This window comes from Tistrella arctica (assembly GCF_039630945.1).
In the GTDB taxonomy this organism is placed as follows: domain Bacteria; phylum Pseudomonadota; class Alphaproteobacteria; order Tistrellales; family Tistrellaceae; genus Tistrella; species Tistrella bauzanensis.
The window spans coordinates 461,374-518,353 of sequence record NZ_JBBKTV010000001.1 but is presented as its reverse complement, the minus strand read 5'-3'; the positions used below and the strand labels follow the sequence as shown (position 1 = coordinate 518,353).

General features: G+C 65.5%; 52 protein-coding genes, 1 pseudogene and 1 riboswitch (2 of these 54 running past the window's edge). Of the genes and pseudogenes, 23 read left to right on the top strand and 30 right to left on the bottom strand.

Going from position 1 to position 56,980, the window contains the following annotated elements:
* Both WG924_RS02315 and WG924_RS02310 read left to right on the top strand, forming a co-directional pair.
* Window positions 1-268: the 3' end of a TraB/TrbI/VirB10 family type IV secretion system protein gene (locus WG924_RS02315; RefSeq protein ID WP_345931326.1), read on the top strand. The gene continues 956 nt to the left of window position 1, outside the view; 268 of the gene's 1,224 nt are visible here — the last part of the coding sequence; its start codon lies beyond the left edge, outside the window; its stop codon occupies window positions 266-268.
* A 1-nt stretch (window position 269) separates the two neighbouring features.
* Complete coding sequence (locus WG924_RS02310) at window positions 270-491, top strand: DUF2274 domain-containing protein (protein WP_345931325.1); 222 nt, start codon at window positions 270-272, stop codon at window positions 489-491.
* Here the strand turns inward: WG924_RS02310 and WG924_RS02305 are convergent.
* The 11 genes from WG924_RS02305 to WG924_RS02255 form a co-directional block, all read right to left on the bottom strand.
* Entirely contained in the window at window positions 486-1,448 is a 963-nt protein-coding gene (locus WG924_RS02305) for a LysR family transcriptional regulator (protein WP_345931324.1), read from the bottom strand. The two genes, WG924_RS02310 and WG924_RS02305, sit on opposite strands and share 6 nt — an antisense overlap.
* Window positions 1,429-1,965 (bottom strand): DUF2867 domain-containing protein, encoded by a 537-nt coding sequence (locus WG924_RS02300; protein WP_345931323.1) that lies wholly within the window; start codon window positions 1,963-1,965, stop codon window positions 1,429-1,431. The genes WG924_RS02305 and WG924_RS02300 overlap by 20 nt, the downstream gene beginning before the upstream one ends.
* A 50-nt stretch (window positions 1,966-2,015) precedes the next feature.
* Window positions 2,016-2,822 (bottom strand): SDR family NAD(P)-dependent oxidoreductase, encoded by an 807-nt coding sequence (locus WG924_RS02295; RefSeq protein WP_345931322.1) that lies wholly within the window; start codon window positions 2,820-2,822, stop codon window positions 2,016-2,018.
* A 9-nt stretch (window positions 2,823-2,831) separates the two neighbouring features.
* Window positions 2,832-3,542, bottom strand: a complete 711-nt coding sequence (locus tag WG924_RS02290; protein ID WP_345931738.1) for an NADPH-dependent F420 reductase — start codon at window positions 3,540-3,542, stop codon at window positions 2,832-2,834.
* 80 nt (window positions 3,543-3,622) lie between these two features.
* A complete protein-coding gene (locus tag WG924_RS02285) occupies window positions 3,623-4,390 on the bottom strand; it encodes an SDR family NAD(P)-dependent oxidoreductase (protein ID WP_345931320.1) in 768 nt (255 codons plus the stop codon).
* Between the two features lie 63 nt (window positions 4,391-4,453).
* Window positions 4,454-5,152, bottom strand: a complete 699-nt coding sequence (locus tag WG924_RS02280; protein WP_345931318.1) for an NADPH-dependent F420 reductase — start codon at window positions 5,150-5,152, stop codon at window positions 4,454-4,456.
* A gap of 190 nt (window positions 5,153-5,342) precedes the next feature.
* On the bottom strand, window positions 5,343-6,254 hold the full coding sequence (locus tag WG924_RS02275; protein WP_345931316.1) for a LysR family transcriptional regulator: 912 nt from the start codon (window positions 6,252-6,254) through the stop codon (window positions 5,343-5,345).
* 141 nt (window positions 6,255-6,395) lie between these two features.
* Window positions 6,396-6,767, bottom strand: a complete 372-nt coding sequence (locus tag WG924_RS02270; RefSeq protein ID WP_345931313.1) for a DUF427 domain-containing protein — start codon at window positions 6,765-6,767, stop codon at window positions 6,396-6,398.
* Between the two features lie 122 nt (window positions 6,768-6,889).
* Window positions 6,890-7,300: a nuclear transport factor 2 family protein gene (locus WG924_RS02265; protein ID WP_345931312.1), complete on the bottom strand. Its 411-nt coding sequence runs from the start codon at window positions 7,298-7,300 to the stop codon at window positions 6,890-6,892.
* Between the two features lie 94 nt (window positions 7,301-7,394).
* Entirely contained in the window at window positions 7,395-8,192 is a 798-nt protein-coding gene (locus tag WG924_RS02260) for an NADPH-dependent F420 reductase (protein ID WP_345931310.1), read from the bottom strand.
* A gap of 340 nt (window positions 8,193-8,532) precedes the next feature.
* Window positions 8,533-9,414: a LysR family transcriptional regulator gene (locus WG924_RS02255; protein WP_345931309.1), complete on the bottom strand. Its 882-nt coding sequence runs from the start codon at window positions 9,412-9,414 to the stop codon at window positions 8,533-8,535.
* A 339-nt stretch (window positions 9,415-9,753) separates the two neighbouring features.
* Between WG924_RS02255 and WG924_RS02250 the strand changes: the two genes are divergently transcribed.
* Together WG924_RS02250 and WG924_RS02245 are read left to right on the top strand one after the other, a co-directional pair.
* The gene (locus WG924_RS02250; RefSeq protein WP_345931307.1) at window positions 9,754-10,182 is read left to right on the top strand and encodes a nuclear transport factor 2 family protein; all 429 of its coding nucleotides are present in this window, start codon (window positions 9,754-9,756) and stop codon (window positions 10,180-10,182) included.
* 70 nt (window positions 10,183-10,252) lie between these two features.
* Window positions 10,253-11,848, top strand: coding sequence for an MFS transporter (locus WG924_RS02245; RefSeq protein ID WP_345931306.1), 1,596 nt, complete (start codon window positions 10,253-10,255; stop codon window positions 11,846-11,848).
* A 31-nt stretch (window positions 11,849-11,879) separates the two neighbouring features.
* Here the strand turns inward: WG924_RS02245 and WG924_RS02240 are convergent, their stop codons facing one another.
* Entirely contained in the window at window positions 11,880-12,452 is a 573-nt protein-coding gene (locus WG924_RS02240; RefSeq protein WP_345931304.1) for a TetR/AcrR family transcriptional regulator, read from the bottom strand.
* On the bottom strand, window positions 12,449-13,414 hold the full coding sequence (locus WG924_RS02235; RefSeq protein WP_345931303.1) for an SDR family NAD(P)-dependent oxidoreductase: 966 nt from the start codon (window positions 13,412-13,414) through the stop codon (window positions 12,449-12,451). The genes WG924_RS02240 and WG924_RS02235 overlap by 4 nt, the downstream gene beginning before the upstream one ends.
* A 314-nt stretch (window positions 13,415-13,728) precedes the next feature.
* Between WG924_RS02235 and WG924_RS02230 the strand changes: the two genes are divergently transcribed.
* Window positions 13,729-14,013: a helix-turn-helix transcriptional regulator gene (locus WG924_RS02230; RefSeq protein WP_345931302.1), complete on the top strand. Its 285-nt coding sequence runs from the start codon at window positions 13,729-13,731 to the stop codon at window positions 14,011-14,013.
* Here WG924_RS02230 and WG924_RS02225 read toward each other — a convergent pair.
* The 3 genes from WG924_RS02225 to aspS all read right to left on the bottom strand — a co-directional run bounded on the left by WG924_RS02225 (window position 13,979) and on the right by aspS (window position 19,075).
* Window positions 13,979-15,235: a tyrosine-type recombinase/integrase gene (locus WG924_RS02225; RefSeq protein ID WP_345931301.1), complete on the bottom strand. Its 1,257-nt coding sequence runs from the start codon at window positions 15,233-15,235 to the stop codon at window positions 13,979-13,981. The two genes, WG924_RS02230 and WG924_RS02225, sit on opposite strands and share 35 nt — an antisense overlap.
* 294 nt (window positions 15,236-15,529) lie before the next feature.
* Window positions 15,530-17,077, bottom strand: a complete 1,548-nt coding sequence (gene guaA / locus WG924_RS02220) for a glutamine-hydrolyzing GMP synthase (RefSeq protein ID WP_345931299.1) — start codon at window positions 17,075-17,077, stop codon at window positions 15,530-15,532.
* A gap of 174 nt (window positions 17,078-17,251) precedes the next feature.
* Complete coding sequence (gene aspS / locus WG924_RS02215; RefSeq protein WP_345931297.1) at window positions 17,252-19,075, bottom strand: aspartate--tRNA ligase; 1,824 nt, start codon at window positions 19,073-19,075, stop codon at window positions 17,252-17,254.
* Window positions 19,076-19,353: 278 nt separating this feature from the next.
* Here aspS and rnd point away from each other — a divergent pair, with 278 nt between their 5' ends.
* Complete coding sequence (rnd, locus tag WG924_RS02210; RefSeq protein ID WP_345931295.1) at window positions 19,354-20,655, top strand: ribonuclease D; 1,302 nt, start codon at window positions 19,354-19,356, stop codon at window positions 20,653-20,655.
* Window positions 20,656-20,721: 66 nt separating this feature from the next.
* On the opposite strand, the gene WG924_RS02205 is transcribed toward rnd, so the two are convergent.
* The 5 genes from WG924_RS02205 to WG924_RS02185 are packed head-to-tail and all read right to left on the bottom strand — an operon-like array spanning window position 20,722 to window position 25,324.
* Window positions 20,722-21,552, bottom strand: coding sequence for a VOC family protein (locus tag WG924_RS02205; RefSeq protein WP_345931293.1), 831 nt, complete (start codon window positions 21,550-21,552; stop codon window positions 20,722-20,724).
* The gene (locus WG924_RS02200; RefSeq protein WP_345931291.1) at window positions 21,549-22,313 is read right to left on the bottom strand and encodes an HdaA/DnaA family protein; all 765 of its coding nucleotides are present in this window, start codon (window positions 22,311-22,313) and stop codon (window positions 21,549-21,551) included. Before WG924_RS02200 ends, WG924_RS02205 begins: the two co-directional genes overlap by 4 nt.
* The gene (locus WG924_RS02195; RefSeq protein ID WP_345931289.1) at window positions 22,310-23,440 is read right to left on the bottom strand and encodes an AI-2E family transporter; all 1,131 of its coding nucleotides are present in this window, start codon (window positions 23,438-23,440) and stop codon (window positions 22,310-22,312) included. The genes WG924_RS02200 and WG924_RS02195 overlap by 4 nt, the downstream gene beginning before the upstream one ends.
* A gap of 11 nt (window positions 23,441-23,451) precedes the next feature.
* On the bottom strand, window positions 23,452-24,060 hold the full coding sequence (locus WG924_RS02190; protein WP_345931287.1) for a CDP-alcohol phosphatidyltransferase family protein: 609 nt from the start codon (window positions 24,058-24,060) through the stop codon (window positions 23,452-23,454).
* Window positions 24,061-24,067: 7 nt separating this feature from the next.
* Entirely contained in the window at window positions 24,068-25,324 is a 1,257-nt protein-coding gene (locus tag WG924_RS02185; RefSeq protein ID WP_345931285.1) for a DUF2066 domain-containing protein, read from the bottom strand.
* Window positions 25,325-25,636: 312 nt separating this feature from the next.
* On the opposite strand from WG924_RS02185, the gene purM reads away from it, so the two are divergent.
* Together purM and purN are read left to right on the top strand one after the other, a co-directional pair.
* Window positions 25,637-26,764 (top strand): phosphoribosylformylglycinamidine cyclo-ligase, encoded by a 1,128-nt coding sequence (purM, locus tag WG924_RS02180; RefSeq protein WP_345931283.1) that lies wholly within the window; start codon window positions 25,637-25,639, stop codon window positions 26,762-26,764.
* Window positions 26,737-27,402, top strand: a complete 666-nt coding sequence (gene purN / locus WG924_RS02175; protein ID WP_345931281.1) for a phosphoribosylglycinamide formyltransferase — start codon at window positions 26,737-26,739, stop codon at window positions 27,400-27,402. Before purM ends, purN begins: the two co-directional genes overlap by 28 nt.
* A 129-nt stretch (window positions 27,403-27,531) precedes the next feature.
* Here purN and ndk read toward each other — a convergent pair whose 3' ends face one another.
* A complete protein-coding gene (gene ndk / locus WG924_RS02170) occupies window positions 27,532-27,954 on the bottom strand; it encodes a nucleoside-diphosphate kinase (protein ID WP_345931279.1) in 423 nt (140 codons plus the stop codon).
* A gap of 277 nt (window positions 27,955-28,231) precedes the next feature.
* Here ndk and WG924_RS02165 point away from each other — a divergent pair, with 277 nt between their 5' ends.
* Complete coding sequence (locus WG924_RS02165; RefSeq protein ID WP_345931278.1) at window positions 28,232-30,145, top strand: ABC-F family ATP-binding cassette domain-containing protein; 1,914 nt, start codon at window positions 28,232-28,234, stop codon at window positions 30,143-30,145.
* Between the two features lie 36 nt (window positions 30,146-30,181).
* Here the strand turns inward: WG924_RS02165 and pdxR are convergent, their stop codons facing one another.
* Window positions 30,182-31,717, bottom strand: a complete 1,536-nt coding sequence (gene pdxR, locus WG924_RS02160; protein WP_345931277.1) for a MocR-like pyridoxine biosynthesis transcription factor PdxR — start codon at window positions 31,715-31,717, stop codon at window positions 30,182-30,184.
* Window positions 31,718-31,807: 90 nt separating this feature from the next.
* Here pdxR and WG924_RS02155 point away from each other — a divergent pair, with 90 nt between their 5' ends.
* The 3 genes from WG924_RS02155 to WG924_RS02145 all read left to right on the top strand — a co-directional run bounded on the left by WG924_RS02155 (window position 31,808) and on the right by WG924_RS02145 (window position 35,382).
* Window positions 31,808-32,515 (top strand): pyridoxamine 5'-phosphate oxidase family protein, encoded by a 708-nt coding sequence (locus tag WG924_RS02155; RefSeq protein ID WP_345931275.1) that lies wholly within the window; start codon window positions 31,808-31,810, stop codon window positions 32,513-32,515.
* Window positions 32,516-32,783: 268 nt separating this feature from the next.
* Window positions 32,784-33,047, top strand: coding sequence for a Usg family protein (locus WG924_RS02150; RefSeq protein WP_188581902.1), 264 nt, complete (start codon window positions 32,784-32,786; stop codon window positions 33,045-33,047).
* A gap of 118 nt (window positions 33,048-33,165) precedes the next feature.
* Entirely contained in the window at window positions 33,166-35,382 is a 2,217-nt protein-coding gene (locus tag WG924_RS02145; protein ID WP_345931271.1) for a sensor histidine kinase, read from the top strand.
* 53 nt (window positions 35,383-35,435) lie between these two features.
* Here the strand turns inward: WG924_RS02145 and WG924_RS02140 are convergent, their stop codons facing one another.
* Window positions 35,436-35,960: a DNA polymerase III subunit chi gene (locus WG924_RS02140; RefSeq protein WP_372044745.1), complete on the bottom strand. Its 525-nt coding sequence runs from the start codon at window positions 35,958-35,960 to the stop codon at window positions 35,436-35,438.
* A complete protein-coding gene (locus WG924_RS02135; protein WP_345931269.1) occupies window positions 35,957-37,456 on the bottom strand; it encodes a leucyl aminopeptidase in 1,500 nt (499 codons plus the stop codon). The genes WG924_RS02140 and WG924_RS02135 overlap by 4 nt, the downstream gene beginning before the upstream one ends.
* A gap of 372 nt (window positions 37,457-37,828) precedes the next feature.
* On the opposite strand from WG924_RS02135, the gene lptF reads away from it, so the two are divergent.
* The 6 genes from lptF (at window position 37,829) to rsmA (ending at window position 45,603) form a co-directional block, all read left to right on the top strand.
* Window positions 37,829-38,962 (top strand): LPS export ABC transporter permease LptF, encoded by a 1,134-nt coding sequence (lptF, locus tag WG924_RS02130; protein ID WP_345931267.1) that lies wholly within the window; start codon window positions 37,829-37,831, stop codon window positions 38,960-38,962.
* Window positions 38,959-40,128 carry an LPS export ABC transporter permease LptG gene (lptG, locus tag WG924_RS02125; protein ID WP_345931265.1) on the top strand — a complete coding sequence of 390 codons (1,170 nt, stop codon included), beginning with the start codon at window positions 38,959-38,961 and terminating at the stop codon, window positions 40,126-40,128. Before lptF ends, lptG begins: the two co-directional genes overlap by 4 nt.
* A gap of 77 nt (window positions 40,129-40,205) precedes the next feature.
* Window positions 40,206-42,335, top strand: coding sequence for an LPS-assembly protein LptD (locus WG924_RS02120; protein WP_345931263.1), 2,130 nt, complete (start codon window positions 40,206-40,208; stop codon window positions 42,333-42,335).
* 31 nt (window positions 42,336-42,366) lie between these two features.
* Window positions 42,367-43,647: a peptidylprolyl isomerase gene (locus WG924_RS02115; protein WP_345931261.1), complete on the top strand. Its 1,281-nt coding sequence runs from the start codon at window positions 42,367-42,369 to the stop codon at window positions 43,645-43,647.
* Window positions 43,634-44,662 carry a 4-hydroxythreonine-4-phosphate dehydrogenase PdxA gene (pdxA, locus tag WG924_RS02110; protein WP_345931258.1) on the top strand — a complete coding sequence of 343 codons (1,029 nt, stop codon included), beginning with the start codon at window positions 43,634-43,636 and terminating at the stop codon, window positions 44,660-44,662. Before WG924_RS02115 ends, pdxA begins: the two co-directional genes overlap by 14 nt.
* 11 nt (window positions 44,663-44,673) lie before the next feature.
* On the top strand, window positions 44,674-45,603 hold the full coding sequence (gene rsmA, locus WG924_RS02105) for a 16S rRNA (adenine(1518)-N(6)/adenine(1519)-N(6))-dimethyltransferase RsmA (protein ID WP_345931256.1): 930 nt from the start codon (window positions 44,674-44,676) through the stop codon (window positions 45,601-45,603).
* Window positions 45,604-45,630: 27 nt separating this feature from the next.
* Here rsmA and WG924_RS02100 read toward each other — a convergent pair whose 3' ends face one another.
* The 3 genes and pseudogenes from WG924_RS02100 to WG924_RS02085 all read right to left on the bottom strand — a co-directional run bounded on the left by WG924_RS02100 (window position 45,631) and on the right by WG924_RS02085 (window position 49,336).
* A complete protein-coding gene (locus WG924_RS02100) occupies window positions 45,631-46,098 on the bottom strand; it encodes a M10 family metallopeptidase C-terminal domain-containing protein (protein WP_345931254.1) in 468 nt (155 codons plus the stop codon).
* 132 nt (window positions 46,099-46,230) lie between these two features.
* Window positions 46,231-47,610 (bottom strand): annotated as a pseudogene (locus WG924_RS28200) (calcium-binding protein); the annotation flags it as partial.
* Complete coding sequence (locus tag WG924_RS02085) at window positions 47,498-49,336, bottom strand: calcium-binding protein (RefSeq protein WP_345931249.1); 1,839 nt, start codon at window positions 49,334-49,336, stop codon at window positions 47,498-47,500. The pseudogene WG924_RS28200 and the gene WG924_RS02085, both read right to left, overlap by 113 nt.
* 167 nt (window positions 49,337-49,503) lie before the next feature.
* Between WG924_RS02085 and WG924_RS02080 the strand changes: the two genes are divergently transcribed.
* A complete protein-coding gene (locus tag WG924_RS02080; protein ID WP_345931247.1) occupies window positions 49,504-50,493 on the top strand; it encodes a calcium/sodium antiporter in 990 nt (329 codons plus the stop codon).
* 108 nt (window positions 50,494-50,601) lie between these two features.
* Here the strand turns inward: WG924_RS02080 and gmk are convergent, their stop codons facing one another.
* Together gmk and WG924_RS02070 are read right to left on the bottom strand one after the other, a co-directional pair.
* Window positions 50,602-51,270 carry a guanylate kinase gene (gene gmk / locus WG924_RS02075; protein WP_345931245.1) on the bottom strand — a complete coding sequence of 223 codons (669 nt, stop codon included), beginning with the start codon at window positions 51,268-51,270 and terminating at the stop codon, window positions 50,602-50,604.
* Between the two features lie 81 nt (window positions 51,271-51,351).
* Window positions 51,352-52,242, bottom strand: a complete 891-nt coding sequence (locus WG924_RS02070) for a YicC/YloC family endoribonuclease (RefSeq protein WP_345931243.1) — start codon at window positions 52,240-52,242, stop codon at window positions 51,352-51,354.
* Between the two features lie 79 nt (window positions 52,243-52,321).
* Between WG924_RS02070 and WG924_RS02065 the strand changes: the two genes are divergently transcribed.
* The 4 genes from WG924_RS02065 to WG924_RS02050 all read left to right on the top strand — a co-directional run.
* Window positions 52,322-53,116 (top strand): SDR family NAD(P)-dependent oxidoreductase, encoded by a 795-nt coding sequence (locus WG924_RS02065; protein ID WP_345931241.1) that lies wholly within the window; start codon window positions 52,322-52,324, stop codon window positions 53,114-53,116.
* Between the two features lie 96 nt (window positions 53,117-53,212).
* Window positions 53,213-53,441: riboswitch (cobalamin riboswitch) on the top strand.
* A 166-nt stretch (window positions 53,442-53,607) separates the two neighbouring features.
* Window positions 53,608-55,569, top strand: a complete 1,962-nt coding sequence (locus WG924_RS02060) for a TonB-dependent receptor plug domain-containing protein (protein WP_345931240.1) — start codon at window positions 53,608-53,610, stop codon at window positions 55,567-55,569.
* Between the two features lie 3 nt (window positions 55,570-55,572).
* On the top strand, window positions 55,573-56,439 hold the full coding sequence (locus WG924_RS02055; RefSeq protein ID WP_345931237.1) for an ABC transporter substrate-binding protein: 867 nt from the start codon (window positions 55,573-55,575) through the stop codon (window positions 56,437-56,439).
* Window positions 56,436-56,980: the 5' portion of a FecCD family ABC transporter permease gene (locus WG924_RS02050; protein ID WP_372044747.1), read on the top strand. The gene runs 478 nt beyond the window's last position; the window shows 545 of its 1,023 coding nt (coding positions 1-545); the start codon lies at window positions 56,436-56,438; its stop codon lies off the right edge, out of view. Before WG924_RS02055 ends, WG924_RS02050 begins: the two co-directional genes overlap by 4 nt.

Below are 56,980 nucleotides of genomic sequence, written 5' to 3'. Positions count from 1 at the left end.
ACAGGATGGCGTCGACTACCACTGGTGGGACCTCGCCAAAGCCGCAGGCCTTTCGACCTTACTCAGCGTCGGCGCCGAACTCGCCGTCGACAATGACGATCGACTTATCCAGGCGATCCGCAACGGCGGTCAGGACACGATCAATGATGCGGGCCAACAGATCGTCCGGCGCCAGCTCAATATCGCTCCGACGCTTACGATCCGACCCGGCTTCCCGGTGCGCGTAATCGTCACGCGCGACCTCGTGCTCCAACCATACGGAGGGTGATATGGCCAAGCTCAAGCTCGGCGCCATTGCCGACGAAAAACCGGTCAAGGTGACAATTGAGCTTCCTGCGTCGCTCCACCATGATCTTGCAGCTTATGCTGGGATTCTGGCCCAAGAAACTGGACAGCCGGCGCCCGATCCCTCGAAGCTGATCGTACCCATGGTTCAGCGCTTCATCGCGACCGATCGCGGCTTTGCAAAGGCGCGTCGTCAAGCGTCATGACGATGTTGGAAGCGACCGGGTTGCAACCGCTGGCTTGGTCGCGTCAGCGCGCGTTCTCGCCCTCATGCGTCGCTCAAGGCTCATGTCGATGAAGAACTTAAGCGCGGGATTCGGATTTGTTTCCGACCAGACCGCACTAAACGAGAATTTGTCTTCAATACTGACGACCGGGACGAAACGAACTTCCGGATAGGCAAGCCCACCAACGGAGTCTGTGGCGAGGGTGATGCCGAACCCCTGCGCCACCATGTTTAAGAGATTTTCGCAGCCTACCTGCTGTGTGGAAATTGCCGGTCGCAGACCAACGACTGACAATTCCCGTACCAAATAATCCTCTATCTCGGGGCCTGCGGCTTGCGCCATCACAAGGAAGGTCTCTTCGTTCACATCACCCAAGCGAACTCCATCCGAGGAAACGATCCGGTGGGAAGCCGGAACGGCGACATAGATCCTTTCCTCCCACAACTGTTCAACTTGAAAACCCGGTAGTCTCAGATCTATGAGCATGAGCGCCACGTCGAGGCGACCGCCAGCCAGCGCGCCCGCGGTCATTTGCGCGGTCCCCTCCTCGAAGACCACCTCGATTTCCGGAAAGCGGCGATGGTAAGCGGCAAGCAATTCGGCCAGAAATCCGTTGCCAAGGCAGGCGGTCAATCCGACGCGAAGCACTCCCGTGCAGCCCCGTTTGGCCTGAGCGATTGCGTCTGCAGCTTGGTGAAGATGCTTGGCGCCAATTGCCGCCTCCCTCAAGAAGCGCTCGCCAGCCGCCGTAATGCGGGCTCCCGACCGATGTCGGTCGAACAACGCCATACCGATGCGCCGTTCCAAGATTTGGATGCGTCGGCTGACAGTCGACTGCGACACGGAAAGTATTTCGGCGGCGCGCCGGAAGCTACCATATTCAGCAGCAAGGGTGGCGTATCTCAGATAGCGCAGGTCAAGAGCGATATCCGGCACTGTCGACTCCTCTCGCAGAACGTGGCACAGGTCCGCCTGCCATCGCCGCAGCGCGGTTCAGATTTGATCGAACAACAAGTACGTGGAATGGCCTGATCAGACTTATATAGGCGCGCCCGAATGTATTGTGACAGCGAACGGCTGTCGTTACGACGACATCGAAAGCGCGCTCGTCATCTGACGCGCCCAGTAGTATCGACGTCCTGAAATCAAGGTGTCGATCATCCACACCGAGCACCAGTTCGTTCTCTGATCGCGATAAAACCGGGAAAAAGGCGATGGACTCGTTTTCGCGCGCGTTGCGTTGAAGTTCATCCGTCGTCTTCAACCCAAAGCGACCCATGGCCATGTCACGTGTCGCGAGGAGCCCGCGAATCCACCAGGCCGGCCGACCGAAGATAGCGCGCGCCACAGCGTCCGGATCGCGAGGCAGGCCAGCGCAAAACGTCGCGGCAAAGGCGTCAAGCAGATCGGCGCCGGCGTATGCTCCCGCGATGCTGCTTTCATCGGGCGCCACTACAGACTTCGCCCGTCCAACCCTGGTGCGTAATCTGCCCATGGCGACCGCTAAATCGCCATTACCGAACCGCCATCGACTCGTAGGTTCGTTCCGGTAATGAAGCTTGCCTGTTCCGACGCCAGAAACACGACCGCCGCGGCGACGTCGTCAGGTTTGCCCGGGCGGCCGACCCCGATATTCGGGCGAAGGAAGGGTAGGAAGTGAGCCGCCAATTCGTCGCGCGACAGACGCTCCGCGCCTTCCTGCTGGGCTAGCAACTCGCGCACGATGGGAGTGTCCACATAGGCCGGCGACACCACGTTCGCGAGTACCCCGCGGTTGGCGTAGGTCTTTGCTATCCCCTTGGTCAGGATATTCAGCGCGCTTTTGGCCGAGGCATATTCGATGGCGACCGCGTCAGGTTGAATGCCGCTTTCAGACGAGATGTTGATGATCCGCCCCCATCCGCGCTCAGCCATCGCCGGTGCCAGTGCTCGAACGACCCGCACGACGGAGAGCACATTGAACTCCCAGGTCTCGAGCCAGTCAGCATCGGGCACGTCCTCGAACGGTCGGAATAGCCCCCCAGTCGATGATCTCAGGCCACCAGCATTGTTGACGACGATGTCGATCGGTCCGAGCTTGGCCTCTATCGTAGCGAGGGATCGGCACAAGCTCTCAGCATCGGTGACGTCACCGCCGATCGCGAAAGCACCGTCTCCCAGATCGTTGGCAATCGTCGCCAACTTTTTGTCACTGCGTGCCAAAAGCGCCACCTTGACGCCCTCTGCATGCAGTGCTCGTGCGATCGCCTCGCCGATACCTTGGCTGGCCCCGGTTACCAACGCGGTGCGACCCGTAAGCTGCGTATCCATTGGTCCCTCCTAAGGTTTGCCGATGCTGCTGTTGAGCGCTGCACGAAATTCCGGCTTTCGCTCAGGACTGGCTTCGGCAAGTGCTTTACGGACACCATCCATATCCAGATTTGCGGCGTAGACCGGCGTGCCGGGCTGCTGACGCCAGGACTCGTCAAGAGGGCCGGCGTCGACACCGCCGTATCCGAGTTCGTCGAACAGCCAAATGAGTCTGGCTTTATGGGCCTCATTATCGCCCGACACCGGCAACGCGATGCGTCCCGGCGTGCCCGCAGGCTTTCCGCCATCAAGCAGGCTGCGCCAGTGCAGGTTGTTTATGGCCTTCAGAACCGGCCGTCCGAGCTGATTTGCAACCCAGCGGCTTTCGGCCATGCCCTGTTCTATCGGATCGATCCGCCCATCCCGCTCCTGGGGATAGTAATTTCCCGTCTCCACGACGGCTACATCGGCATCGACATCGTCGAACAGATCCTTCGGCAGATCGGCGATCCTGAAGGCCGGGATCGCGACGAAGACGATCTCGCCGCTGCGTGCCGCGTCATGGACGGTCACCGCCCTGGCGCCGGTCTCGGCTGCGAGATCCGCAAGCGATTCAGGGCCGCGCGAATTGGCGATGGATACTTGATGGCCCAACTTCGACAACCGCCGGGCCAGCGAGCCGCCAATTTCCCCTGATCCTATGATTCCAACGTTCATCATCGCTCTCCTAAGCTGTGGAATGGTTTGGTCGCCGCTGCGTGGCGGCGCGCCGTTGCCGGCACCGACGCGTGCGAGCGCCGACGCCGGGGCAGTTCAGCCAATCAGAGCCTGTAGCCGCCGCTCGCCTCGATCACCTGACCGGTCACCCACCGGGCATCGTCAGATGCGAGGAAGGCAACAACTGCGGCGATGTCTGACGTTTCACCGAAGCGGCCGAACGCGGTGTCGGCCTCAATCGCCTTCACGGTATTGGCATCCTCTCGGACCGCAGCGTTCATGTCCGTTCGCGTCCAACCCGGTGCCACCGCGTTCACGGAAATCCCGCGCGGACCAAGCTCCATCGCAAGCGCGTGGGTCAGGTTGTTGATCGCCGCCTTCGCCATCGAATAGATCGGCACCATCGGTTGCGGGCGCGTGGAGAGGCCCGATGAGATATTGATGATCCGCCCGCCATCCGACAGACGATTGAGCGCCGATTGGACCATGAAGAACGGCGCGCGGGCATGGACCGCGATCATCGTGTCCCAGGCCTCCGGCGTGGCGTCGGAAAGACCGCCCCAACCCGAATTACCCGCATTGTTGACCAGAATGTCGAGCGTCCTGCTGCCCTTGCGTTCCGTCAGCTCGCGATCCAGCTCGTCGTACAAGCCAGGGATCGACCCGGCATCGGAGAGATCGGCTTGCAGCGCAAAGGCGGTGCCGCCCGCTTTCTCGATCCCTGCGACCGCCTCTTCCGCGCCAGCGCTGCTGGCATTGTACGTGATCGCCACCGTCGCGCCGGCGGCCGCGAGCCGTTCAGCGATCGTCCGACCGATGCCCCGGCCCGCTCCGGTCACGAGTGCGGTTTTACCATTTAATGTCTGCGCCATTGGAGATTTCCTTCGTACAGCGAATTGCGATATTGGAATTTGCGGTCGAGCTGGCTCGCTCGATCAGGCGACACGTTCGCGCGTGATCGGGCCAGGTTTGGCTTCGACGACTGCGAGCGCGAGGCGGATCAGGTCAGCGTCGCCACCGTATTCATTGTCTGCGACGTGATGCAGAAGCACGCCGACCTGTTCGAGCTGCCGGGCGCCCTTGAGATCGCCGGCGTTGACGGGCTTGAAGCCCGCGTCGGCGATGAGGCCCCGCGTTACGTCGCCAGCGGCACTGTCGTCGGTTGCGTAGAAGACATTGGCCTGCACCGGCGCTTCAGCCCATGCCGCCGCCTCAAGCGACGGAGCCGCGATCAGGTTGAATCCCTTGACGATGCGCGCCTTAGGCAAGCGCCGTTGCAGGTCTTCCGAAGTCGAGCTGTCGCGCATGAACTCCAGATCGTGAAAGTGCACGAAATCGGCGGTAACGCCGAGCGGGTTCATCGTCTCGATCACGACCTTGCCGTCGAGCGCGTCGCCGACCTCGGCAACGATTGCTTCAACCCGCGGCCAGTAAATCGAGAAAAGTACGACTTCACCGAACTCCGCCGCCTCGCGGATCGTGCCGAGCCGAGCCTTGTCGCCCAGTTCCGCAAGTAGTGGTTCGATCTTCCGGTCCTCACCATCCTTGGCGATGACGAGTTCATGACCTGCGGCTGCCCAGGCGCGGGCCAAACGACTGCCGATATTGCCGGCGCTCAAAATTCCGATCTTCATTAGATATCCTGTCTACCTCAACATTTATGCCCCCGAGGAGCGTTCTGTTGAAAGTTAGGATATCGCTCAGGAATAGATTAGATGCCCCATGAACCTCAGTCTGTTGTTCGTGCGAGCAACAATGATGAACGGAGATAGCTGGGTCGCGCTGGCGCGCAATATGGCCGACTGCTGCTGGTGTCGGCTGGCTTCAGGCTAGGCTGGCGTCGCTACCATCCCCGAAAGCAGCGCGGCAAAGGTCAACGAAGCCACGCACCTTCGGATCCATGTAGCGCGTGGAGGCAAAAACGGCATGGACCGGCATCGGTATGCTTGCCCAGCCCGGCAAAACCCTGACCAGGGTTCCCTCCGCCACATGCGGCTCAGCCATGAAACGCGGAAGTTGCGCCACTCCCAACCCGGATACGGTCAGGTTCTTGGCGGCGATGATGTTATCGAGTGCGCAGCGTGGCGCTTGCGAAACCTTTTCCGTGGCTTGGCCATTCACAAGGGTCCAGCTTGCGCGGCCGTTAGAGGTTTTCGTAATAAGGTCGTGACGCTTCAAATCGCCGACGGTGCGGAGCTCCGCACTTTCCTTCAAATATCCCGGCGCGGCATAGAGGCCGTAAGTTATCTCTCCAAGCTTGCGGGCCGACAGATCAGAATCTTGCAAGGTGCCGATGCGGATCGCGACATCGATTCCCTCATGAATGATGTCGACGAACCGAATGGAGTATACCGCTTCCACGGTGACCTTCGGCCACTTGGACAAATAGGCGGCGATCCAGTTGTCGACCCGTGTGGTGCCGAATTCTGGTGTCGCTGTAACCTTCAGACGGCCCTGGGGCTCCTGGCTCTGTTGGGCGACCGCTGCTTGGGCCGCCTCTGCGGCGGCAAGGATCGAAGAGGCGCGTTCGAAATAGTCCCTACCGACTTCCGTAACGCTGAGCCGGCGGGTGGACCTGTTTAGCAGCCTCGCGCCGAGTTTTTCCTCGATCCGCTGCACGATGCGGCTCACCCGAGCCTTGTCAGTCTCGAGGCGATCGGCCGCAGCGGTGAAGGACTCCTCCATCACCACCGCGACGAAAACCTGCATTTCTGAAAAGCCGACTGTTGATGTCATGAACAACATTCTGTCACGCGCCGCTTGAGCGATCAATCAGCGCGACCCTTATATATTCGACACTAGTCGGCTCCATACGACTGGACTGTTGTCATCGGAACAACAGCAGAATTCGGCCGATTTGCCGAATTAATCCAGCAATCAGTCGCGAGCCGTTGTCTCGATGGCGTCGACGCGGTCCGGGTAAAACGCGAGGTATCCCTGGATGATCAGCATGTGGTCGAAAGGGTTCTCGTACGACCAGGCGACATCCTTAGCGTCGCCATTTCGCGCGCTGAAATAGCTGGCGTCGCCCTTGTACGGGCAATGGGTACTGGTGTCGCTCATGCTGAGTTCGCCCATCGCGACGTCGGCGCGCGGGATGTAGTAGACCGGATTAAGGCTCGCCTCCTTGAGGATGAGCGCGTCGCGGCTGTCGGCGAGGATGGCCTCGTCCAACTTGACCACAACCCTTTCCCCCGCCGGAGCGATGGTGATCGGATGGTCGGGACCTGGTTTTCTTCCACCTTGCATGTCGTGTTCCTTGTTGTTCGCTAGTTGTGCGGAAGTCTCTCGCCGCTCGCAGCCCCCTGTCGAGAGATGCGCGCATCCGGACGTTCGCCCGGCCGGGGCCCGCAGGAAGATCTAGAGTGTTCCTATTGCTCGATTGGGACGAGGCGCATCGCCTTCCCGCCGAGTTTGGGGACGAGCCGCTGCTGGACCGCGACGACGGCGGGCAGCGGGCGCCATGCAATGGTCATGGTCTCGATACGGCCGTCCTCGCCCAGTCGGACGTGGTCGAAGGCGTCGATCACATGCTCCTCGAACCGGATCGTAAGGACGGCAATGACGTCGGCACCGTCGCGCATCATCATCCGCGGTTCGAAGGCGTCGATCGTGGAGAGCAGTTCGGAGAGGACGGCGGACACGCTGGCGCGCCCCTTGAATGGCGTGGGCAGGATCGGGCTATTGAGTTCGACGGTTTCCGACAGATGCTCGCGCGCTCGCGCAATATCGCCCTCGTGCATCGCCTCAAGGAAAGGGGTGAGATGGTCTTCGCTCGGCATCGCTGTGGCTCCAGAATATGTGCGGCCCGGCGGGGGCCACGCGGCCTCCCACTACCGAATGCCGGACGCCCTTGGAGGGGCGTCCGGCAGGGGGTTACTTCGCGGTGGTCGCGGCGCTGGCCTGAGCCATGAAGAGGTCGACGTGGACCTGCGGCATGCCCTCGAACGTGCCGCCGATCGGCGACGGGCGCTTTGCCTCGTCGATCAGGCGCTGAGCATCTTCTCGCGACACGGGCGTACCAGGCTGCGTATAGGCGCGTTCGGCTTCCGGACCCGTCGCCTGCAGGTCGACCGTTGGAGCGTAGGCCCAGAAGTAAATCGGCGTGCTCGGTTCGATGCGCCAGCTGTCTGCGAGCGAGCCCGCGTCGACGGAATCGAAGCCGATCTTGTCGAAGAACTCGGTCACCGCCTGCTTCGCGCCGGCGTCGTCGCCCGCGATCGGCAGGGTCGTGCGATTCGCCGAACCCGTCGGCGTCGCGTCGGCTTTCATATGGAGCCAGCTGAGATTGTGAAGGCCCTTGACGACCTTCGCTCCCGGCAAACGCCGTTGGATCAGCTCACTGGAGGTCAGCTCAGCCTTGTCGAGGACGTCATTGTTGCCGAATGCGGGATAGTAGTTCGTCTGGTCGAGCACGACCTTGCCCGCGAACTTGTCGGCGGGCAACTGCTCGGAGGCTGCGATCGGGATCGAGAGCGTGACGATGTCGCCAGCAGCGATCGCTTCTTCGACCGTTCCCGCTTTGGCGCGCGGACCGAGTTCGGCGACCGCGTTGGAGAGACTCTCCGGACCGCGGGCGTTGCTGAGGACGACGTTGTAGCCCGCCGCCGCTGCGAGACGGGCGACCGCCTTGCCCACGAGGCCGGAGCCGATGATTCCGATGGTTTGTGTCATTGACGATATCTTTCTTAAAGGAGCGGTAGCCGCCGGGAAGGTTCATGCGCCCCGCGCTGTCTCTCACGTCTGTAGATCGCGAGAGCCACAGCAAATGGCACGAGTGAGAAATATGAACCCGGCCACAGAGTTAACAGTGATGCCTCAAGCAACGCACTGTTGTCCCTAACGCCGACAATAAGTTTTAAGACCGTGCAGGCATGCGCTGCTCACGCCGATGCGGGCTAACATTGTGCCTCAGGAAAATTGGGCGCCTGTCACCCAGACAGCCGGAAAGATGAGCAGGGCAGCATCGACAGGCTGGCGTTCTCGCATCCGGCGGCAGCCCAAGGAAGTTACCTCAACAGAAGCATTCGACGTTGGCTTTGAAAGCATCACGACATAGGTCGACAAAGCCACGCACCTTTGGGTCCATGTAACGCGTGGAGGCAAAGACCGCGTGGACTGGCACAGGGATGCATGCCCAAGCCGGCAAGACTCTGACAAGCGCCCCTTCGAGCACATGCGGTTCCGCCATGTACCGTGGCAACTGCGCGATCCCTAGGCCGGACAGCGCTAGATTCCTTGCGGCCATGGTATTGTTGACGGCGCAGCGGGGTGCCTGCCACACCCTCTCCGTTTCTTCACCATTTACCAGATTCCAAGCTGGGCGACCGCGCGGGGCGTGCATGATGAGGTGGCGTCGCTTCAGGTCATCGATCGTAGCAACGCCAGCGTCGCCCTGGAGATATTCCGGGGAGGCATACAAGCCGTAGGTCAACTCGCCCAGCTTGCGCGCCGATAGCTCTGAATTCTGCAATGGGCCGATACGAACGGCCACATCGACACCTTCATGAATAATGTCGACGAGGCGGTTCGTGTATTCCACTTCGACGGTCACCCTTGGCCACTTCTGCAAGAAAGCGGCAATCCAGCCATCGACCTGCATGGTCCCAAATTCAGCGCCCGCCGTTACCTTGAGCCGACCCTTCGGCTCCTGCGTCCGTTGCGCGACGGCGGATTCCGCCGCTTCGGCAGCAGCCAAGATGGATGAAGCCCGTTCGAAATAGTCGCGACCGACCTCCGTCACGCTGAGGTGTCGGGTCGACCGGTTCAAAAGCCGCGCACCGAGCTTTGCTTCCATTCGGCTTACGATGCGGCTCACCCGCGCCTTGTCGGTTTCGAGACGTTCCGCCGCCGCAGTGAAGGATCCTTCCGTCACCACGGCGATGAACGCCTGCATTTCCAGGAAATCTATTGTTGTTGCCATAACAACAGTCTGTCACTTTTTGGCAGAATTATCAATATCCGTGCAACTGGCATTCTCCACCGACTAGTGCGGCCGGCCGCAGCCGTCAGGGAGCATGGAGATGGGCAACAGCATAGTATGCGCTTGCGCGTCGCCTCTGCTTTCGGGCCGACCCGTACGCTTAAAGCGCCATCGTGGTGACGCGGATATTCAGTCCAGGGACGCCGACCGAAAAGCTTCATCGTGTGCTGACGACTGCCTGCTGCAACCTCCGCGCCCGACGTCTGCGTCATTGGACAGCGATCATCCGAATTGAGATCAAGGGATCTTGTCATGTCTGATACGCCCAACATCGAAGCTGCAAAAGGTTTCTTCGCAGCGCAACGCAGTGGGGATATGGACGACGCCTTTAGCAACTACGTGCATCCCGATTTCCGTTTTGTCGTCTCCTGTGTGTGCAATGACGACCTACGCGCCGCCATCCCTTGGGCGGGTTACGAGCATAGGGGCCGCGAGGGCTATCAACGGCTGACGACGCTGCTCTTATCCGAGTATGAGTTGCTCGCATACGAGACCAAGCGATTTACCGATGCTGGGGGCCAAGTCTTCATCGAGGGCCATTTCCGTTTGCGGCACCGAGAAACTGCGAAGATCGCGGATAGTGATCTCCTTGCCCGGTTCGAGATGCGCGACGGAAAGATCGTCTGCGGGCAGATGTACATAAACACCGCTGCCGTTGTCGAAGCACGCCGCCCCGATTGAACCACCCCGCCAAGCTTACTGTCTTCCATGAAGGTCGCCCTTCATTTTTAATATTGTTGGAATTGTCAAAATGAAAGCACAGGAACGCGCTGTACATACAGGACATGATAATACTATTTCCGGACGACGGCTCGTTCTTGTTGCCGTTTGCTGCGCGGCTGTAACCGCGCCGTTGGCTTTCACCGGAATCGCCGTCGGACTGCCCGCTATTAGCCGAGAAATCGGCGGCAGCCCGATCCAGCTAAACTGGGCGCTGAATGCTTTCATATTGACATTCGGCAGCACCCTGATGGCGGCCGGCGCGCTCGCCGACACTTATGGACGCAAGAAAGTGTTCCTGTCCGGTTTGGCGGCTTTCGGGCTGCTTTCGATCGGCCTGATTTTTACAAGCGACATCGTCTGGTTCGACCTTCTGAGGGCGCTTCAGGGCGTGGGTGCGGCCGCAGCCTTTGCCGGTGGCCTAGCTGCGCTTGCCCAGGAATTCGACGGGGCCACGCGGCTCCGCGCATTCAGCATCGTTGGTGCCAACTTCGGCATTGGGCTCGCCTTCGGGCCGGTCGCGGCGGGGTGGATGATCACCACGCTGGGCTGGCCGGCAATCTTCATGCTGCTCGTCGTGCTGGTGGGAATCGGGCTTGTTCTCGGTGCGATCTTCATGCGGGGATCCAGAGATCCGACCGCCTCCGGAATTGATTGGAAGGGGGCCATCAGTTTCACCCTGGCACTCACCGCACTGACCTTTGGCGTGCTACAGGCTCCGGAAAGCGGTTGGGACGATCCGCTCGTCGTCGTGCTGTTGACCGCCGCTGTCTTGCTGTTCGTCGCCTTCGGACTGATCGAGCGGACTGTTGCCCGGCCGATGCTGGACCTGTCGCTGTTTCGCTTTCCGCGTTTTGTCGGCGCACAATTGCTGGCGGTGGCGCCTGCCTATGCCTTCGTCGTGCTCTTGGTTCTGATGCCTGTCCGTTTCATCGGGATCGAGGGAATGGACGAGATCGAAGCCGGTCAGATGATGATTGCGCTGTCCGCCCCCTTGCTCGTTCTCCCGATCGCAGCGGGGCTGCTGACACGCTGGCTCGCGCCGGCCGCGATCTGCGGGGCAGGACTCGCAATCGCCGCAGTGGGCCTCTACTGGCTCGGCCGGTTCCCTGTCGGTTCCGATCCCGCTGCACTGGTTGCACCGCTGATCACAATAGGTGTCGGTATAGGCTTGCCTTGGGGCTTGATGGACGGGCTTGCAGTCAGCGTCGTGCCCAGGGAGCGGGCCGGCATGGCGACCGGCATCTTCAGCACGTCCCGCGTGGCCGGCGAGGGCGTAGCGCTTGCATTGGTGTCGGCGGTGCTGTCCCTACTTATCAGCGCCAATCTTGGCGCGGCAGCCGGTGGTCCTGCGGGCTCGGTCGCTCAGCGACTCGTAACAGGCGATCTTCCGGAGGCGGCGGCGCTCGTGCCATCCATGGAGCGGGCGGCACTGCTGCAAGGATACAGCGCTGGATTCTCGACGCTGCTCGTATTGTTGAGTGCGATCACAATGCTGACGGCCATCGTCGTCTTCCTCTTTCTCGGGCGAAGCCACGAGACGGTGGAGGATATTGAGGACGAGGCGGAAGAAGCCGCAGCCACCGCGATACCACCCGACAAGGCGGCTCTTTGCAGCCAGCCCTAATCTGGCTCGCGCCAGTAAGGCTCCACCGATTCTACATTTTGGCGGGCGTGAGCAGAGCGAGTAGGATTTCCATACTCGCTTTCACGCTGGAAAGCCCTTTCTCCGGGTGCAACTGACCGTTGCTCTCTATGGCCAGAAGCCCGTGGGCGGTGGCGAAAATCAGACTGGCCAAGGTTTCACTGGGCGCGTCGGGTAGGCCGCCCGCTTGCTGGCATTCCTGCACGATTGATCGGAAGTGATCGAAAGTCTCAAGCGCCTTGATCTTGAGCTCGCCGCCGGCTGCCGCTGTTTCGGGGTTGTTGAACAGGAGCCTGTATCGCGCAGGATGCTCGCGACTGTAGTCGATGAAAAGATCGAGGATGGCCGTCAATTTTTCTAGAGGCGTTCGAGGCGATCCTCGAATTGCAGCCATCGCCTCTGCCAAATCCGAAAACGAGACGGTCGCGACAGCCGCCAGCAAGGCGCTCCGGTTTGCAAAATGCTTATAGGGCGCGTTGTGTGACACGCCCGCCGCGTGTCCGACAGCGCGCAGCGTCACGGCTTCCTCGCCACCGGCGTCGAGCAGGTTCGCGGCGGCCACGATCAGCCTCTTGTCAGTGGTCATGCCGATAAGCGCGTTTCCTCTCGCCGCAGTCGGGCCAGACGCTGCATCTGGTTCCAGAGATTCGCGGCCCGATCTCCATCATAGGAAAGAGTTGAAGACCGCGCCTCAATCAGCTTCCCGTCGTTGGATTGGAAATATTTGCCTGAGCCTGTTTCGTAGCCGGGATCGGCGGCAAGGCGGGCGAGCGAGGCGCCGGAGAAATCGACTGATCCCATGGTGACGCCCAGACGGCGCGACACCCACCTCATGAATGCCGTCTTCGCCAGCCACTGGACCGGTGTGGGCAGGGTTCGAAGAAATCCGGTGTCGGGAATGCTGCCCGGGTCGAAGGCTATGGCGACCAAGAAAGAACCGGAATTTCGAAGACGACGGTGCAATTCATATGCATTGAGTATGTTGCACAGCTTGGACGTGGAGTAGCGCTTTCCCGCCGATATGGGCTTTGAGCCATCTTTACTCATATTTGCGAGCACTTCTCCATCAGGTTCGACCGCAGCGCCAACCAACTTCCCGTCAACGGTGTCGGGATCGTGTGTCCCACTGGCGGTGAAGACGATGCGCCCTTTGGGAGCCATGTGGTCGGCCAGCAGGCAAGTCAGCAGGAAGTGGCCCAGGCAGTTGCTGGCGAAGGTCACCTCGTATCCGTCGTCCGAGTAGGCCACCGGGCCATCAAAACGCCCGCCCGCGTTGCAAAGCAGCGCATCTAGGGAGGCAACCTCACCACTGTTCAGCATGGCGATGCATTGCGCCGCTGCTGCGCGGACCGATGCAAGCGACGATGTATCGAGCGCAAGCGTCGTGACTTTGACGTTCGCCACCTTCCTCAACTCGTTCACGGCCTTGCTCATTTTTTCGGGGCTTCGCCCCGCCAGGACGATATCCCATTTGTGATGCGAGGCGAGATAGCGGGCGCAGGAATAGCCGATGCCGCTATGGCCCCCGGTGATGACAGCAGTTGGCATATCAAAAGCCTCAGGTTGACGTTGTCAACCTATACCCCAAGGAGGTTGACAGCGTCAACCAACCGAGGATTTGCACACACTCACTCCACCGGCTTGCTGCGAGGCGTCATGCCTCCAACTCACGAAGCAAGCCTTTCGATTTCGCTCACCGTTCTGCGTTCGCGCCAGACTTGACCCCGGTGCTGCAGTTGGAAGCCAAGAGAAACCCGCCGATGCGTACGCCACAGCCCGAAAACGCCGCACGGCGTTTCGAAGGGGCTTCCAGTATCAGCATCTATCAGTCTCAATCGCCTTAACAACGCAGGAGATTGAGCATGGCAAAGATCGAAACCACACAAATTCGGAGAACAATCCGGCGGCACCAATTGCGCGAGATGGTGCCGATGGCTGACAGCACGATTTATGAAATGGAGCAGCGTGGTGAATTTCCCCGTCGGTTCGCGCTCTCGCCACGGTGTATTGTTTGGGACCTCGCCGAGGTCGAGGCCTGGCTGACGGCGCGGCGAACTGCCCCGATCCGTCGAGCACAGCACCCCGACGTCACCAAGCGCAAGACCCGACCGATCAAAGGGCGGGATCAAGCTCCTTCACAGGCATAGCTGTCGGCAGAAGCGTTGGGGCGTGCTTCCGACCGTCGATCCAGGCATCCACGGTATCCGCCCACTGCTGCATCATATGCCGACGCTGCACCTCATACTCGGCCTTGTTGTAAACGCCGCGCGATGAGCGCCCGTCCTCGTGCGCCAGGCACTTTTCGATCCAGTCGCTGTTAAAGCCCAGCTCATTTAGCAGCGTCGAGCCCGTCCGTCGCAGATCATGGACCGTGAAAGGCTCCAGCGGCAGCCCCTCCTTCTTGGCCTGTTCGACGACGGCATAGGTGACCCGATTGAAGGTCGCGCGCGACATCGGCGCATCTGCGTCGTACCGGGACGGTAACAGGTATCGGGAGTTGCCGGAGCAGGTCTTGAGCGCAATCATGATGTCCAACGTCTGCCGGCACAGATAGACGTTGTGCGGCTTCGACCGCTTCATGCGCTCCTTCGGGATGGTCCAGACGGCGTTGTCGAAATCGATCTCGTCCCACACTGCATCCTGCAACTCGCTCTTCCGGACCATGGTGAGGAGATAGAGCTTCATACCGAGGCGGATCGTTGGCAACGTCGCGACATGCTCGAGCTGTTTGAACATGATGCGGATCTCGGCGGGCGAGAGTGCGCGGTCCTTCGGCGTAAAAGTGGCGATCGAGGCCGGGCCGACATCATCGGCCGGGTTGGCGACCTTCTCACCGTGGAGAATGGCGAAGCCGTAGATTTGCTTCAGGATATCCCTCACGTGGATGGCGGTGGCAGGGGCCCCCCGTTCGACGATCTTGCCGCAGTGAGCGCGAAGGTCGTCCGGCGTGATCTCTGTCAAAAGACGATTCCGCCAGACAGGCATGAGCCCGCGCTCGAAGATAGAGCGACGCATCGCGCGGGTGCTATCAGCCATGGTCGCATTGGTCAGCCATTTCTCGCCGAACTGGCCGAAGCTCTTTGCTTCCTTGATCCGGCGCTTCTCCCGCTGCTTCTCGATGGCGGGAGACCGCCCTTCGGCGATCGCGCGCCGCGCGTCGATGCATAACTCGCGAGCCCTGGCGAGCGATATCCCGTCACGGGCATACCTGCCGAGATAAACGGTCTCCCGCCTGCCGTTCAGCCGATAGTCGAGCCTGAACGAGATGGCGCCCGACGGTGCAACGCGCACATACATGCCGTCACGATCCGATACCTTGTACATTTTGGCTTTTGGTTTCAAGCACTTGAGTGCTGCATCGGTCAACATTTAGGGCCTCCTTGCGGAAAAGTACCGTCACGCGGTTTTTGGAGGCCCATGGCGTAGAAAGCGCTTATAATTCAGCGTCTTATATCAAAAAAAGTACCGTCATGAGCCTCATTGCTCCTGACGGTACTTTCGTTTTTCCGGTTGATCAATGGGGGCGAGGCCCGTCAGCGAGGCCGCCAAACGCTATCTATGCCCACCGATAGATGTCGATAGGCACAGACGGAATTTATTTTTGTTTTCAGTTGGTTAGATCGTACTTCAGCGTAAAATCGGTGGAGTTCGGAGGGGTCTGAATCATTCCCACTCAATCGTTCCCGGCGGCTTCGACGTCACGTCATAGGTCACCCGGTTGATGCCCTTGACCTCGTTGATGATGCGGTGGGCGACATGGCTGAGGAAGCCGTGGTCGAAGGGGTAGCTGTCGGCGGTCATGCCGTCGGTCGAGGTGACGGCGCGGAGCGCGCAGACATTGTCATAGGTGCGACCATCACCCATCACGCCCACCGAGCGGACCGGCAGCAGCACGGCAAAAGCCTGCCAGATCGCGTCGTAGAGGCCGGCCTTGCGGATTTCTTCCAGATAGATCCGGTCGGCCTTGCGCAGCACCGCCAGGCGGTCTTCGGCCACCGCGCCGAGCACGCGGATGGCAAGCCCCGGCCCCGGGAAAGGATGGCGGCCGACAAAGCCGTCGGGCAGGCCCAGTTCGCGGCCGAGATCGCGGACCTCGTCCTTGAACAGCTCGCGCAGCGGCTCGACCAGCTTCATGTTCATCCGCTCGGGCAGGCCGCCGACATTGTGATGCGATTTGATCGTCACACTGGGCCCGCCAGTGAACGACACCGACTCGATCACATCCGGATACAGCGTGCCCTGGGCGAGGAAGGCGGCGCCGCCGATCTTTCTCGCCTCGGCCTCGAAGACATCGATAAAGGTGCCGCCGATGATCTTGCGCTTGCGCTCGGGATCCTCGACGCCAGCGAGCTTGTCGAGGAACAGAGGGCCGGCCTCGACATGCACCAGCGGAATGTTGAAGCTGTCGCGGAACAGCTCCACCACTTGGGCCGCCTCGCCGGAGCGCAGAAGCCCCGTGTCGACGAACACGCAGGTCAACTGGTCGCCGATCGCCTCATGGATCAGCTTGGCCGCAACCGCGCTGTCGACGCCGCCCGAAAGGCCGCAGATCACCCGCTCCGCACCCACCTGCTCGCGGATGCGCTGGATGGCGCCCTCACGGAAGGCGGCCATCGTCCAGTCGCCCGGGCAGCCGCAGATGTCGCGCACGAAATGCCCGATCAGCTTCGCGCCATCCGGCGTGTGCATGACTTCCGGATGGAACTGCACCGCATAGAACCGGCGCGCATCATCGGCGATCGCCGCGAACGGCGCGCCATCAGAGACGCCCACCACGCGGAAGCCATCGGGCAGCGCGGTCACCCGGTCGCCATGGCTCATCCACACCTGATGACGTTCGCCCGGCGTCCAAACACCATCAAACAGGCCGCAGCTTTCCTTGACGTCGACATAGGCGCGACCGAATTCGCGATGGTCATCGGCCTCGACCCGCCCGCCCAACTGGGCGACCATGGTCTGCTCGCCATAGCAGATGCCGAACACCGGCACCCCCAGCGAGAAGACCATGTCGGGTGCCCGCGGCGTGGCAGCTTCGGTCACGGAAGCCGGTCCGCCGGACAGGATCACACCCGCGGGCGCGAACTCCCTGATCCAGTCGGGATCGACGCTGAACGGCTTGATTTCGGAATAGACCCCCGACTCGCGCACACGGCGCGCGATCAGCTGCGTCACCTGGCTGCCGAAGTCGAGGATCAGGATGCGGTCGGTCATCGCGCCTCCTGAGGGGTCGGGGCGCGGCCCTTGCCGGTGCATCGGCGGCCACCGCCCGGTGGAGCGGAGAGAACCATGTCACGAACGGTTTGGCAAGCCCGCCGGGACGGCTGCCTGCCGTGCGTTCTGGTGATGGAGCGGGTATGTCAGGGGGCGTCGCCGCCCCCTGCTCGATCAGGCCTCGGCAGTGGTCTCGCCGGCGGCAGGCCTTTCGGCCTTCACCACCTTGGGCGGCAGCACCACGCGCAGATGCAGTTCCTTCAGCTGCTCCGCCGACGCCTCGTGCGGCGCGTTCATCATCGGATCCTGCGCCTGCTGGTTCATCGGGAAGGCCACGACCTCGCGGATGTTCGGCACGTCGGCCAGCAGCATCACGATGCGGTCGACGCCCGGGGCGATGCCGCCATGCGGCGGCGCGCCGAAACGGAAGGCGTTCAGCATGCCGCCGAACTTGTCCTCCACGACCTCGGGGCCATAGCCCGCGATCTCGAAGGCGCGGTACATGATCTCGGGCAGATGATTTCGGATGGCGCCCGACGACAGCTCGACACCATTGCAGACGATATCGTACTGGAAGGCGTTGATCTCAAGCGGATCTTTGGTGTTCAGCGCCTCAAGCCCACCCTGGGGCATCGAGAACGGGTTATGGCTGAACACGATCTGGCCGAGCTTCTCGTCGAACTCGAACATCGGGAAATCGACGATCCAGCACAGCTTGAAGACCTTGGGATCGATCAGGCCCAGATCGGCGCCCAGCTTCAGGCGGGCGGCACCGGCAAGCTTTGCGGCCTTGTCGGCCACATCCATGGCGAAGAACACGCCATCGCCATCGCCGACGCCAAGCCGCGCCTTCAACTGACCCAGCCGCTCCTCGCCGAGATTCTTGGCGATCGGTCCCTTGCCGCCGCCATTCTCGAAGGCAATCCAGCCCATGCCCGGCGCGCCCTGGTCGCGCGCCCAATCGTTCATCTTGTCGAAGAAGCTGCGGGGCCGGTCGCCCACGCCCTTCACCGGCACCGCGCGCACCACCTTGCCGGCCTCGACCGACTTGGCGAACACCGCGAAGCCTGAGCCCCGGAAGATCTCCGAGACATCGGCGATTTCGATCGGAATGCGCAGGTCCGGCTTGTCGGAGCCATATTTCAGCATCGATTCCGCGAACGGAATCCGCGGGAACGGCCCGTCCGGCACCCGGCGATCGCCACCGAATTCCTCGAACACCCCGCGCAGCACCGGCTCGATCGCCTGGAAGACGTCTTCCTGGGTCACGAACGACATCTCGATATCAAGCTGGTAGAACTCGCCGGGGCTGCGGTCGGCGCGGGCGTCCTCGTCGCGGAAGCAGGGCGCGATCTGGAAATAACGGTCGAAGCCCGCCACCATCAGAAGCTGCTTGAACTGCTGCGGCGCCTGCGGCAGCGCATAGAAGGTGCCGGGATGAAGGCGGCTCGGCACCAGGAAGTCGCGCGCGCCCTCCGGGCTCGATGCGGTCAGGATCGGGGTCTGGAATTCCATGAACCCGCCATCGGTCATCCGCCGGCGCAGCGACGAAATCACCTGCGAGCGCAACACGATGTTCTTGTGCACATGCTCGCGGCGCAGATCCAGATAGCGATAGCGCAGCCGGGTCTCTTCCGGGAAGTCGCGGTCGCTGTTGACCTGCAACGGCAGCGGATCGGCCGCCGACTGAAGCAGCAGATCCTCGACCCGGACCTCGATCCCGCCGGTCGCCATATTGGCGTTGACCGTGTCGGCCGAACGGGCGACGACCCGGCCGGTGGCCGTGATCACGCTTTCGTTCTTCAGCTCTTCGGCGACCTTGAAGGCGGCGCTGTCGACATCGACCACGATCTGGGTCAATCCGAAATGGTCGCGCAGATCGATGAACAGCAGATTGCCGTGATCGCGCTTGCGATGCACCCAGCCCGAAAGCCGGACGGTCTGGCCCTCATGGGCAAGCGTCAGTTCATTGCAGGTATGCGAGCGATAGGCATGCATCGGATCGGGCCTGTTCCGTCAGCGGGCGGGTCGACAGCGGTGGCAATTCCGCCACGCGCCAAAACCTGCGGACGGCAGGGCCGCACACAGGACTGGACCGGAACAACGCACGGATAAAGCCGGCTTGTCAAGCTGCCCCGCAGATGCCGCCATATGCCAGAGCCACCATCCGCTGCCGCCGGCCGGCAGATCCGGCCGCAGATATGCCCGACATATAACGTGACGTGACGTCTGTCCGACGTGGCGGGCGGGCGATCAATCGTGCTATAGACGAGATCATGACCGAGATCATCACCGACACCCAATCGCTCAGGCAGCTTGTTGACGAATTGAAGGCCGAACCCTTCGTCACCGTCGACACCGAATTCATGCGCGAGAAGACCTACTGGCCCAAGCTGTGCCTGGTGCAGCTTGCCGGCGCCAGCCGGGCCGCCGCGGTCGATCCGCTGGCCGAGGGCATAGACCTGGCGCCGCTGGGCGAGCTGCTGGCCGACCCCTCGGTGCTGAAGGTGTTCCATGCCGCCCGCCAGGATGTGGAGATCTTCCTGCTGCTGTTCGGCGCGGTGCCGACGCCGATGTTCGACACCCAGGTGGCCGCGATGGTCTGCGGCTTCGGCGAAAGCGTCGGTTATGAAACACTGGTGAACAAGCTGGCCCGGGCCAGCATCGACAAGTCATCCCGCTTCACCGACTGGTCGCGGCGCCCGCTGACGGAAAAGCAGGCGACCTATGCCCTGGCCGACGTCACCCATCTGCGCACTGTGTACGAGAAGCTGGCCAGGCTTCTGGAAGACAGCGGCCGCGAGGAATGGCTCGACGAGGAAATGGCGACGCTGAACGCCGCCGAAACCTATGAGACCAAGCCCGACGTGGCCTGGGAGCGCATCCGGACCCGCAGCCTCGACCGGCGCTTTCTGGGACTGGTGCGTGAACTTGGCGCCTGGCGCGAGCGTCAGGCGCAGTCGCGCAACGTGCCCCGCACCTTCATCACCAAGGACGAGACGCTGCTGGAGATGGCCTCCAGCCAGCCGAAGACGCTCGATGACCTGAAGCGGGTTCGCGGCCTGCCGAAATGGGCGGCCGAGGGCGCCGGTGGCGAAGAGGTGCTGTCCTGCATCGCCCGCGCCCTGGTCGAGCCCAAGGGCGACCTGCCCGACCGGGAGCCGCCGCGTGATCTGCCGCGAGGCCTTGGGCCGCTGATCGAGCTGCTGAAGGTTCTGCTGAAGATGAAGAGCGAGGAGCACGGCGTCGCCCGCACGCTGATCGCCTCGCAGGACGACCTGGAAACGCTGGCGATCGACGGCCCCACCGCCCCCATCGCCGCCCTGAAGGGCTGGCGCCACGAGGTGTTCGGCGAAGATGCGCTGCGGCTGCTGTCGGGCGAGGTCGCCCTTGGTGCCCGGGGGCGGTCGATCGCGGTGCTGTCGCTGTCGGGCGAGGAAGCCGTGCTGCAATCGACCCGCCGCAAGCGGCGCAAGCGCAAGCTGCGCAAGGATGGCGACACCACCGATGCCGGCGACGGCCCGGCCGATGGCACCGATGACGCCGGCACGATATCCGCCGACATCGCCGCCGATTGACACCCTGACCGCCACATCATGACACGGCCGGTTCAGGGCTTCACATCCAGATCGAACATCGCCAGATCAGGCGTCGACTGACAGGATCAGTGTCGCGACGCCGGCTGGCGGTTCGGCCAGGGTAAAGACCTGCGTGGCCGGCCGGCGCCCCCGGCGAGGCGCATCCCCGGCAATGCCCGCGGCAGCCAGGCGGCCATGCGCCGCCCGAGCATCGGCCACGCGCCAGCACAACCCCCAGAGCTGATGTGGCGATGGCGGGTTGATCTGAATATCGGCGGGCGGATCCGCCGCCCCTGCCATCGATTGAACGACCTCGACGACGCTGTCGCCGCAGCGGAAGAACAGCATCCGCGCGCGCCAGGCCGGATTGGTCCGGTCAAGCCTGAGGTCGAGCCCCAGCCTGCCACCCAGCACGGCCACCGCGTGGGTGACGTCGGTGGTGCGGATAACGACATGGTCCAGGCCGATGACCGCCCCCGGTTCGCCGCCGGCCCGATCAATGCCAGGCCGGTCATTAGTCGCGTCGGTCGGGGCGCCAACTTCTGTCTGCCCCAGATGCTCTGTCTGCACCAGATGCACGGCCAGCCCTCCGGCAGCCGAGGGCGACAGCCGCAGCAGGCCGTTTTCGGTCGCCATGGCGTGGTCGATCGCAAGCCCGCGCCGTTCGGCCAGCACCGCCGCCCGCGACAGGTCGTCGACGGCAAAGCCCACTGCCGACAATCCGTCGGGGGTGTCGCCGCGGCCGGGCATCAGCCTGACCACCAGCCGGCCGACCTGAAAGCAGGTCAGCGCCGCTGTCGCGATGATCGGGGCCCGGTCGAAGAGCGCCGCGTAAAGGCTTGTGGCGGCGTCAAGATCGATGGCCACGATCTCGACATGGGCAAGACCGGTGATCATCCTGGCTCCACCTCGTCGTGAGGCCCCGCCTGATCGTGACGACTGCCGGACGCCGGCGCCGGGGGCGACCCGGCATCAGCCGTTTGATGATCCAGAATGCCGCGGGCCAGCGCCACCGTCACCGGTCGGTGCTCGGCCAGCGCCGTCTGGTCGATCGCATCCACCAGACGGCGTGCGGCATCGAATGACCGCTCCATATGCACCGCCAGCCAGCGGATGACATCCTCGCCGACCCGAAGCTGCCGGTCGGCGAACAACTTCACCAGCAGCGCCATCAGCAGGGCATCGTCGGGCGGCCCCACCCGTACCGCCGGTGCGGCCCGCAGCCGCGATGCCAGATCCGGCAGCACCAGTGGCCAGCGGGCCGGCGGCTCGACGCCGGTCAGCAGCAGGGTGCCGCCGATGGCCGCAAGATGATTATAGAGGTGGAACAGTGCCGCCTCGTCGACGCCGGTTGCCTCGCCCACATCCTCGACCAGCACAGCGCGCGCATCGTTCAGCAGGTCGGATGGCGCGGTATCGGCGGTCAGTTGCGCAGGCGTGACCTCCACGGCGCTGCTCACCGCCTGCCACACCCGCGCCAGATGGGTCTTGCCGCAGCCCGCCGGTCCGTGAATGGCCAGTGCCGGCCCGGGCCATGCCGGCCAGCGGTCCAGCCATGCCACGGCGTCGGCGTTGGACGGCGCCACCAGGAAATCCTCCCGCCCCAATGCCGGACGGAGCGTCAGGTCCAGCGGCAGTTGGGCGGGGCGTCGGATCAATGGCCGGTCTCCGGGCTGCGGGTCGCATCGATGACGGTGCCGTCGACCATGGACTGGTCGATGGCCGGGCGTGGATCATAGAGCGCACTGGCAAGATACCGCTCCAGCGCATAGCGCACCAGAACCGCCACACACACCGCCGCCGGAAGCGCCACCAGAACGCCCACAAGGCCGAACAGCGCGCCGCCCACCATCAGGGCGAAGATGATCCAGACCGGATGCAGCCCCACGCGATTGCCGACCAGCGGCGGCTGCAGCAGGGTCTCGATCCCCTGCCCGGCCAGAAAGATGGCGCCGGCGGCGATGACATGCCAGTCGGTGCCGAACTGCAGCAGCGCGAAGCCCACCGACAGCGCAAAACCGCTGATGAAGCCGACGAACGGCACAAAGGACAGGATGCCCGCCGCCATTCCGATCGGCACGGCCAGATCCAGCCCGATCACCACCAGCCCCAGCGAATACCAGGTTCCCAGAATCAGGCACAGCAATGTCTGGCCACGCACCAGGCCGGCGATGCCGCGATCCATGTCCTTGGCCAGACGCCGCACCACATCGCGGCCAGCCACCGGCACCCAGCCATCGATGCGGGCGGTCATGGTATCCCAGTCGCGCAGCAGGTAGAAGCTGACGACCGGCGTGATCAGCATCAGCGACACGATGTTGGCGATCGACATCACCGAATTCATCAGCCCGGTGAGCACGCTGGCGATCATGCCGGCGGCGCGCGACCCCTCGCCCTCGGCCGTGGCGAACATGCCCTGGATGCGTTCGGCCACCTCCGGCGGCAGACGACGCCACAGAAGGTCCAGTTGCGGCAGCACCTCCTCGCGCACCAGCTTCACATATTCAGGCAGACGGTCGATGAAGTCGCCGATCCGGCTTTGAACATAGGGGGCCAGTACCGCCAGCCCGACCACCAGGGCGCCGAAGAAGACAATGGTCACCACCCAGGTGGCCGCCATCCGGCCCAACCCCAAGGTCTCGACGCGATCGACCAGCGGGTCCAGGAAATAGGCAACCAGCAGCCCGGCCACGAATGGCAGCAGCACACCGCCCAGCAGCCACAGGCTGCCGACCAGCACCACCACGAAAATCGCCCAGAACAGCGTACGCGCGCTTCGGCTCATGCTCCGTCCCTTCAGGCGCCGGGCGGTTGGTCGCCGGGCGTGTCATCATGTCGTCCGGCATGGCGCAACCAGCGCACCAGATAGCCCGTGCCGGATAATGCGGTGGTCGCGGCCACGACCACCATCAGCAGATCGATAACTGTCTGCCAGTGCCTCTGGTTCAACGCCGCGTCACCGGGCAGAAACGCCGCCGCCATGGCCAGCACGGCCAGTGCCATCGCGATCTGTGCCGCCGTGTTGACCTTGCTGGCCTTCGAGGGGCTGATGGCAAAGGGCTGCCCCACGGTCTGCCCCAGCATCACACCACCCACGATCATCAGGTCACGAAACACCACCGCCATCACCAGCCATACCGGCAGCCAGTTCTGCCAGCCGAGGGCCACGAAGGTGCCGACGATCAGCAGTTTGTCGGCCAGCGGGTCCAGCCAGGTGCCAAGCCGGGTGCGGGCGTCGAACCGCCGGGCGATCCAGCCATCGATCCCGTCGGACACGCCGGCGATCAGAAACAGCCAGAAAGCTTCGGCCATGAAGTCGCGCAGCACCAGCCAGACGATGACCGGCACGGTCAGGATCCGTGCGGTGGTGATCAGATTGGGAAGCTGGCGCAACCCGCCGGCCATCGCGGTCTCAGCCGCCGGAGCCGGTCGCGCGCGGCGGCACCGAGCCGACGGGCGCCGCCTGTCCGGCCGGCGGTGTCTGGCCCGTCGCCGCACCGACCGGCAGCCCTCGACCGATCGGTGCCGCCGGCTGACCGGCCGGCGCCACCGAGGCCGGCGCCGCGGTTCCTGGTGCCACCGACCCGACCGGCATGCCGCTCGCACCCACCGGGTTGCGGACGCGGTCGACCAGTTCCCAATCGGTGCCAAGCGGCATCAGGGCCAGATTCTGCCGGGTCAGAGCCGCCTGAAGACCATCGCGGTCACCATAGTACCGGATGCTGATCTCGGCGCCCTTGTTCGACAGCAACCGTTCCTCGACCGCCTCGATCATCGCCAGAGCCGACAGGCGCCGGCGGATTTCGGCCCAGACCGACAGATTGCCGAACCGAACCACGGCATCCAGCGATTCGCGGCGGCTGTAATCGACCAGATTGGTCGAGCGCCAGCCGCTGCGGGCCTGATCGAGCAGCTGCGTGACCACCGTGTCGGCCGCAGCCTTCTCGCCGCCCTCCCCTGCGACGGGTGCGGTGGCGGTGAGAACCGTGCCGTCGGTTCCCGTCAGCCGGCCTTCGAGCTGGCCGCCGGCCACGCGTCCCTCGGCAATCCACACCGCCTCGGCGTCGTATCTGGCAGCCAGCGCATCCTGGGCCGCCGGATCTGACAGTGCGCCGCCATCGGCCGGCAAGGCCTGCCGGTCGGCCAGATCACCCAACGGCACCAGCATCGGGATCAGACCGCCGCGACCGACCGCCGTCTCCCATGCGCCACGCCACCAGCCATCGTCCCAGAAGCTGCCGCCGTCATAGCGCAACACCGGCACCACCAGCGACAGGCCCTTATCCGCCGCGGCGAAGGCAATGCCGGCATTGCGCAGCAGCCCGCGCACACCTTCGGCATCGAACCGCACGGTCAGGGTGGCCCGATAGCGCTGCGGCGCCACCGCCTCGTTCGCCACATCGATCGACCGCACCAGCCGCAGCAACTGCTCGTTGCCGGGCCTGGGCAGGCGGTCGTGGTCGCGCGGATCGGTCATGCCGCGGAGCAGACGGTCGAGCGCGCGGCTCTGGCCGACATCCAGCGCCTTTTCCCGCGCCGCATTGGCATTGGCCGCGGTCTCATCGACGGCGACATCATCCTGGGTATAGATCTCGTTGTTCCGGCCCTGGGCCAGGGCCGGCTGTGCCGCCAGAACCCCGATCATGATCAGGGCAAGGGTCACGGCCATGACGCCCTGCAAGGCCCGCCGGACAAGGGATGCGGCAGGGCTGGCCGGGGGGTTGATGGTCGAGCGGCCGCGGACAGCGTGGCCTGGCTGCATTGCTAGCATTGCAAACGCCGATCGTTGCAGTATGTTCACCGCGCCGGACCGCCCGCCGGGCCGCCCGCCGTTCATTCGACGGCAACTCTAGTCGAGAGCCGGCGCGCTGAAAACCATCTCGCCCGGAAATCCGCTTCACGACATCGACGGCGGCCGCCTTCATGCGCCCCCGACGCGTGACACCGGATCCCGGGCCCCGCACCAGAGGCGATGCCTTCGATGAGCGACGACCGCACCGCAGACCCCGCCGCCGCCGCGGCCCCGGAAGCCCGCGACCGCTATCGCGACGCCGGCGTCGACATCGACGCGGGCAATGTGCTGGTCGACCGGATCAAGCCCGCCGCCGCCCGCACGAAACGCGCCGGCGTCGCCGGCGGCATCGGCGGCTTCGGCGCATTGTTCGACCTGAAAGCCGCCGGCTTCACCGATCCGATCCTGGTATCGTCCACCGACGGCGTCGGCACCAAGCTGAAGGTCGCCGAAGCGGCTGGCCGTCACGATACGATCGGCATCGATCTGGTCGCCATGTGCGTCAACGATCTGGTGGTCCAGGGCGCCGAGCCGCTGTTCTTCCTGGATTACTTCGCGACCGGCAAGCTGTCGGTGCCGCTGGCCGCCGCCGTGGTCGAGGGCATCGCCGAAGGCTGCGCCCAGGCCGGCTGCGCGCTGGTGGGCGGCGAGACCGCCGAGATGCCAGGGCTGTATGCCGGCAGCGATTACGATCTGGCCGGCTTCTCGGTGGGTGCCGCCGAACGCGGCACCCTGCTGCCGCGCGCCGATGTCGGCGCCGGTGACGTGGTCATCGGCATGGCGTCGTCCGGCGTGCATTCGAACGGCTATTCCCTGGTCCGCAAGCTGGTCGCCGATGGCGGCTTCGACTATGCAGCCCCGGCACCGTTCGAGACCACGGCCGCAAGTCTCGGCGAGGCGCTGCTGACGCCGACCCGGATCTATGTCAAGGCGCTGATGCCGGAAATCCGCGCCGGCCGCGTGAAGGCGCTGGCCCACATCACCGGCGGCGGCCTGCTTGAGAACATTCCGCGCGTGCTGCCGGATGGCGTCGGCGCCGATCTGGACGCCACCGCCTGGACCCTGCCGCCGGTCTTCGGCTGGCTGGCCGCGACCGGTGGCCTGACCGGCCATGAACTGGCCCGTACCTTCAATTGCGGCATCGGCATGATCGTGGTGGTCGCGGCCGCCGATGCCGATGCGGTGATCGCCGGACTTGCCGCCGCGGGCGAGACCGCCGGCATCATCGGGCGGCTGGCACCGCGCGCCACGGGCGACGCCCTGGTCGTGATCGATCATATGGAGACCGCATGGCCAAGCGTGACGTCGCCGTCCTGATTTCAGGATCGGGCAGCAATCTTCAGGCATTGATCGACGCGGTCGCGGCCGACCCCGACCACCCTGCCCGCATCCGGCTGGTGATCTCGAACCGGCCGGGTGTCAAGGGGCTGGATCGGGCGGCGGCCGCCGGCATCGAGGCGATCGTCATCGAGCACAAGCACTTCCACGACCGCGCCGGTTTCGACGCGGCGCTCGACGCGGCGCTGCGCGCCCGCGGCATCGAACTTGTCTGCCTTGCAGGCTTCATGCGCATCCTGACCGCGCCCTTCGTCGAGGCCTGGACCGGCCGGATGCTCAACATCCATCCCTCGCTCCTGCCCGCCTTCAAGGGGGCCCATGCGATCGATGACGCGCTGGCCGCCGGTGTGCGGGTCACCGGCGTGACGGTCCATTATGTCGTGCCGGAAATGGATGCCGGGCCGATCGTCATTCAGGCGGCGGTACCGGTTCAGCCGACTGACGATGCGGCCAGCCTGGCGCGCCGCATCCATACGGCGGAGCACCGCATCTATCCGGCGGCGCTGCGTTGGGCGGCAGCCGGCCATGTCAGCCTTGGCGATGATGGCCGCACCCGGTATTCAGGCCCGGCCGTGGCGGTGAACGCGGTGCTGATCTCGCCGCCGGCGATCGGCTGACACGGCACGCCGGCGCCATGGAACGAACCCACCACAGACCAAAGAAGACAGACCAAAGAAAGGGGGGCCGTCCGGAACATTACCGGACGGCCCCCCTTCATATCGGCACTGAAACCGGCGCGAGGCCGATCAGCCGACGATTTCGGTCTGCGCGAAGAAATAGGCGATCTCGTTGGCGGCGTTCTCGGCCGAATCCGAACCGTGCACCGAATTCGCCTCGATCGACTCGGCGAAATCCTTGCGGATGGTGCCCTCGGCGGCATTGGCCGGGTTGGTGGCGCCCATGATCTCGCGATTGGCGGCAACCGCGTTCTCGCCTTCCAGCACCTGCACGACCACCGGACCCGAGATCATGAAGCTGACCAGATCGTTGAAGAAGGGGCGCTCGGCATGCACGGCATAGAAGCCCTCGGCCTGCGCCTTGGTCAGTTGCAGGCGCTTCTGCGCCACGATGCGCAGACCGCGGCCCTCGAAGCGGGCGTTGATCTGGCCGGTCAGGTTGCGGCGGGTGGCGTCGGGCTTGATGATCGACAGGGTGCGCTCGGTGGCCATTGTCTCGAACTCGTTTCTACGATGCAGGAGGAAACGGCGCGGCCGGTCGATGACGGGCGGGCTGCGCCGACGGGTCTCCGCGGTTCCTCCCCGTCACACTCGTTCGGGACTTGGGCCCGTTCGGAGCCGGCGGGGATTGAAAAGCCGCGATCGAGCGGGCTTATAGCGGTTTCCCGGCCGCGCGGCAACCACCGCTCCGTGACGCCCCTGTCGCAATGCAACATAAGGCCTCTGCAGGCTCGTGACAGAGGCTCTCCGCCATGCTATGTGATCGCGCATGCTGCACATCAATGATCTCGTCTATCGCATCGAGGGTCGCCCGCTGTTCGAGGGTGCGACACTTGCCATCTCCGAGGGCCAGAAGCTTGGTCTTGTCGGCCCGAACGGTGCTGGCAAATCGACGCTGCTGCGCCTGATCCGTGGCGAGATCAGTCCGGATGCCGGATCGATCGTGCTGCGCCCCGGCGCCCGCATGGCATCGGTCGCCCAGGAGGCGCCCGGCGGCACCGACAGCGCGGTCGAGCATGTTCTGGGCGCGCTGCCGGAACGGTCGGAGCTGCTGGCCAGGCTGGTCGTCGCCGAAGAGGCGCATGACGGCATGGCGCAGGCCGAGATCCATGCGCGTCTGGCGGAGATCGGCGCCCATGCCGAGCCGTCGCGGGCCGCCCGCATCCTGTCGGGCCTGGGCTTCAACGAGGCCATGCAGGCCTCGGCCTGCTCCAGCTTCTCAGGCGGCTGGCGGATGCGGATCGCTCTGGCCCGGACGTTGTTCGCCAATGCCGATGTGCTGCTGCTGGACGAGCCCACCAACCATCTGGATCTCGAAGCCACGATGTGGCTGGAAAGCCATCTGGCGACCTATCCCGGCACGCTGATCGTGGTCAGCCATGATCGCGATCTGCTGAATGCCGTCACCGACCGCATCGCCCATGTCGATGGCGGCAAGCTGGTGGCCTATCGCGGCAATTTCGACCAGTTCCTGCGCCAGCGGGCGGAACGCCGCGAGCATGCCGCCAAGGCGGTCGTGCGGGTGGAGGCGGAACGCAAGAAGCTGCAGGCCTTCATCGACCGCTTCCGCGCCAAGGCGACCAAGGCCGCCCAGGCGCAGAGCCGGGTGAAGGCGCTGGAGCGGCTGGGATCGGCCGATGCCCCGCCGCGCGCCTATGAGGTGGCGTTCTCGTTTCCCTCACCGGAAACACTGGCCCCGCCACTGCTCGCGATCGACGATGTCACATTGGGCTATGGCGACGCGCCGCCGGTGCTGCGCGGCATCAATCTGCGCATCGATCAGGACGACCGCATCGCCCTGCTTGGCGCCAACGGCAACGGCAAGTCGACACTGATGAAGCTGCTGGCCGGGCGGCTGGAGCCCCGCCATGGACGCATGGTGCGGCCGTCGAAGCTGCGGATCGGCTATTTCGCTCAGCACCAGACCGATGAGCTGATCGCCGGCGACACGGCGTTTCAGCACATGAAACGGGTGATGCCGGGCGTTCATGATGCCAAGGTTCGCGCACAGCTCGGCCGCTTCGGTCTGGCCCAGGCGCGTGGCGACACGGCGGTGGAGCAGTTGTCGGGCGGCGAGAAGGCGCGGCTGCTGTTCGCGCTGGTCACCCGCGATGCACCGCACCTGCTGCTGCTGGACGAGCCGACCAACCATCTGGACATCGAGGCGCGCGACGCGCTGATCGAGGCGGTGAACGAATACACCGGCGCCGTGGTGTTCATCGCCCATGACCGACGGATGGTGGAACTGGCGGCCGAACGGTTGTGGCTGGTCGCCGATGGCCGCTGCAAGCCCTATGAAGGCGACCTCGACGACTATCGTAAGCTGCTGCTTGAAACCGCGCGCGTGGCGCCGGATCGTGGCGGTGCCGCCACCGATGCCGAGGCCAAGGCCAATAAGCGCGATCAGCGCCGCGCCGCGGCTGAGCGTCGCGAAAAACTGAAGCCGCTCAAGAACCTGATCAGTAAGGCGGAGAATGAGGTCGAACGCCTGACCCGGGAACGCGACCGGCTGGCGGCCCTGCTGGCCGACCCGACCTTCTATGACGGCCCCCCGGCCGATGTGGCACGCGCCACGCGTGAGAAGGGCCAGGTGGACAGCAAGCTCGCCGCCGCCGAGGAACGCTGGCTGGCCGCCCTCGATACCTATGAACGCGCCGAAAGCGACGCGATGGCCGACGCCTGACCGCTGATCGGCCGACATCCCGTCGGCCCGCGACTGTCAGCCGATCAGACGCGCGAGCCGTGCCACCGCCGCATCGGCTGCGCGCTCGGGCAGGGCCGCGAACCCCAGAATCAGCCCGGGCCGGCGCCGCGCATCCGACAGAAAATGCGGCGCCAGCGCCGAACCACGCATACCGGCGCGGGCCATCGCCGCCGCCAGGGCAACATCATCGGTGCCGGCGGGCAGGTGCAGCACCAGCGACATGCCGCCGGCGCCGGCGCTGATGGCCATGCCGCGCCCTGGCTGCGGGGCGATGACCCGGCGCTCGATGGCCTCGATCACCGCTGCGCGCCGCCGCGTATAAAGTGCGCGCATCCGTCGGACATGGCGGCCCAGATGGCCATCGGTCATGAAACGGGCCAGGGCCGGTTGCAGCACCAGGGCCGATGGCGGCCCCAGCGCGCGCAGCCCCTCGGCGAAACGAGCGACATGCCCCTCCGGCACCACCAGATACCCAAGGCGAATACCCGGCGCCAGAACCTTGGAAAAGCTGCCGATATAGATCGTGCGCCCATGGCCGTCCAGGCCCTGGAGCGACGGGATCGGCCGCCCGGCATAGCGGAACTCGCTGTCGTAATCATCCTCGATGATCCAGCCGCCCTGTGCCGCCGCACGGTCGATCAGCCGCAGCCTGCGGGCCAGCGGCAGGGTCATCCCCAACGGGTATTGATGCGAGGGCGTCAGAATGCAACTGCGGGCCGCGGGCGCCATCGCCTCGGCCGCATCGGGGTCGAAGCCGTCGGCATCCAGCGGCACCGGCACCGGCCGCGCGCCGATCAGGCCCAAGGCGGTCCTGATGCCGCGATAGCCCGGGTCTTCCACCCAGACCGGTTCGTCACGACCGATGACCATCCGGCAGGCAAGATCCAGTGCCTGCTGGGCACCTGCTGTGATCAGCACCCGCGCGGGGGTCGCGATCACCGCCCGCGTCGCCACCAGATGTGCGGCAACGGCCTGGCGCAGAACCAGCGCACCGGCGGGATCGGCAACCGCCAGGGCGTCGGTCCCGCCAGCTTTCATGCCATGGACGAGCGCCCGGTTCCATGCCGCCAACGGAAACTGATCAAGCGCGCCGATGCCTTCGGCAAAGACCGGCGGCGGCCAGCCCGCCGGCATCCCCGCTGCCGGTGCAACTGCCGATGCCGGTGCCGGGGGTGCCGACGACATGGCGGAGCGGGGCGGTGACAACGCCAACTGGGAATCGGGCAGATCGGCCGAGACCCTGGTCCCATCGCCGATGCGCGCGGTCAGATAGCCTTCCGCCACCAGTTGCTCATAGGCGCCGACAACTGTGCCCCGGGCGACACCAAGGGCCGCGGCAAGACTGCGGCTGGCCGGCAGACGCGCGCCCGGTGCCAGACGGCCGGCCAGAATCGCGTCGCGCAACGCGCCATACAACCCCTGCCCCACGCCGGCGGCCAGCGGGTCGCGCAGGCTGGAGGACCGATCCGGCCAATGGGGAAGCAGGGCAGCGAGGTCGGCAGCGAGGTCGGCAGCGAGGTCGGTCTCATGCGTTTTCGAAGATTGGTCCATTCATAGATCTCATATTTGGATCATTAGATCAGACCAATCATCTCATAGGCTGCGCCATAGCACCACACGCCGCCATGAACGGACCACCCCATGACCATTGATACCGATCTGCCACCCGCGCCACCGGTCCCGCCTCTCGGGTCGACGCCCCGGACGACCCTGACGCGGTTGCCCGACCGGGCGGCAACCGACCGGGCGATGCTGAACGACCTGCTCGACGAGGCACTTCTCGCCCATATCGCCTTCGCCGACGATGGTCAGCCGGTGGTGCTGCCGATCGCCTGCTGGCGCGCGGGCGACCATCTGTACATCCACGGAGCCCGCAAAACCCGGTTCATGCAGGTGCTCGCCGGCGGCGCCCCCGCCTCGGTCGCCGTGACGGTACTGGATGGGCTGGTCATCGCCCGGTCGACCTTCAATCACTCGATGAACTATCGATCGGCCATCATCTTCGGACGGTTCGAGCCGGTCGACGATCCGGTCGCGAAAGCGGCCGCCCTGGATGCCTTCATGCGTCATGTGGTGCCGGGCCGCGACCCGCATGAGCCACGCCCCGGCTCGGATCAGGAACTGAAAGCCACCCACGTGCTCCGGATCGCCCTCGACGAGGTATCGGTGAAGTGGCGGGCCGGCCCGCCGGGTGATCAGCCACAGGACATGGACCGGCCGGTCTGGGCCGGTGTTGTGCCGCTGGCGCTGACGGCGGGGACGCCGATCACCGCGCCCTCCGCCGCCACCCGCCCGGTGCCCCCGGAATTTGCCGCCTATCGCCGCCCATCCGGGTGTGCCAGAGGCTGAGAGTCGCAGACTGCGACTGCGTCTTAAAACCGCCTCACGCAAAATGCATTGCAAACTGCGTGGGGCCGCCTTGCCACCCCTTTGCCGCGACAGCACTCGGTAAGCACAAGTCAGCAGCAATCGCGATGGAGTGCCAATGAATAACCGGCCGCGTCAGTCATCGCCCCTCACCTTCGATTGGATCTTGAAAAATTGATTCTGAAAATATCATATATAGATATGAACTCCCGCACCGACATCGCGTCATCTGAAAAGATGGAGGGTGGATATGACTGATATTGAAGCGGTCCTTCGTAACAACCGGATAACCACTGCGGAAATCATATACTATATGCCGGATCATCCTATGGTTCTGCAGAGCCTTGTCTGGCAGTTTCTGGATCTGGCGCCGCGATTTCCAAAGTTACAGGCTTTCCTGCAGTTCTGGACACGCGAGATAGAGGGGGCAATTCATTCGGTGACTGTGGCCAATGCGGCCCTGGCGGCCCCGGCCAAATGGCGTCATCTCGACGGGGTCTGGCGGCTGCAATAAGGCCGTCCTGTGGCGATGGTGGCGCGGGATTTGCTTACCGTCTTCGCCATCGCAACAGATGACGGTGCATGCCGCGATGGATACCGATCTGCGCGGCACCCGCGGCCGGAAGGCGGCAATGACCGGAGATCGACAGCAGGGTGAAACCGGCCCGCGACCGCTTCTGCCGGTGCCCCCCCCTAAGCACTATGCGTGGCTGCGCCCGGCAGCCCTGGCCATGATGCTGGCGGCGCTGCTGCTGTTCTCGGCCGGCCTGCTGCACAGCAACAATCTGCTCAGGCAGACCGTGCTGACCAGCCATGTCGATCTGTCACAAACCGTCTCCACCCTGCGGCGCCTGGAGCGCTGCTATCTGGAACTGGCGGGCAGTCTGCACCTGATCGGCGGCCCTTCCCATCCCGGCCCTTCCCATCCCGACCCGTCTCACCCGGATCCGTCCATGACGGATGACGCCGACACCACCGCGGCCGATGTTCTGGACCGGGAAATCGTCCATATGACAGCCCATCTGTCAAGCCTGCGGCTGGCCGGACCGGCCGCGGTGATGGCGTCGTTGCCGGATGGAGAGGTGCTTCTGGCCGCCGCCAGCGCAGACCTCGCCTGGTTGAGCGGCCTTCGTGCTGTCGATGTCACCCCCACGGCCGACGCGTTGCGCCGCCATCTCGCCCAGGGTGCATTGCGGCTCGACCCGGCGATCCGGCACCTTGAGGCCACGCTGACCGATGACCAGCAGACCGTCCGTAACAGCTTGATCGAGTTGCAGACCCTGGGGCAGATGTCGGCCGCCGGCATTCTCGCGACGGTGGCCGGCCTGGGCTTGCTCGCCACCCTGATGCATCACGGCCAGAAGCGCAGCCATCAGCGATTGCGCAGCGCCATCGACACCATGTCGGATGGTTTCGTCCATATCGATCGCAATGGCCGGGTCACCGTGGCGAATGATCAGTTGCTGCGCTATCTGCCCCGCGAAACCCTGTCCGTCGGCGGCCTCGGCACCGCCGAGGGGCTTGGCCGCGCGATCGCCTTGGCAACGGCCGATCCCGAGACGACACGCGGCACCCTTGCCGCCATTCTGGGCGGTGCCAGACCACCCGCGCTGTCCGAACGGCGGCGCGATCGGGGCCGACCGTCGGCCGGCCAGATCGATATAGCGCTTGCCGAAGGCCGATGGCTGCGGCTGCGCAGCCATGTCGGCGGCGATGACGGGCGCGCGGTGGCGCTGATCGACGTGACCGCCGAACATCGCGATCTGGCACAGCGCCACCGGAAGGCCCTGGTTTTCGAACATCTGACCGACGGGCTGGTGGTCGCGGACGCCCAAGGCATGATGATCGATGTCAGCCCGTCGACCGCCAGGATCTATGGCGCGGAGCCGGCAGCGTTGTGGGGGCAGCCGCTTGGCCTTCTGATCCAGCCATCCGACGCCATCAGCGTCACGCGCGGCATTATGGAGACGTTGCGGGACCAGGACGTGGTGACCCGGAGCTTCCCGATCGCCCGCCCCGCGCCGGGCGGCGGCATGATAGCCACCGGCCGGACCGCCGAGGCGACGCTGATCGCGTTGCACGACCCGTCGGCCGGCTTTGACGGCGCGATCGCCGTGATCCGCGATGTCAGCGAGGTCCGACGCATGGATCGCCTGAAAGCGGCCTTCGTCGCTGTGGCGGCCCATGAGCTGCGGACACCGACCACCGCGATCGTCGGTGCGCTGAAGCTGGCCTGTAGCGGCATCGGTGGCCCGGTTTCGGAACCGCTCGCCGGGCTGCTGCGCATGGCGATGCGCAATGGCGACCGGCTGACGGCGGTGATCGACGACATTCTGGATGTGGAGCGGCTGGAGGGCGGGCAGTTCACCCTCGCCCATGCGCCGATCGTGCTCAGCCTGCTGCTGAACACGGTCGCCACCGAGGCCGCGGCCACGGCCGGCAGCCTCCTGATCATCAGCCCGGCGCCGTCTGCTGCCGCCGGTCTGACCGTGCCGGGCGACCTGCAACGGCTGGTGCAGGCTCTGGTGAAGGTCTGCGAATATGTCAGCGCCGCGGTCGACGGCACGGCGACGATCGGTCTGGACTGGCGGATCGCCGGAGACCGTCTGCATCTGTCGGCCGCGCTGACGCAACCCCAGGCATCGCCGCCGGTGGCGGCGGCGGCAATGCCCCCCCAGGCCCTGCCGCCGCCGACGGTACGCCGCGCCGGCTATATCGGCTTCGGGCTGGCCACCGCGCGGGCGCTGATCGAGCGCCATGGTGGCAGCCTGTCGTACACTGCCGACGATGGCATTGCCGGCCGTTTCGATATCGATCTGCCCGCCACGCAGCCCGTGATGGCCGCCTGATCACGGCCAGTTCGGGCACGCAGCCGGGCCCGGTCCGTCGGGCGCCACCTCCCTCAGCCAGCTTTTTCCCAGCCGCCGCCCGGCTTCTGTCGCCAATAGGTCAGAGCGTGGCCGGCCGCCTTGCGGGCTCGCCAGCGATCGCGGGCGGCTGCCACGGCGCCATCATCGCCGCCGTCGAACAGGTCCAGCACGCGGATGAATCCGGCCAGACCGGCCGGCTCCACATCCATGCCGTCAACCAGAACCAGCACCTGCGGATCGTTGGGCAGATCGTCGCCCGATGTCAGCCAGACCGGCTGGCGATCGGCCCGCGCGTCACCTTCGGCACCATGGGGCAGAAAGCTGCCGGGGTCATAGGTCCAAAGCTGTGTGTCCAGCGCCTTCACCCGTTCGGGGCTGCCCGCGCGGATCACCGCCCGCCAGCCGCGCGACAGAACCCGTTCCAGCAGGGCCGGCAGGGCCTTTTCAAGCGGTGTCGCGGTCAGGTGATAGAACGCCACCTCAACCCCGGCCTCGACGGCCGGGGTTGAGGTGGCCTCGCCTGTGGCGGCCATGGCCGGGGCGTCGCGGGCGGTCACGCCGCCTCGCCGCTTCCGGTGCCCTCGAAGCGATCGGCAACCAGCCGGTCCAGCAGACGCACGCCATAGCCGGTGGCCCCCTTCGGCCCCAGATCCGTATCGCCCTTGCCCCAGACCACGCCGGCCACATCCAGATGCGCCCAGGGCGTGTCGCCCACGAAGCGCTTGATGAATTGCGCGGCGGTGATGCTGCCGCCATCGCGGCCCTTGCCGACATTCTTCATGTCGGCGATATCGGAATTGATGTCCTTGTCATAGGCATCCGAGAGCGGCATGCGCCACAGCCCTTCGCCGGTCGCCCTGGCCGCCGCCAGCAGGCCATCAGCCAGGCTGTCGTCATTGGCGAACAGGCCGGCGTTATAGCTGCCAAGCGACACGATGATCGCCCCGGTCAGCGTGGCGAGATCGATGATCGCGGTCGGCTTCAGATGATCGCGGGTATAGGTGATCGCGTCGGCCAGAACCAGCCGGCCTTCGGCGTCGGTGTTGATCACCTCGATGGTCTGGCCCGACATGCTGCGCACCACGTCGCCCGGACGCTGAGCGGTGCCCGACGGCATATTCTCGACCAGGCCGACCACGCCGACCACGTTCACCCGCGCCTTGCGCTGGGCCAGACCGCGCATCAGCCCGGCAACGATGCCGGCGCCGCCCATGTCCCACTTCATCTCTTCCATACCGCCGGCCGGCTTGATCGAGATACCACCACTGTCGAAGCAGACGCCCTTGCCGACAAAGGCGACCGGGTCGGCCTCGTCGTCACGGCCGGTCCAGCGCATCACCACCAGATACGGCTCGTTCACGCTACCCTGGGCCACGCCCAGCAGGGCGTTCATCCCCAGCGCCGCCATCCGGTCGCGGTCCAGCACCTCCACGTCGATACCAAGGCTGGCAAGGCTGGTCAGCCGCTCCATGAAGGCGCGGGGGGTCAGCACATTGGCCGGCTCGGAAATCAGCTCGCGGGTGAAATCCACCCCCTCGCCCACGGCATCGCGGGCCGCGAAGCCCGCGGCCGCATCGCCGCCGGCATCGCTCATCACCACCACGTCCGGGGTCACCGGGGCGTCCTCGCCCGGCTTGGCGGTGCGATAGCGGTCGAACCGCCAGCACCGCAGCCGTGCGCCCAGCCCGACTTCGGCCGCCAGCGCCGCCGCATCGCCGCCAAGCCCGGTCACATCGACCGCGATGGTGGCCGCGCCCGTCGCGGCCCGCACCGCCCGCCCGCCCAGACGCAGGGCGCGGGCGGTGTCGAACTCGTCGGCCTTGCCGATCCCCAGCAGCACCACGCGGTCGCAACCGATGCCATGCGGGGCCAGAACCGCCGCCTGCTGTTCCGGCTTGCCGTCGAAGCGGGCGGCGGCCATGGCGCGGACCAGGGCACCGCCCGTGGCTTCGTCGACGGCGCGGCCGGCGGCGGTCAGCGATCGCCCTTCGGCCACGGGAAGAACAAGGGTGCCGTCGGTGGGGGTCGACGACGTCGCGAAGCTGATGGTCATGCCTGCCTCTCCGGGTTCCTGTGCATGCGCGGGTGGCGGCCGCGAGCCGGCGGGACACCAGGCCCGCGCCATGCCTGTGCGGCGAAGTCTGCCACCGTCCCGCCAATATAGGTCGTGTCGATGGCGCACAGAAGCCCGGTGACGCAGATCTGCCACAGGGCCCCGGCTGCCCGGGCACTGGACCCCGGCCACGCCACACGATAAGTTGCAGCCGTCGGCGACGCGCACTCGTCCGCGCGGCGGCCATCTGTGCAGAACGGCCATGTGCGCAGGACCACCATATGCGCAGGACCAACCGGGACAGGTGCCCGTTGTGGTCTCAAGCGCCGCCAGCCCGCGCACACCAACGCGCTCTACCGCACCAAGGGTTCCATGCCCCTCGCTTCACGCTATCTGTTTCGACAGCTTCTGCTACCGGCGCTTGCCATTACCATGGGCCTGGTCGCGGTGGTGTGGTTGACGCAATCCGTGCGATTCCTGGATCTGATCGTCAACCGCGGCCTGTCGGCCTTCACCTTCGTGAAGCTGACGATATTGCTGCTGCCGACCTTCCTGTCGATCATCATGCCGATCGCCCTGTTCTGTGCGGTGATCGCGGTCTACTCGCGGCTGATATCGGATCGCGAACTGGTGGTGATGCGGGCGGCGGGCCTGGGCCCCTGGGCGCTGATCCGCCCGGCCGTGGCCCTGGCGGTCGGCTTCACACTGTTCGGCTATGTGCTGTCGAGCTATCTGGTGCCGGTCTTCGCCCGCGATTTCCGCGAGCTGCAATTGTCGATCCGCAGCGACGTCGCGGCGGTCCTGCTGCAGGAGGGCCGCTTCAACACGCCGGTTTCGGGACTGACGGTTTTCGTGCGGGAACGTCTGCCCTCGGGCGAGCTTGCCGGTATTCTGGTGCAGGACGAACGCGACAAGGAACTGCCGGTCACCATGATGGCCGCGCGCGGCGGCATCGTGCCCACAGAAACAGGTCAGCGGATCGTGCTGGTCGACGGCAATCGCCAGGAACGGTCCGGCGACGGCCGGGTCAGCTTTCTGTATTTCGACCGCTATACCGTGGATCTGGCTTTGGTGGCCGGCGATGCGGCGCCCACTATCCCCGACCGGCGCGAACGGTTCATCGGCGAACTGCTGAACCCCGAGGAGGGGCTGCCGCCCAAATTCCGGGCCGAGCTTCGCGGCGAACTGCATCAGCGACTGGCCTGGCCGCTTTACAACATCGCCTTCACGCTGATCGCGCTTGGCCCCCTGCTCAGCGGCGAATTCAGCCGCCGCAGCCGCTGGACGCGCGTGGCGGTGGCGACGGTGGCCATGATCGTGGTGCAGTTGACCGGCCTGACCCTGACATCGGCGGTGGTCACGTCGCCGATGGCGGCCGTCCCGCTTTATCTGATCATCATCGGCGCGTCGGTCGTGGCGCTCGGCCTGATGCTGCGGCCACAGATCCGGCGCATTCCAGCCACGCCGCCACAGGCCGGCCAGGACGGTCGCGAGGTGACGCCATGACCGACGACACCCGCCCCACGCTGCCGCTGCCGCAACGGTTGCGCGCCGGCCGTGCGCCCTCGACGCCCCGGCGCCACATCTCGCCCACGCTCAGCCTGTATTTCGCACGCCATATGCTGGGATCTGTCGGCCTTGTTCTGGGCGTGGTGATCGGTCTGGTGCTGGTGGTGGATCTGATCGAGTTGCTGCGCCGTGCGTCGGGCAATGGCGAGGCCAATCTGGCGACGCTGATCGGCATGGCGCTGCTGAAGAACCCGTTCCAGATTCAACGCATCGCGCCGTTCGCGGTGCTGATCGGCGGATTGATCACCTTCGCCCGCCTGACCCGCAGCAACGAGCTGGTGGTGGCCCGCGCGGCAGGTGTGTCGGTGTGGCAGTTCATGGGGCCGCCGCTTGGGGTGGCCCTGTTGCTGGGCCTGTTCCTGATCGGCATCTTCAATCCGCTGGCGGCCCTGATGAGCGCGCGCTACGAAGCGTTGGAGGCCCGCTATATCGGCGGGCAGTCCAGCCTGCTGTCGGTGGGGCCCGGGGGACTGTGGCTGCGCGAGCGCCTGGACGGACAACCGATCGTCATCCATGCCACGAAGATGGCGGCGGGCGGCACCGACCTTGGGAATGTCACCATCTTCCGGTATGACAGTAACGAGGTCTTCGAGGACCGGATCGACGCCACGCGCGCGCAGCTCACCGACGACCATTGGCGGCTGGAGAATGCCGTTATCTCGGCACCCGACGAGGTTCCGGTGCCACAGCCTGTGCTCGACCAGCCGACCCGGATGACGCGGGAGCAGATCCTCGACAGCTTCGCCAATCCTGAGACCATGTCGTTCTGGGCCCTGCCCGGCTTTATCGCCCAGTTGCGTGATGCGGGCTTCAGTGCGGTGCAGCATCGACTGTACTGGCATTCCCTGCTGGCCCTGCCGCTGCTGATGGTGGCGATGGTCATCACGTCCGCCGCATTCGGCCTGCGTTTCACCCGCCGGGGCGGCGCCGGCATCACCATCGCAGGCGGCGTCTTCACCGGCTTCCTGCTGTATTTCCTGACAGGCGTGGTCTATGCTCTGGGCCAATCCGGGGGCCTGCCGGTGGTGTTGGCTGCCTGGACACCGGCCGGCGTTGCGACGCTGTTCGGAATCGCGACCCTGATGCATCTGGAGGACGGCTAGCCTTGGTCGCCGGACCTGCTCGTAACCGCCGCCGCCGTCCGCGCCCCGGCCGTCTTTCTCGTCTGCGCGCGGAGCTGATGGCTGCCGCTGCGCTGTTTGTTATCGGCGCCGCACCGGGGCAGCTTCACGCCCAGGCGCTGCCGTCGCTGTCGTCCGACGAGCCGGTGCTGATCCAGGCCGACGAGGTCGAGTATTCCGATCAGCTCGACATCGTGATCGCCCGCGGCAATGTGGAAGTGGCGCAGGGGCCGCGGATCGTGCGCGCCGACACCCTGACCTATAACCGGCGCGACGGCATCGTGACCGCGCAGGGCAATGTCGCCATCGTCGAGCCCGACGGTTCAGTGCTGTTTGCAAGCTATGCCCAGTTGGATGAGGAACTGGCCAAGGGGGTCGCCCGCGATCTGCGCGCCAGGCTGGCCGACCAGACCCTTCTGGCCGCCGCCGGCAGCACGCGCGAAGGCCGTTTCACCCGCATGGACAAGGCCGCCTATACCGCCTGCGAGCTCTGCGAGGAAACCCCCGACCGGCCGCCGCTATGGCAGTTGAAGGCCGATACCGTCACCCATGACGAACAGACCCGCGACATCGTCTATCGCGATGCAACGCTGGAACTGCTGGGCGTTCCGGTGATCTATACCCCCTATTTCAGCCATCCCGACCCCACCGTCGACCGTCGAAGCGGCGTGCTCGCCCCGACCTACAGGTCGAACAGCACGCTGGGCAGCCGGATCGACGTGCCGTATCACATCGTCATCGACCCGTCGAGCGACGCCACGGTCACGCCGATCTGGACCACGGATCAAGGCGCCGGCCTCGGGCTGGAATACCGGCGGGTTCTGGACGAAGGCGCCTTCTCGCTGGAAGGGCTGATCGCCGATGCCAGCGACGACGTCGATCGCGACAACACCCGCGGCTATATCGCCGGCCGCGGCCGTTTCGACATCAACCGCACCTGGCGCTGGGGCTTCGACGGCATGTGGGCCGGCGACGACACCGTGCTGCGGGTCTATGATATTTCGAATCGCGAGACGCTGACCTCGACGCTGTATGCCGAACAGCTGAACGGCCGCGATTATGCCCTGATCGCCGGCTACTGGTTTCAGGGGCTGCGGAGCGATCAGGTCCAGTCACGCCTGCCGATCGCCGTGCCCATGGCCCAGTGGAACCAGCTCGGCGCCCCCGGCGCCGGGCCGATGGGCGGCCAGTGGCGCCTGGATTCGAGCTTTGCCGGCCTGACCCGGCGCGAGGGCACCGACAGCTATCGCATGACCGTGGATGGAGGCTGGAACCGCAGCTTCATCGGCGCGGAAGGTGGCGTCTACACCGTCGCCACGGGCCTGCGCGGCGACGGCTACATGGTCGACGACGTTCAGGACGGCACCCGGACCTTCGACGGCACAACCGGCCGGGTCGTGCCTGAGGTGTCGCTGGACTGGCGCCTGCCGATGGTGCGGTCCGACGGCGCGGCGCGCCAGGTGATCGAGCCGATCGTGCATGCGGTGCTCAGCCCCTATGGCGGCAACCCCACGAAGATCCCGAACGAGGACAGCCGCGACTTCGAGTTCGATGAGACCAATCTGTTCGAGAATCAGCGCTTCGCCGGCTATGACCGGGTCGAGGGCGGACCGCGGGTGAGTTACGGCATGCGGCTCGGTCACTACACCGGCGATGGCGGCCAGATCACCGGCCTGGTCGGCCAGTCGCTGCGCGCCCGGGCCGACGACACCTTTTCGCCGGGCAGCGGTCTGGACGACAAGGTGTCGGATTATGTCGGACGCGTTGTCGTCACACCCGATCCGAACCTGAACCTGTATTATCGCTTCCGATTCGACAAGGACACGCTGGAGCCGCGCCGGACCGATCTTGGTGCAGCCTGGATCGTGCGGCAGGCGAGCTTCGACCTGTCTTATATTCTGCTGCAGGCCGATGAGGAACTGTCGCCGGAGGACGCCGACGATCGCGAGGAAATCTATTTCAGCGCCGGCTATGACATCAGTGACGATTTCAAGATTTTCGGCAGCCTGCGTCGCGATCTTGAAAACGAGCGGTCGATCGACCATGGCGTCGGTGTGGCCGTGGACTTCGACAATTGCCTGTATATCGTTTCAGAAGTCCGCCGCAGCTTCTCGCGCGACCGCGACGTGCAGCCCTCGACCGATGTGCTGGTCCGGGTGGTGCTGCGCACGCTGGGCGGAACTTACTGACATGTACCCGACCGAGCACAGAGGACGTTCGATGAAGCCCTTGCGCATTCTGCTCCTCGCCGCATTCGCAGGCACCACGGCCCTCGGCGGCGCCGCGGCCCTTGCCCCCGGCCAGGCGCTCGCGCAGACCGCCGGGCGGGTTGCCGCCGTGGTGAATGACGACATCGTGTCGGTCTTCGACCTGACCGCGCGGCTGGACATGCTGGTCAAGACCTCGCAACTGCCCGACGACCAGCAGACCCGCCAGCGCCTGGCCTCGCAGGTTCTGCGGCAGTTGATCGATGAGCGGATCCAGATGCAGGCCGCGCGCCGCCTGGGCCTGGACGTCTCGGCCGACGAGATGTCGCGCGCCGAGGCCGAGATCGAGAGCCGCAACAATTTCCAGCCCGGCACCCTGCAGCAGAGCCTGCGGGCACAGGGGATCGTGCCCTCGACGGTCACCGAGCGGCTGCGCGCCGAGATCGCCTGGGAGAAGGTGGTCGCACGCGAGGTTCGCCCGCGGATCGTGATCGGTGAGGACGAGATCAACGCCGTGCTCGACCGTATCCGCGCCAATGCCGGCCAGACCGAGTTTCGCGTGCTGGAAATCGTGCTGAGCGTGCCGTCGCCCGATCGCGAGGCCGAGGTCCGCCAGAACGCCGAGCGGCTGCTCGACCAGCTGCGCGCCGGCACGCCGTTCACAGTTCTGGCCCGCGAGTTCTCCGATGGTGTGACCGCCCAGCAATCGGGCGATGTCGGCTGGGTTCTGCCCGGCCAGTTGTCACCCGAGATCGATGCATTTCTGGCCAATGCCCGTCCTGGTGCCGTTTCCGGCCCGATCCGCACCCCCGAGGGCTATCACCTCGTGGCCGTGGCCGACAGCCGCAAGGTCACCGGTGGCGATGCCTCGCAGATCCAGGTGGCGCTGAAGCAGATCGCCATGCCGGTGCCCGAGGATGCCGCCGCCGCCCGTGCCATCGGCGACCGCCTGCTGGCGGCGACCGCAGATCTGAATTCCTGCGATGCGGTCGAGGGCATCGCAAGCGAGCTTGGCGCCGATCCGCAGACCGATCTGGGCACCCTGACCGTGGGCGACCTTGCCCCGGCGCTGCGCCAGGCGGTGATCAATCTGGGCGTCGGCGAGGTATCGCCGCCGATCACCGGCGGTGGTGCCGTCCGGGTGCTGATGGTGTGTGAACGCAGCGGCGACATCACCGGTCTGCCCGATCGCGACGCCATTCGCGACGCGCTGATCCGCCAGCGGCTCGACACCATGGCCCAGCGTCATCTGCATGATCTGCGCCGGCAGGCCTTCATCGATGTCCGCGTCTGACACCAGGGGCGGGCTGCCGCTCGCGATCACCATGGGCGAGCCCGCCGGCGTGGGTGGCGAGCTGACGCTTGCCGCCTGGGCCGGCCGCGAGGCTCTGAGCCTGCCGGTGTTCTTCGCCCTGGACGACCCTGAGCGGCTGCGCATGATCGCCGGCGCCATCGGTGCCGCGGTGCCGGTCGAGGAGATCGCCAGACCTGAGGATGCCGCGGCGGTGTTCGGCCGTGCCCTGCCGGTGCTGCCGGTCCGCCTGCCCTATCCGGCCACGCCCGGCAGCCCCAACCCGGCCCATGCGACCGCGGTGGTCGAGGCGCTCGACCGGGCGGTGGCGCTGGCACTGGCCGGCCGGATCGGTGGCGTCGTCACCAACCCGATTCAGAAGAAAACCCTCTACGACGCCGGCTTTCCCTATCCCGGCCACACCGAATATCTGGCAGCCCGCTGCGGCATCGGCATCAAGCCGGTGATGATGATCGCAAGCCCGGCGATCAAGGTGGTGCCGGTGACGATCCACGAGCCGCTGATCCGGGCGGTCGCAATGCTGACGCCGAGCCTGATCGTCGAGATCGCCACCATCACCGCCGAGGCGTTGCGCCGCGATTTCGGCATTGCCCGGCCGAGGCTGGCGCTGGCCGGGGTCAACCCGCATGCCGGCGAGGATGGTGCGCTGGGGCTTGAAGACAAGGCGGTGGTGGCGCCGGCGGTCGCGATGCTGACGGCAGCCGGTATCGACGCCCGCGGCCCCCTGCCCGCAGATACCCTGTTTCACGCCGAAGCCCGCGCCGGTTATGACGCGGTGCTCGGCATGTACCATGATCAGGTGCTGATCCCGGCCAAGACGCTCGATTTCCATGGCGGGGTCAATGTCACGCTGGGCCTGCCGATCGTGCGCACCTCGCCTGATCACGGCACCGCCCTCGACATTGCCGGCCGCGGCATTGCCCGCATCGACAGCCTGGTTGCCGCCATCAGGCTGGCCAGCCTGATGAGCGCCGCACGCAGACGTGCCGCCGGCTGATCCGGAGCCCCATGACCGACGAATTTTCATCGACCGGCCCTGCCGCCGTCACCGTTCCAGACGACACAGCCGCCCGGCTGGAGGCGCTGCCGCCGTTGCGCGACGTGATCGCGGCCAATGGCCTGGATGCGCGCAAATCGCTGGGCCAGCATTTCCTGCTGGATCTGAACCTGACCCGGCGGATTGCCAGACTGGCCGAGGGGCGCGGCGGGCTCGCCGGCGGCACCGTGATCGAGGTGGGCCCCGGCCCCGGCGGCCTGACCCGCGGCCTGCTGGCCGGCCCCGCCGCCCGGGTGATCGCCATTGAGCGCGACGCCCGCGCCGTCCAGGCCCTGCAACCGCTGGTCGAGGCGTTTCCCGGCCGGTTCTCGATCATCGAGGCCGATGCGCTGACCATGGATCCGGGCGCGCTGCTGGATGCGGCGGGCGATCCCGGCCGCTGCTGGATCGCATCGAACCTGCCCTACAACATTTCCACCCAGCTAACCGTTCAATGGGCCGAACGCCCGGACCGGATCGCCGGCATGGTACTGATGTACCAGAAGGAAGTGGCCGACCGGCTGATCGCCGAGCCGGGCGGGCGCGATTATGGCCGGCTGTCGGTGCTGGCGCAATGGCGGTTCCGGATCGCCAAAGGCTTCGACATCGGCCCGCGCGCCTTCACGCCGCCGCCCAAGGTGACATCGACCGTCCTGATCTATGAAACCCGCCCCGAGCCGCTGGCGCCGGCCGATCTCCGCCTGCTGTCGGCGGTGACGGCAGCCGGCTTCGGCCAGCGCCGCAAGATGCTGCGCCAGAGCCTGAAAGGTCTGGGTGATGCCGAAGCGCTGCTCGCCGCCGCGGGCATTGAGCCGACACGGCGTGCCGAAACCGTGTCGGTCGAGGGGTTCTGCGCCTTGGCACGGGCGTTGGCATCGCGGGATCCGGCACAGATGGACTGACCATCATCCGCGCGCGCCGATGATGGCCTACAACACGAAATCGGCGGCAGCGCCCGCCCCGATACCCCGCACCATGATTTCCATATCGGCGATGCGATCTCCGTCGATATCAAGGCGCAGGAGTGACATCTGCGCGTTGATGGACGCGACCACCACGGCCCCGGCCACGCCGTCGAACACCATGTCGTTCATAAACCGGAATGCCTGATCCCCGGCATGTGCGGGATCCGCGTCGATCATCGACAGATCGATGCGGTCTCCTTGGGCGCGGCTGAAATCGTTGATCGTGTCACGTTCCCCAGGGATGGCGGCACTGTCGGCGATGGCCCGATAAATAAAGGTGTCGGCGCCCGTGCCCCCCTCCAGCAGATCAGCGCCCTCACGCCCCACCAGACGGTCATCGCCGGCATAGCCACGCAACGTGTCGCTGCCGGCCGCCCCAAGAAGCAGATCGCCACCCGCATTGGATCCATGCACGGTCTCGATCGCCGTCAACTGATCGCCCTGCGCATCGCCATCAAATCCCCGCCCGCTGGCAAGGTCGACGCGGACAGCGATCGCGCTGTCGGTGTAGGTGACAGTATCGACGCCGTCACCGCCTTCCAGAAGATCCGCGCCGCCACGCCCGCGCAGAACGTCGTCGCCCTCAAATCCACGCAGGGTCTCGGCCCGCGCCGATCCGGTAAGCACATCGCCATGCCGGCTGCCATGAACGATCTCAATGCCCGTGAACCGGTCGCCCTCGGCATCGCCGCCGGCTCCGGTGCCGGTCGTGAGGTCGACCCGCACACCAGAGCCGGCGTCGGTATAGGACACGGTGTCGATGCCGGCACCACCCTCCAGCAGATCGGCGCCACCACGCCCGCGCAGAACATCGTCGCCATCGAAGCCGCGCAATGTCTCTGCGCCGGCACCACCAGACAGGACATCATTTCCGGCGCTGCCATGAACCGTCTCGATCGAGGTCAGCCGATCGCCCTGCGCGTCACCATCCATGCCGACGCCAGTTTCCAGATCCACCCGAACACGAACCGCGCTGTCGGCGTAGCTGGCGATGTCGATCCCATCGCCGCCCTCCAGCAGATCGGCGCCACCGCGCCCGCGTAGAACGTCATCGCCTTTGAAGCCACGCAGCGTGTCGTCGGCGTCCGTGCCCGACAGGTTGTCAAAGTATTTGCCGCCATGGACGATCTCGATGCTGTCGAGGGCGTCGTCATCCGTGTCGGCACCACGGGCGCGGCCCGATCGCAGGTCCACGATCAATGCGGAGTCGGCATCGGTATAGGATGCCGTATCGATTCCGGCGCCCCCTTGAAGCAGATCGCGACCGCCACGCCCGCGCAGCACATCATTGCCGTCGCCGCCCTCCAGGCGATTAACGCCATCATCGCCCGACAACTGGTCGTCATAGGCAGAGCCGGTCAGGTACTCGACAGCCGTAAGCCTGTCACCTGCGGCATCACCGCCGGTGCCGAGGCCGTTTCTGACGTCGACGACCACGGCAGCCGAACTTTCGGAATAGCTGGCCCAATCAAGGCCGACGCCACCGATCAGCAGATCCGCACCACCACGCCCCTGAAGAACGTCACTGCCACCGGCCCCATCCAGCCGGTTGGATGCGGCATCGCCGTAGATCCCATCCCCGAACGCCGATCCGACCACGTTTTCGACCTCGTACACCCGATCGAGGCGATTGGTGTTGCTGCCTGCGAGATCGACTGCCACCGGCTGCCATGCCTGCGCGAAATCGATGGTGTCATTGCCCTCACCGCCGAAGAAATCGCCGCCGCCATTCTCAGATGCATAGAGCAGATCGTTGCCTGAGTATCCATTCACCATCGAGAAGCCGTTGCCTGCGGTCAGGATGTCGTTGAAGACTGAGCCGATCGCGGCTTCAATACCAATCAGCGCATCGCCTTCGGCATGCCCCCCCCGACGCGGTGGCCGCGGCGATATCGATAATGACTGCCGCGTCTGATGACAGATAGAGTGCGAGGTCAAGGCCATTGCCACCAGTCAACCGGTCGGCTCCGGCACGTCCTTCAAGAACATCGGCGGCATCGCCGCCATAAAGCAGGTTATCGCCGGCATCGCCCGACAGGCGATCCTCAAAGCTCGTGCCGATGACGCTGGAGATATTGATCAGTCGATCGCCATCGGATGCCGTGCCGTCCGCGAGATCGACGATGATGGCCGCCGCCCGCGTCTCATAGGTCACTGTATCGAAGCTGCCGGTGCCGCCATTGATGATATCGGCGCCTCCACGGCCGTCGAACAGATCGTTGCCCGCGCCGCCCGTGAGGATATTGACGCCATCATCTCCATAGAGACGATCATCCTCGGCGCTGCCGATCAGATTCTCGATACCGCTCAGGGTATCACCCTGCGCGTCTCCCGTGCTGCCCACGCCATGCAAAAGGTCAACGGCGACCCCGATTGCGGATTCCGTATAGGCTGCCGTGTCGATACCGGCGCCCCCGATCAGTTCATCTGCGCCAGCCCGGCCCTCAAGCGTGTCATCGCCGCCCTGGCCCAGAAGACGATTGGCGACCGCACTGCCACGGATGGTATCGGCGTGGCCGCTGCCCCACACCTGTTCGATCCCGACCAGCGTGTCGATCTTGCCCTGTGCATGTCCGGCAAGACCGGCCACCAGATCGATCCCCAGCCCGGCCGGGCTGTCGGCGTAATAGACAAGATCGACGCCCGCGCCGCCGTCTATGTTGTCGCTGCCGGTTCCGGGGATGAGAAAGTCATCGCCATTGGCGCCAAAGAGCTGGTCATCGTCGGCGCCACCGTCGAGCCGGTCATCATCCGCGCCGCCGATCAGCGTGTCATAGCCATCGCCGCCCCGCAGCACATCCTCGCCATCATCACCGGACAAGTAGTCGTCGCCGATCCCGCCATTCACCTCGTCATCACCGGCATCGGCCAGGATCTGATCGTCACCGCCATCGCCGTTCAGCGTGTCATGACCAAGCCCGCCCCAGATCTCATCCGCCCCGTCGCGGCCGAAGACAACATCATCACCAAGCCCACCGGAAATGACATTGACCCGCGCATCCCCCCACAGCGAATCATTCCCCTGTTCGCCGAGAATACGGAAATAATTGTTCTGATAGTCGTTGCCCTGTCCGGCGATGCGCACGGCGTCACTGCCGGACGACACATTGCTGTTGCCAAGCGATGTGAGAAACTGATTGGCGGAAGCAGCCGCGCCCGCTGCCGAGAACGACAGCACCGTCACATCATAGCTGCCCACCACCTCCTCATATTCCGCAACCGCGACATAATAGAAGCCGCTGGTGGCGGGGGTGTATTCGAAATAGGCGTTCAGCCCGACGCCACTTTCGCCGTCCGATATCAACATCCCGCCATCCGGCCGGCGCAGATACATCAGAATGTCACCGGCATCGGGATCGGCATCGGTCTGTGCCGATCCATAGAACCGATAGATCACACCTGCGGTCAGGTTGATCCGAATCCAATCGACGTCGCCAGCGACGTCAAATCGGCCGCCATACTGAAAACTGTTCTCGCCCACGCCGAAATTCGCCGTCGTGGTGGAGTTTGCAGCCACATCCGCCATTGGGGTTCCGCTCCCGTGTGATTTCAACCTATGTCCGTTTGCCCGCAGCGGCGCCAACGTCGCACATCCGGTGCCGAGGATCTTGATTGTGATAATCGTCACACGTATTGCGTCTTGACAAGAACGAGACACAGCCGAACACACGAATGTGATCGCGATGAACCGTTACCCCCCCTGAACCGGGGGATAAACGGGATGCGACAGGTCACCGCCGCCAGTATTCTCAGGCAACGACCTTGAAGATGACATGTCGTCAGACGACATTGCGTCCCAGCCACCTCGCTCTGGCATCGACACCTTGCGGAGACTGCATGACCTATCTTCTGCTCGCCGCCGGCCTGGGATTGTTGTTTCTGGGTGGCGAACTTCTGGTCCGCGGCGCGGTGGGCACCGCCACCCGGCTGGGGATTTCGCCGATGGTGATCGGCCTCACCCTGGTGGGTTTCGGCACCTCCACACCGGAACTGGTCGCAAGCCTTCAGGCGGCGCTGGGCGGTGCGCCCGGCATCGCCATCGGCAATATCGTCGGCAGCAATATTGCCAACATCCTGCTGATTCTGGGCACATCCGGGCTGATCCTGCCGATCCTGGTCAACCCGCAGGCCTTCCGGCGCGACGGCACGATGTTGACGCTGGCCACCCTGGCCCTGATCCTCGCCTGCCTGGGCGGGGAGTTGGGGCGGATTGCGGGCGCGCTGTTCCTGGTCGGTCTGGTTGGCTATACCATCTACAGCTATATATCCGACAAGCGGATGAACGACGCCACCGCCCGGATGCATGCCGCCGAGGCGGACTATGTGGCAGAGCAGGAGCCGGTGAAGACCGCCAGCATCGGCCGCAGCCTGCTGATCACGGGGATCGGCATCGCCGGCGTGATGCTGGGGGCGAATTTCCTGATCACCAGCGCGGTCGAGGTGGCGCGGACCTTCGGCCTGTCCGAAGCGGTGATCGGCCTCACGCTGGTTGCCATCGGCACCTCGCTGCCGGAACTGGTCACCTCGGTGATGGCGGCGCTGCGCAAACATGGCGAGGTTGCCTTCGGCAACGTCATCGGCAGCAACATCTTCAACGCGCTCGGTATCGGCGGTGTCACGGCCCTGGTCCAGCCGATCGCGATCCCGCCCGAGGTGCTGGCGCTCGATATCTGGGTGATGGCGGCGGCAACCGGATTGCTGCTGGTCTTCGCCTGGACCGGCTGGCGGATCGGCCGGCGCGAGGCCGGGGTGTTCCTGGCCGCCTATGTGCTCTATTTCGTCGTGCAGTTGTCGCCGGCGGTACGCGGCGCGCTTGGCCTCGCCTGAGCCATTGCCCTGCCCGACAATACACTGATGGCCCGCACCGGATATCCGATGCGGGCCATCAGTCGTTTATGGTCAGACCGATCGCGACGACGGCCGATCGAGCGAAGCTCAGCGACCGGCATCCTCGCGCATGCCATTCACGAAGCCGCTCAAGCCCAGTTGGCGCTTGCGGCGCAGGCGCTCGGCCCGCAGGATCGCTTCCAGATTGGCCAGGCTGCGATCGACATCATCGTTTACCAGCACATAGTCGTATTCGGCATAGTGGCTCATTTCATCAGCCGCCTTGGCCATCCGCCTGGCCACCACCTCGGCACTGTCCTGGGCCCGGGTGGTCAGCCGGCGCTCCAGTTCCACGATCGACGGCGGCAGGATGAATACGGTCACCAGATCGTCGCGCGCCCGGTCTGCCAGTTGCTGGGTGCCCTGCCAGTCGATATCGAACAGGACGTCGCGGCCGGATGCCAATGTCGCCTCCACCGCCGCGCGCGGGGTGCCATAGCTGTTCTCGAACACGGTCGCATGTTCCAGCAGGGCATCGTCATCGACCATCCGCTGAAAGGCCGGCTTGTCGATGAAGTGATAATCCACCCCATCCACTTCACCCGGCCGCTTCGCGCGCGTGGTCACCGACACCGACAAGGCGATGTCGTCGTCGCTGGCCAGCAACCGCCGCGACAGCGTGGTCTTGCCGGCGCCCGATGGCGAGGACAGCACCAGCATCAGGCCACGGCGCCGGTCATGGGGAAGGCGGCGGCTGGTGGTGGCGGCATCACTCATGCCCACACCTTGGCCGGTCCGGCAGTCTGCATCACGTGTCTCGCTTCCATCATTCCAAAAGATCCCTTTATATCAAGGATCTTACTCAACATTCTGGATCTGCTCGCGCAACTGGTCGATCCGGGTCTTCAGCGCCAGCCCGATGCGGGTCAGCGTGGTGTCCGAGGATTTGGAGCACAGGGTATTGGCCTCACGATTGAACTCCTGGGCCAGAAAATCGAGCTGCCGGCCGACCGGTTCGTCGTCGGCACACAACGCCCGCGCCTGGGCGACATGAGCGTCCAGCCGGTCCAGTTCCTCGCGGATATCGGCCTTGGCGGCCAGCACGGCCGCCTCCTGGATGATCCTGTCTTCCGACAGGCCGGCGCGGTCGTGGAGCAGGCTATGGATCAGCTCGTCCAGCCGGTTGCGGATCACCTCGGGCTGGGCGGCGGCCGTCGCCCGGGCATCGGCGATCAGGCCGCCGATCGCATCGATATGCTCGTCGATCAGCCGGGCGAGGGCCGCGCCTTCCTGGGCGCGCGCCGCAACCAGCCGGTCGAAGGCCACGATCAGGCTGTCGGTCATCGCGTGCTCGCGGGTGGCGCGGGCGGCTTCGCTTTCCTCGTGCTCCACGGCCTGGATCAGGCCGGGCACGCGCAGCAGACCATCGATCCGCGGCGCCTTGGCCTTGGGGAAGCGCCGCTGCAGATCGGCGATCACCTCACCCAGCCCGTCGGCCACATCCGGGTCCAGGCGCAGCCGCGTGCCGCGGGCATGGACCACCATGGCAAGCTGCACGCTGACATGGCCGCGCCGCAGCCGGTCCTGGGCCACCCGGCGGATCACCGGCTCGAACTGATCGAAGCCGGCGGCGAGGCGGATGCGGAGATCCAGCGAGCGGCCATTGACGCTCTTGACCTCCCAACTCCAGCGATAGCGCGCATCGCCGGCGTCGGCGCGGGCAAATCCCGTCATGCTGGCGAGCGCCATGGCCAATCTCCTGAGGATGAGCGATGATCGGCGGACTATACGAACCCCGCAAGCCCCCGCCAAGCAGCGATTGCCACAGATGCCCGACGACACCCGCCCGCCACGCGACCGCCTGTCGCCCCGCCACATCGCCATCACCGGTGCGTCCAGCGGGCTCGGCGCCGCACTGGTCCGGGCCTATGCGGCACCGGGCGTCAGGCTGTCGGTGCACGGACGCGACGCGGCCCGCCTGGACGGTGTGGCCGCCGCCGCCCGCGCCAGCGGTGCGACGGTCGATACGGCCCTGTTCGACGTGACCGATGCCGGGGCCGTGGCAGACTGGCTCACCCGCGCCGACACGACCCTTCCCCTGGATCTGGTCGTCGCCAATGCCGGCATATCGGGAAACGAGGCGGCGTCGGGCGGCACCGTTTCGGCCGAGGTCACGCGCGCGATCTTCGCGGTCAATGTCGACGGCGTGGTCAATACCGTGTTGCCGGCCGCCAATCTGATGCTGGGCCGGGGACGCGGGGCGATTGCGATCATCTCAAGCCTGGCCGGTTATCGCGGCCAGCCCGGTGCCCCCGCCTATGCCGCATCGAAGGCCGCCGTCAAGGCCTGGGGCGAAGGTCTGCGACCGCGCCTCGCCAAGGGCGGCCTGCATGTGTCCGTCGTCTGCCCGGGCTTCGTGCGCACGCCGATGACCGGGCGCAACCGCTTTCCGATGCCCTACCTGATGGATGCCGATCGCGCCGCCGCCATCATCCGCCGGGGGCTCTGCCGCAATCGCGCCCGGATCGCCTTTCCCTGGCAACTGGCCGCGGTGGTCTGGCTGCTGGCAGCCCTGCCGGCATCCTGGGCGGATGCGCTTCTGCGCCGGATGCCGGGCAAATAGCCACCAGGACCGCCATGTCCGTGGCTGGCCGGCCCGCCATCGCGAAACGCGCCGACGCCCTGCGATATGCTCTTGCCAGACGCACCCCGATTGCGCAACCATGGCGCCACTGATGGTGTCCGCGATCGACTTGGTCGATCGGGGATGAAAAGGGAATGCGGTGCGCGATCACGGCCGAAGCCGGCGATCGCAATTCCGCGGCTGCCCCCGCAACTGTAAGCAGCGAGTGCCCCATCCTGACTGCCACTGGTCCATCGAGGCCGGGAAGGCGATGGCGGTGCGATGACCTGCGAGCCAGGAGACCTGCCGTCATTCGCGGTCACGGGCGAGCACGTCGGGCGGGGTGTACCGATGGGTTTTTGCAAGCGGTGGCGGCGTCAGGGCCCCGGACACCCGTCTTCCTTCAGGCACGGTTCCAACAGGCACAAAGCCGCATACCATGCTGGCCTCGTTCGCAGTGACCGATCGACATTGCTGAACGAGGTCTATCGGTGCCTGATACCACTGCCCGCTTCCGCGGCCCGGACTCCGTCCGCCGCCAGCCAGCCAACCGCCATGTCACCACGGCCGCCATTCTGACAGCCGCGCTCGCCGCCGGCCTGTCGTCGCCCATTGCACAGGCTGCCTCCGACGACGAGGTGACACCGCTCGGGCCGATCTCGGTATCGGCCGCACGCACGCCCACACCACTGGCCGCGATCGGCAGCGCGGTGACGGTCATCACCGGCGAGCAGCTTGAAGCGCTTCAGATCCGCCATGTCGACGATGCCCTGCGGCTGGTGCCCGGCGTCGCGGTCAGCCGCACCGGCTCGGTCGGCGGCCTGTCGCAGATCCGCATCCGGGGGTCGGAAGGCAATCAGACCCTGGTGCGGATCGACGGCATCGAGGTCTCGGACCCGTCGGCCGGCTCGGAATTCGATTTCGCCCATCTGCTGGCCTATGAGGTGGAGCGGATCGAGGTTCTGCGCGGCCCCCAGAGCGCGCTGTACGGATCGGACGCCATGGGCGGGGTGATCGACATCACCACGAAGCGCGGCGCCGGCCCGCTGTCGGGCAGTCTGCGGACCGAGGCCGGCAGCTTCGAGACCCGCGAGGCGGTGGGCAGCCTGTCCTATGGCGACGAGATTTTCGACGGCATGGTCTCGGTGCAGAGCTTCCGCACCGACGGCATCTCGGTCGCCGACGAGCGGGCGGGCAATCCTGAGACCGACGGTTATCGCAACCGCTCGGCCTTCGCGAAATTCGGCTGGCGGCCGACCGAGGATCTGGAATTCGCCCTGGTTGGCAGGACCCTGCGCTATCGCGCTGAAGGTGATGGCTATTCCACCCTGCCCGTCGACGGTGACGAAGAGACCCGCGGCACCCAGAGCTTCGCCCGCGCCGAGGCCCGCTATGCCATGGCCGATGGCCGATGGCGCCACAAGCTGGGCATGGCCCATACCGAGCACGACCGCGATTACCGCACGGACGGCACGATATCCAGCACCTATCTGGGGCGGCGCCTGAAGACCGACTATCAGACCGATTACAGCGTCGACACCACCACCGGTTTGCCCGCCAGCCACGATATCAGTCTGGCGGCGGAATATGAGCGCGAGACCGTGCGCACCCACAGCGACTGGTCATCGGTCGACCGGGCCTTCGATGCCACCGGCTATGCCGCCGAATACCGGCTGGGCCTGTTCGACAGCCTGTTCCTGTCGGCGGCCGGCCGGCTGGATCAGAACGAGCTGTTCGACGATGCCGCCACCTACCGGCTGACCGCCGCCTGGGTGATCGACGGCACCGGCACGCGGCTGCGCACATCCTATGGCACCGGGGTCAAGAACCCGACCCTCTTTGAACTGTTCGGATATTCAGCCAGTTACCGGGGAAATCCCGACCTGAAGCCGGAACGGGCGAAGGGCTGGGACGCAGGGGTAGAGCAATCCTTCCTCAATGGCCGTGTCACCGCCGATCTCGGTTATTTCCGCCAGGATATCGACCGGCTGATCCAGGGCACCGGCGATACCTCGATCAATCTGGACGGCACGTCGAGGATCGACGGCATCGAGGCATCGCTGACCCTGCGGCCGGTCGGATGGATGGACATCCGCCTCGCCTATACCTATACCGATGGTGAGGATGCCAATGGCGAGGAGCTTGTCCGCCGGGCGCCGCATGTCGCCAGCGCCGATATCGCCACCCGCTTTCTGGATGATCGCGCCCGCGCCGGCGTGTCGGTGGTCCATAACGGCGAGCAGAAGGACTGGGCCTATGACGCCAGCTACACGCGCAGCATCGTCACATTGGACGCGTATACGCTGGTCGGCCTGACCGCGGCCTATGACCTCACCGACCGGGCCGAGATCTTCGGTCGGGTCGACAATCTGTTCGACGAGCAGTATCAGGAGGTTCTGGGCTATGGTTCACGCGGGCGGGCAGCCTATGCCGGCCTGCGGATGCGGTTCTGAGCCATGATCCGGCGCAGCCCTGTGGCCGTGGCGGCGATGATCCTTGCGGCGATGATCCCGGCTGCGACACCCGTCGGGGCGGCGCCGGCCCGGATCGTCTCGATGAACCTGTGCGCGGATGAATTGCTGCTGCGGCTGGCGCCACCGGGGCGGCTGGTTTCGGTCACCTGGCTGGCGGCAGGGCCGGCGGCGATCGATGCCGGCCCTGCCGCCGGGCTGACGCTCAATCACGGGCGGGCCGAAGAGATTGCCCGGCTCCAGCCCGATCTGGTGGTGGCCGGGCGCTATACCACCGCCACCACCACCGCCATGCTGCGCCGCGCCGGCATCCCGGTGCAGCTTCTGGACGAGGCAACCAGCCTCGATGGTATCCGCGATCAGGTGACCAGCCTCGCGGCCGTTATCGGCAATCCCGATGCCGGTGTCGACATGCTGGCCCGGATGGATGCCATGCTGGCGGCGGCGCGGCCGGCGCCGGATGATCCGGGCGGCATGCCCGGCGTGGTGGTGCTGCGGCCCGGCGGCGGCGTTGCCGGCGCCGGCACGCTTCAGGACGAGATCCTCACCGCCGCCGGCCTGCGTAATCTGGCGCCGGATGCACCGGTGGATGGCGACGGCCGCATCGGCCTGGAACGGCTGCTGCGGCTGAAGCCGGAGCTGCTGATCCTGGACAGCGATGGCGCCGCACCCCCGGCCCTGGCACGCGAGGTGCTGGACCATCCGGCCTTCCGCAGCCGCCAGGCCGGCATCACCATCGCCTCGCTGCCGGCGGCGCTGTGGGTCTGCCCGGGCCCCTGGGTCGCCGAGGCGGTGGCAAGGCTGTCGGCTGCGCGCCGCACGGTGCTGGCCCGACGCGGTGCCGACCAATGATGATGAGGCCATACATCCGTCTTGCCGCCGGCACGCGCGTCGTCACCGGCGGGCTTGCCGCACTGACCGCCCTGCTGATGCTCACCTCGGTGGCGACCGGTCCCGACGGGCTGGATCTGTGGCAGGCCATCGCCGATCTGTGGCAGGACCGCGAAACCCTCGATGCGCTGGTCCTGGTGGAGTTGCGCCTGCCCCGGGCGATCCTGGCCGCCCTGCTGGGTGCGGGGCTCGCCATGGCCGGGGCCATCCTTCAGGGCCTGCTGCGCAACCCGCTGGCCGATCCGGGGGTGATCGGGGTCAGTGGCGCCGCAGGCTTCGGCGCGGTCTGTGTGTTCTATAGCGGGCTGGGGGCGCTCTGGGCGCTGGCTCTGCCGCTGGGCGGCATCACCGGGGCCTTGCTGGCGACACTGGTTCTGGCGCTGGTCGCCCGCCGGGGGGCGGGAACCACGGCGCTGATCCTGACCGGGGTCGCCATCGGCAGCTTTGCCGCCGCCTTGACCGCGCTGGCGCTCAACCTCGCGCCCTCACCCTATGCAGCACT

Excerpts from the sequence above, each read along its gene's own strand:
- WG924_RS02310 (WP_345931325.1), top strand. The coding sequence starts at position 270 with ATGGCCAAGCTCAAGCTCGGCGCCATTGCCGACGAAAAACCGGTCAAG.
- WG924_RS02295 (WP_345931322.1), bottom strand. The coding sequence starts at position 2,822 with ATGGATACGCAGCTTACGGGTCGCACCGCGTTGGTAACCGGGGCCAGC.
- WG924_RS02285 (WP_345931320.1), bottom strand. The coding sequence starts at position 4,390 with ATGGCGCAGACATTAAATGGTAAAACCGCACTCGTGACCGGAGCGGGC.
- WG924_RS02280 (WP_345931318.1), bottom strand. The coding sequence starts at position 5,152 with ATGAAGATCGGAATTTTGAGCGCCGGCAATATCGGCAGTCGTTTGGCC.
- WG924_RS02275 (WP_345931316.1), bottom strand. The coding sequence starts at position 6,254 with ATGACATCAACAGTCGGCTTTTCAGAAATGCAGGTTTTCGTCGCGGTG.
- WG924_RS02270 (WP_345931313.1), bottom strand. The coding sequence starts at position 6,767 with ATGCAAGGTGGAAGAAAACCAGGTCCCGACCATCCGATCACCATCGCT.
- WG924_RS02265 (WP_345931312.1), bottom strand. The coding sequence starts at position 7,300 with ATGCCGAGCGAAGACCATCTCACCCCTTTCCTTGAGGCGATGCACGAG.
- WG924_RS02260 (WP_345931310.1), bottom strand. The coding sequence starts at position 8,192 with ATGACACAAACCATCGGAATCATCGGCTCCGGCCTCGTGGGCAAGGCG.
- WG924_RS02255 (WP_345931309.1), bottom strand. The coding sequence starts at position 9,414 with ATGCAGGCGTTCATCGCCGTGGTGACGGAAGGATCCTTCACTGCGGCG.
- WG924_RS02250 (WP_345931307.1), top strand. The coding sequence starts at position 9,754 with ATGTCTGATACGCCCAACATCGAAGCTGCAAAAGGTTTCTTCGCAGCG.
- WG924_RS02245 (WP_345931306.1), top strand. The coding sequence starts at position 10,253 with ATGAAAGCACAGGAACGCGCTGTACATACAGGACATGATAATACTATT.
- WG924_RS02240 (WP_345931304.1), bottom strand. The coding sequence starts at position 12,452 with ATGACCACTGACAAGAGGCTGATCGTGGCCGCCGCGAACCTGCTCGAC.
- WG924_RS02235 (WP_345931303.1), bottom strand. The coding sequence starts at position 13,414 with ATGCCAACTGCTGTCATCACCGGGGGCCATAGCGGCATCGGCTATTCC.
- WG924_RS02230 (WP_345931302.1), top strand. The coding sequence starts at position 13,729 with ATGGCAAAGATCGAAACCACACAAATTCGGAGAACAATCCGGCGGCAC.
- WG924_RS02225 (WP_345931301.1), bottom strand. The coding sequence starts at position 15,235 with ATGTTGACCGATGCAGCACTCAAGTGCTTGAAACCAAAAGCCAAAATG.
- guaA (WP_345931299.1), bottom strand. The coding sequence starts at position 17,077 with ATGACCGACCGCATCCTGATCCTCGACTTCGGCAGCCAGGTGACGCAG.
- aspS (WP_345931297.1), bottom strand. The coding sequence starts at position 19,075 with ATGCATGCCTATCGCTCGCATACCTGCAATGAACTGACGCTTGCCCAT.
- rnd (WP_345931295.1), top strand. The coding sequence starts at position 19,354 with ATGACCGAGATCATCACCGACACCCAATCGCTCAGGCAGCTTGTTGAC.
- WG924_RS02205 (WP_345931293.1), bottom strand. The coding sequence starts at position 21,552 with ATGATCACCGGTCTTGCCCATGTCGAGATCGTGGCCATCGATCTTGAC.
- WG924_RS02195 (WP_345931289.1), bottom strand. The coding sequence starts at position 23,440 with ATGAGCCGAAGCGCGCGTACGCTGTTCTGGGCGATTTTCGTGGTGGTG.
- WG924_RS02190 (WP_345931287.1), bottom strand. The coding sequence starts at position 24,060 with ATGGCCGGCGGGTTGCGCCAGCTTCCCAATCTGATCACCACCGCACGG.
- WG924_RS02185 (WP_345931285.1), bottom strand. The coding sequence starts at position 25,324 with ATGGCCGTGACCCTTGCCCTGATCATGATCGGGGTTCTGGCGGCACAG.
- purM (WP_345931283.1), top strand. The coding sequence starts at position 25,637 with ATGAGCGACGACCGCACCGCAGACCCCGCCGCCGCCGCGGCCCCGGAA.
- purN (WP_345931281.1), top strand. The coding sequence starts at position 26,737 with ATGGCCAAGCGTGACGTCGCCGTCCTGATTTCAGGATCGGGCAGCAAT.
- ndk (WP_345931279.1), bottom strand. The coding sequence starts at position 27,954 with ATGGCCACCGAGCGCACCCTGTCGATCATCAAGCCCGACGCCACCCGC.
- WG924_RS02165 (WP_345931278.1), top strand. The coding sequence starts at position 28,232 with ATGCTGCACATCAATGATCTCGTCTATCGCATCGAGGGTCGCCCGCTG.
- pdxR (WP_345931277.1), bottom strand. The coding sequence starts at position 31,717 with ATGGACCAATCTTCGAAAACGCATGAGACCGACCTCGCTGCCGACCTC.
- WG924_RS02155 (WP_345931275.1), top strand. The coding sequence starts at position 31,808 with ATGACCATTGATACCGATCTGCCACCCGCGCCACCGGTCCCGCCTCTC.
- WG924_RS02150 (WP_188581902.1), top strand. The coding sequence starts at position 32,784 with ATGACTGATATTGAAGCGGTCCTTCGTAACAACCGGATAACCACTGCG.
- WG924_RS02145 (WP_345931271.1), top strand. The coding sequence starts at position 33,166 with ATGACCGGAGATCGACAGCAGGGTGAAACCGGCCCGCGACCGCTTCTG.
- WG924_RS02135 (WP_345931269.1), bottom strand. The coding sequence starts at position 37,456 with ATGACCATCAGCTTCGCGACGTCGTCGACCCCCACCGACGGCACCCTT.
- lptF (WP_345931267.1), top strand. The coding sequence starts at position 37,829 with ATGCCCCTCGCTTCACGCTATCTGTTTCGACAGCTTCTGCTACCGGCG.
- lptG (WP_345931265.1), top strand. The coding sequence starts at position 38,959 with ATGACCGACGACACCCGCCCCACGCTGCCGCTGCCGCAACGGTTGCGC.
- WG924_RS02120 (WP_345931263.1), top strand. The coding sequence starts at position 40,206 with ATGGCTGCCGCTGCGCTGTTTGTTATCGGCGCCGCACCGGGGCAGCTT.
- WG924_RS02115 (WP_345931261.1), top strand. The coding sequence starts at position 42,367 with ATGAAGCCCTTGCGCATTCTGCTCCTCGCCGCATTCGCAGGCACCACG.
- pdxA (WP_345931258.1), top strand. The coding sequence starts at position 43,634 with ATGTCCGCGTCTGACACCAGGGGCGGGCTGCCGCTCGCGATCACCATG.
- rsmA (WP_345931256.1), top strand. The coding sequence starts at position 44,674 with ATGACCGACGAATTTTCATCGACCGGCCCTGCCGCCGTCACCGTTCCA.
- WG924_RS02080 (WP_345931247.1), top strand. The coding sequence starts at position 49,504 with ATGACCTATCTTCTGCTCGCCGCCGGCCTGGGATTGTTGTTTCTGGGT.
- gmk (WP_345931245.1), bottom strand. The coding sequence starts at position 51,270 with ATGAGTGATGCCGCCACCACCAGCCGCCGCCTTCCCCATGACCGGCGC.
- WG924_RS02070 (WP_345931243.1), bottom strand. The coding sequence starts at position 52,242 with ATGGCGCTCGCCAGCATGACGGGATTTGCCCGCGCCGACGCCGGCGAT.
- WG924_RS02065 (WP_345931241.1), top strand. The coding sequence starts at position 52,322 with ATGCCCGACGACACCCGCCCGCCACGCGACCGCCTGTCGCCCCGCCAC.
- WG924_RS02055 (WP_345931237.1), top strand. The coding sequence starts at position 55,573 with ATGATCCGGCGCAGCCCTGTGGCCGTGGCGGCGATGATCCTTGCGGCG.